Genomic DNA, 53,923 nt, shown 5'->3' on the forward strand with positions numbered 1-53,923 from the left:
GTGCCCTTGCCGACCTCCTTGGTCGTGAAGAACGGCTCGAAGATGGCGTCGATGTTTTCCGGCGCGATGCCGCTGCCGGTATCCGCGACCGAGATCGCGACATAGTCGCCGCCACGCGCCGATTGCGCGCGCAGGCTCGGGATGCCCTGCACCTTGCGCACCGCGATGGTGAGGCGGCCTTCGTCGTCCATGGCGTCGCGGGCGTTGATGGCGAGGTTGATCAAAGCGGCCTCGAACTGTGCGACGTCGGCGACGGTGAAGCAATCCGTGTCATGAACCTCGACGCTGATCTCGATGCGGCCGCCGACCAGCGGGCGGACCAGTTGCGCCACGCCCTCGACCTGGCTGCCGACATTGAAGATCTGCGGCTTCAGCGGCTGCCGTCGCGCGAAGGCCAGAAGCTGCGCGGTCAGCTTCGAGGCGCGCTCGACGGTGTCGGAGATGGCGTCGACATAGCGGCGGCGCCGCTCCTCCGGCAGCTCGCGCCGGCGCAGGAAGTCGGTCGCCGAGCGGATGATGGTCAGGAGGTTGTTGAAGTCGTGGGCGACGCCGCCGGTGAGCTGGCCGATCGCCTCCATCTTCTGCGACTGCCGCAGCGCTTCTTCGCCGCGGCGGCGCTCGGTGATGTCGACCAGTTCCGGCACCGCGCCCGTGATGTTGCCATGGCGGTCGAGCACGGGGCGCATGCCGAACTCGAAATCGCGCTCGCCGATCGGCAGGCGCAGCCGCATCTCCATCCGCACCGCTTCGCCCTTCAGCACGGTCTCGAAGGCCTCGCGCGCGACGTCGCTCATGCCCGGGGTCTCCGTGAACCACGGCGTGTCCCAGAACGGCTGGCCGATGACGTCCCGCGCCTCGGTGCGGATGCCGGCGAGCGCGGTCTTGTTGGCGTAGAGCAATTCGCCCTCGAGGTTGACCAGCCCCTGATACTGGTTGCTGGTCTCCAGGATCGCGCGCAGGCGGGCCTCGTTGGATTCGAGCTCGGCGGTACGCTCGACGATGCGCTCTTCCAGCGTCTCGTTGAGCCGCCGCAGCTCGATTTCGGCCTGTTTGGCGGCGGTGATATCGTGGGCGACGCCGATGAAGCCGATATGCTTGCCGGTCGGATCCCAGCGCGGCTGGGATTCGGAGCGAAGCCAGCGCCATTCGCCGCTGGCGTTCTTGTAGCGCGCTTCCAGCACGAAGGGTTTTAGCGACGCTTCACCCTGGACGGATTGCTGGAGCACATGCGGCAGGTCGTCCGGATGCAGCACCTTGCGCCAGTCGAAATCGATGGCCTCCTCGTAGGGCAGGCCGACGAAGTCGACATAGGCCTGGTTGGCGAAGGAGCGCTTGCGGTCGAGTTTTGTGACCCAGATCGGCACCGGCGCGCTGTCGGCGATCAGCCGAAACCGCTCCTCGCTTTCGCGCAGCGTCTCACGAGCGAGCATCTGGTCGGTGATGTCGATATGGGCACCGACGAGACGGATGGCGCGCCCGTTGCTGTCACGCTCGATCTTGGCGACGACGCGGATCCAGCGGGTCTCGCCGTCGCTCGGACGGATGATGCGGTATTCGGCGGTATAATCCTCGCTGGTCTCAGCCAGCACATCGAAGAAGTGTTTCACCGCGGCGTCGCGATCATCGGGATGGATGCGGTTGACCCAGTCCTCGTGCGATTCGTCGGCGGCTTCGGGGGGCAGGCCGTGGATCATCAGATATTCCGGCGAGCGGCGGTTCTTGAAGCCCTCGCGGAAGTCGACCTCGAGGCCGCCGACCTTGCCGATGCGCTGGATGCGCGCGAGCTCGGCCTCGCGCTCCTGGAGCGCGCGATAGGCATTGTCGCGCTCGCGCGCGACATCTTCGAGGTGCTGGCGCAGCCTTTCGGCGGCGATTGTCTCTGGCAAAGGATCGTTCAAGGCGTCGGCCGTTGTGATGCGTGTGCGCACGTGCCGGACCAATATTCACACAGACAAAGCGTGATAGCCATTGCTCAAAGGGGATAGATTGTCGGAAAGGCCCGCGGCCAGCCTGAACGCGGAAAAGTCCGGTCAGCTAACGGCGGGGCTGGCTATTTGTTCCGAAGATTGGAACGATGCGTCTGCGGACGCGTCTTTGCGAGGCGCCATAACGCTCATTCATAAAACTCCGTTTTCGAAGAGGCTAAATCTTGAAGCTCTTTGTCTGCCAGTCCTGCGGCAACGTCCTCTATTTCGAGAACCGCGCCTGCGGACGCTGCGGTCACCGCGTCGCCTTCCTCCCGGAGAAGGAGACGATGTCGGCGCTCGAGCCGGACGGCGAGGCTCAGGCGGTGTCCTGGACGACGCTGGCCGATAAGGGCAGGGGACGGATGCTGTGCCGCAATGCCGAGTACGATGCCTGCAACTGGCTGACGGATCCGGGCGATACCAACGGATATTGTCGCGCCTGCCGTCACAACGGCATGGTGCCCGATCTCTCCGATCCGGCTCAGCTCGCCGGCTGGCGCGAGCTGGAGGTGGCGAAACACCGGCTGTTCTATTCCCTGATCCGCTGGAAGCTGCCGCTCCAGAACCGGCAGGACAATCCCGAGCGCGGCCTGATCTTCAACTTCCTCGCCGACGATCCGAACAGCGGACAGAGGATCATGACCGGCCATGACAACGGCCTGATCACGATCGCGCTCACTGAAACCGACGGCATCGAGCGCGAGCGGCGCAGGCTGGAGATGGGCGAGCCCTACCGGACGCTGCTCGGGCATTTCCGTCACGAGGTCGGACACTATTTCTGGGACGTGCTGGTCCGCGAGGGTGGCAAGCTCGACGCATGCCGCGCCGTCTTCGGCGACGATTCGGCCGATTACGGCCAGGCCTTGCAGCGCCATTATGCCGAAGGCGCGCCACCGGACTGGCAGCAGAGCTATGTCTCGGCCTACGCCACGACGCATCCTTGGGAGGATTTCGCCGAAACCTGGGCGCACTACCTCCACATCGTCGACACCCTGGAGATGGCCTCCGAGTTCGGTATGGAGGTGCGGCCGCGGGTCGATCGTGACGGAGAGTTGTCGACGCGGCTCCGGTTCAACCCCTACGAGGCACGTGGCGTCCAGACGCTGGTCGACGCATGGCTGCCCTTCACCTTCGCCATGAACAGCGTCAACCGCGCCATGGGCATGCGCGACCTCTATCCGTTCATCCTGTCGCAGGCGGTGGTCGCCAAACTCGACTTCATTCACGCCCTGTTGCGGGACGCGGCCAGGGCCGGGAAGCCGTAGGCCCATCCCGGGGCGCGCCAAGCCCGTTGCCCAAGCCCGTTTCGGTCTTGCGCTGGTACACCAGAGGGGCCGGATTTAGACCGTTGCCTCCGGCCTATTTTAATGTACCACGGGGGTCACACGGCCCATCCCAGAGGCCCCAACGGTCGGGGAAGGGTCCCGCCCAAGGTCGAGACTCAAGAAAAGCATGTTCAAACGCATCCTGATCGCCAATCGCGGCGAAATCGCCTGCCGGGTCATCAAGACTGCCCGCCGGATGGGAATTGAAACGGTCGCGGTCTATTCCGAGGCCGACCGCGATGCCCTCCATGTCGAGATGGCCGACGAGGCCGTGCTGATCGGCCCGCCGGCTGCGGCCGAGAGCTATCTGGTGATCGAGAAGATCGTGGAGGCCTGCCGCAAGACGGGCGCACAGGCCGTGCATCCCGGCTACGGCTTCCTGTCCGAGCGCGAGGCGTTTCCGCGCGCGCTGGAGGCGGCCGGCCTCGTCTTCATCGGCCCGAACCCGGGCGCGATCGCCGCGATGGGCGACAAGATCGAATCCAAGAAGGCGGCCGCCAAGGCCAAGGTCTCGACCGTGCCGGGCCATCTCGGCGTCATCGAGGACGACAAGCACGCGGTCCGCATCGCCGACGAGATCGGCTACCCCGTGATGATCAAGGCCTCCGCCGGCGGCGGCGGCAAGGGCATGCGCATCGCGAATTCGAAGAGCGAGGTCGCCGAAGGCTTCAACCTCGCCAAGGCCGAGGCCAAGGCCTCGTTCGGCGACGACCGCGTCTTCGTCGAGAAGTTCATCGTCGATCCCCGCCACATCGAGATCCAGGTGCTGGGCGACAAGCACGGCAACGTCATCTATCTCGGCGAGCGCGAATGCTCGATCCAGCGCCGCAACCAGAAGGTCATCGAGGAAGCGCCGTCACCGCTGCTCGACGAGGCCACCCGCCGCAAGATGGGCGAGCAGGCGGTCGCGCTGGCCAAGGCCGTGAACTATGATTCCGCCGGCACCGTCGAGTTCGTCGCAGGCCAGGACAAGAGCTTCTACTTCCTGGAGATGAACACGCGCCTCCAGGTCGAGCATCCCGTCACCGAGCTCGTCACCGGCATCGACCTCGTCGAGCAGATGATCCGCGTCGCCGCAGGCGAGAAGCTCGGCCTTGCGCAGAAGGACGTCACGCTGACCGGGTGGGCCGTGGAATCCCGCCTCTACGCCGAAGACCCGTTCCGCAACTTCCTGCCCTCGATCGGGCGCCTGGTGAAGTATCGTCCGCCGGCGGAAGCGAGCCAGGACGGCATCACCATCCGCAACGACACCGGCGTGCAGGAAGGCGGCGAGATCTCGATCCATTACGATCCGATGATCGCCAAGCTCGTCACCCACGCGCCGTCGCGCGCGGCCGCGATCGAGGCACAGGCGACCGCGCTGGACTCGTTCTATGTCGACGGCATCCGTCACAACATCCCGTTCCTGTCGGCGCTGATGCATCATCCACGCTGGCGCGAGGGCCGGCTCTCGACCGGCTTCATCGCCGAGGAATTCCCCAAGGGCTTTGCGGTGCGCGTGCCCGAAGGCGAGGTCGCCCGGCGGATCGCCGCGGTCGGCGCCGCCATCGACCACGTGCTGGGTGAACGCAAGCGTCAGATTTCCGGTCAGCTTGGTGGCCGCGTCGTGCAGCGTGAGCGCCGCCGCGCGGTCTGGCTCGACCGCCAGGAGATTTCGCTCGAGGTCGGTCGCGAGAGCGAGGCGATCGCGGTGCGCTTCGTCGATGCCGAGGGCAAGGCCGGCCACGTGCATCTATTGCAGTCGCCGTGGAAGCCGGGCGATCCGGTCTGGCAGGGCACCATCGACGGCCATTTCGTCGCGGTGCAGGCCCGGCCGATCGCTAACGGCATCCGCCTCGCGCATCAGGGCGTCGAGGTGCCGGTCTATGTCTGGACCGAGGCGGAGGCCGCCTCGGCGCGGCTGATGCCTGTGACCACGGCCTCCGACACCGGCAAGAAGCTGCTCTGCCCGATGCCCGGGCTCATCGTCTCGATCGCGGTGACGGAAGGGCAGGAGGTCAAGGCCGGCGAGACGCTCGCGGTGGTCGAAGCCATGAAGATGCAGAACGTGCTCCGCGCCGAGCAGGACGGTACCGTCAAGAAGATCCACGCCAGCGCCGGTGCGACGCTCGCGGTGGACGCACTGATTTTGGAGTTTGCGTAAGCACTCCGGAGCACAACAGTCGACCCTCACCCTGAGGAGCCGCGCTTGCGCGGCGTCTCGAAGGGCGAGGCCACCAGCCGGGCCTTCATCCTTCGAGACGCGCGCAAGAGCGCGCTCCTCAGGATGAGGAATTGAGAGTGAGGCGACCATGGCCTTTCGTTCCCGCCGCGAGAAACTGCGATCGATCCTGTCGGGTCCGGCCTGCATCCATCCCGGCTCGGTCTACGACGCCATCTCGATCCGCATCGCCGAGGATCTCGGCTTTCCGCTCGGCATGTTCGGCGGTTCGGTGGCCTCGCTCGCCGTGCTCGGCGACCCCGATATCACGCTGATCACGCTCACCGAGCTCGCCGAGCAGATGCGGCGGATGTCGCGCGCGTCCGCGCTGCCGGTGCTGGTCGATGCCGATCACGGCTATGGCAATGCGCTCAACGTGCGCCGCACCGTGCAGGAGCTGGAGACGGCGGGGGCGGCTGGTCTCACCATCGAGGATACGTTGCTGCCGGCCGCCTTCGGTGAAGCGAAGACGCAACTGATCTCGCTGGAGGAGGGCGTCGGCAAGATAAAGGCGGCGCTCAGCGGCCGCGGCGATCCCACGCTGGTCATCATGGGCCGCACTGGAGCTGCCGCGATCACCTCGCTCGACGATACGATCCGCCGCGCGCAGGCCTACGAGGCGACCGGCGTGGACGCGCTGTTCTTCACCGGCATCAAGTCGCGTGCCGAGCTTGAAGCGGTCGCAGCCGCGACGCATCTGCCGATCGTGCTCGGCGGCGCGCCGGAAGAATTGAATGCGCCCGATTATCTCGCTGGCCAGCGCGTGCGCATCGCGCTCCAGGGCCATGCGCCGATCGCGGCCGCGACGCAGGCCGTCCATGACACGCTGAAGGCGCTGCGCGAAGGCACGCCGCCCAAAGCGCTCAAGGGATTGGCGTCCACGGAATTGACCAGCCGTGTCATGCGCGAGGCCGAGTCGAAGGCGCGCGGCGCCGATGTGCTCGGATTCAAAAAATGAGCCGGGCGATCCTCCAGGTCATGATCCGCGGCCGCGTGCAGGGCGTCGGCTATCGTGCCTGGGTCGAATATCAGGCCACCGCGAGCGGTCTCGAAGGCTGGGTCCGCAATCGCCGTGACGGCAGCGTCGAAGCGTTGTTCGCGGGCGCGCCGAACCACGTCGCCGACATGGTCGCGCTATGCCGCCATGGTCCGCCATCCTCGCGCGTCGACAGCGTCACCAGCGAGACGGCCGGTGCGGACGAACTGAACCTGCGCAGGGCAGGGGAGAAGTTCTCGGTGTTGCCGACGGTGTGAGAGTTACACCTCGTTCCACACAGATGGTCTGCTCCCTCGCGCCGTTCTTACGGGGAGAGGGTTGGGGTGAGGGGGCCTCTCTCAACACGAGCGGTGGTCGAGCGACCTGTACCCCCTCACCCGAATTCGATCTGCGATCGAATTCGACCTCTCCCCGCAAGCGGGGAGAAGATCACCTCGGCAGCTTCGCGATTGCTTCGCTCAGCTCGTGGATCTCATAGGGCTTGCGCAGGATCGGGAAATCGCCGCGCACGTCGGCGGCGGCCTCGCTGTAGCCGGTGGCGAGCAGGATCGGCAGGCCGGGGCGGATCAGGCGCAGATGATGGGCGAGGGTGAGGCCGTCCATCTTGCCGGGCATCACGATGTCCGAAAAGACGAAATCGACGCCGTTTTGCTCGAGCTCGCGCAGCGCGGATTCCGCGTCGGGGACGCGGCGAACGCGGTAGCCGAGCTGCTCCAGCAGACCGATGCTGACGATGGCGACATCCGGATTGTCCTCGACCAGCAGCACCGTGCCGGCGCCGCGGAACGGCACCGCTTCCGCCGTTTCCCGCGCCGGCACATCCCGTCCGCGCGGCAGCAGGATGCTGAAAGTCGTGCCCTTGCCGAGCTCGCTTGCGACCTTCACCGTGCCGTCGGCCTGGTGCGCAAAGCCGTGCACCTGGGACAGGCCGAGACCGGTGCCCTTGCCGATCGGCTTGGTGGTGAAGAACGGCTCGAAAATCTTGTCGACGACGTCGGCGGGAATGCCGAGTCCGGTGTCGGCGACGTCGATCGCCACGAACTCGCCGGCGAGCGGAGCTTCGTCCAGCACGACGTTGCGGGCGCGGATCGTCACCGTGCCGCCGTCGGGCATCGCATCGCGGGCATTGATGACGAGATTGAGCAGCGCGGTCTCGAACTCCGAGACGTCGGTTCTGATCGGCCAGACCTCGCGGGCGATGTCGAAGGCGAGGCGCACGGCGCTGCCGACGCCGGCCTCGAGCACCTCGCGGATCGCCCCGATGCGCTCGGCAAGATCGATCGCCTGCGGGTTGACGCTCTGTCGCCGCGCGAAGGTGAGGAGCTGGTTGGTCAGCGCGGCGCCGCGCCGGGTCGCAGTCTCGATCGCCGAGATCGCGCGCTGGAGCTTGGCACCGTCGTCGGCGCCCCGCTTCAGGGTGTGAAGGCTGCCGCTGATGATCATCAGGAGATTATTGAAATCGTGGGCGACGCCGCCGGTGAGCTGGCCGAGCGCGTCGAACTTCTGGGATTCGGCAAGCTGCTTCTGCATCGCCTCGAGCTTGAGCTCCGTGTTGCGTCGCTCGGTGATGTCGCGCGTGATCTTCGCGAAGCCGATGAGCTCGCCGTCCTCGTAGATCGGGTCGATCACGACGCTCGCCCAGAAGAAGGTACCGTCCTTGCGGACGCGCCAGCCTTCCTCCTCGTAGCGGCCCTTGTCGCGGGCGATGCCGAGGGCGCGGGCGGGCTTGCCGTTGGCCCGGTCGGTCTCGGTGTAGAAACGCGAAAAATGCTGGCCGACGATCTCCTGGGGCGAATAGCCCTTGATGCGCTCGCCACCGATATTCCAGCTCGTGATGATCCCCTTGGGATCGAGCATGTACAGGGCGTAGTCGGCAACCCCTTCGACCAACAGCCGGAAACTGCGTTCGCTCTCGAACAAGTCTCTCTGCTGATTGGACTTTCTAACCATTTCGGACACCCTGCCTCGACCCGTGCAAACGCTGAATAAGTCGTTTGGTTCCTGGCCTCTGGGAAGTTTTTAGGCAAATGCAGCGGACGGTATGCAGGGGGACAGGCCGCCGGGGAGCACTTGACAGTCAATCTCATCTGTCAGATATTTCTGTTATGACAGAAGCAACCGGAAAGAAGAAACTCCCTGCCGCCGTCGAGCGCTTCATCCTGCATTGGGGCGACATGGGCGACGAATGGGGCGTCAACCGCTCGGTCAGCCAGATCCACGGGCTGCTCTATCTGGCGGAAGCGCCGATGACCGCCGAGGACATCGCCGACACGCTCGGCATGGCGCGCTCCAACGTCTCCAACTCGATCAAGGAGCTGCTGGCCTGGAGCCTGATCCGGCGGGTGCCGATCCTCGGCGACCGCCGCGATCATTTCGAAGCCGAGACCGACATCTGGGAGGTTGCGGCCCGGATCGCGGCGCGGCGCAAGGAGCGGGAGCTCGATCCAGCGATCGTAGCGCTCCGGGCCTGCGTGTCCGATGCCGCCGACGATCCGACCATCAATCCGGTCGCAAGCAAACGGCTGAAGGAGATGCTCGCCTTCACCGAGCTCGCCGACCACTGGTTCATGCAGATGCTGAAGGTTCCGCGGCCGCGGCTGGTCGCCCTGATGCGGCTTGGCGAGAAGATCGCCAACCTGCTGCCGCTGGGCAAGGTCAAATAGCGCCAGGGAGGGTGCGATGACGTCGGCTCGATTATCAGGCTCCAGCGCATCTCTTCCCACTCACACCAAGCTGCTCGACGACCGTCGCTTCCGTGCGCTGCTGTCGGACGAGGACTGGGGGCGCCTTCCGCTCGCGACCTGGCGGCGCTTCTCGAAACGCGTCGCTGACGGCGACAGCGTCGTTTATGTCGGCATCGTCGACGAGGTCGCCTTCAGCGACATCGGCTGGTGGCTGGCGCAACTCGCACGCCTGATCGGCGGGCCATTGCCGACCGGCCGCGACACCGGCGTGCCGATGATCGTCACCGTCACCGAGGACGGCGCAAGCGGCGGCCAGACCTGGACGCGCATCTGCGCGCGCAAGCGCGGCTTTCCGCAGGTGATCCATTCCGCAAAGCGCTTCGCCGGCCCGACCGGGCTCGAGGAATATGTCGGCTTCGGCGTCTCGATGGCGCTGCGCATCGCGGTCGAGGACCAGGTGCTGACCTTCCGCAGCGCCGCTTACGGGCTCCAGCTCGGACGCCTGTGGATCCCGTTGCCGCGATGGCTCACGCCGGGCGACCTCACGGTGACGCATAGCGATCTCGGCGAGGGCGCCTTCCGCTTCACCCTCGATGTCACTCACCCGCGTTACGGCGCGCTGATCCACCAGTCCGCCACCTTCAGGGAGGCCGTATCATGACGCCGCTGTTGTGGATCCTCATCGCCGTCCAGATCGCGATGGGCGTGTTCGACACCTTCTATCATCACGAATTCACCGAGCGCCTGGCCTGGCGTCCGTCGCAGCGTTTCGAGCTGCAACTGCACGGCGTCCGCAACATGCTCTATGCGCTGTTGTTCCTCGTGCTCGGCTGGTTAGAGGTTCATGGCCTGCTGGCGCTCTTGATCGTCGCGGTGCTGGTCGCCGAGATCGTCATCACGCTGATGGATTTCGTCGAGGAGGATCTGAGCCGGAAATTGCCGCCGAGTGAGCGGATCAATCACACGCTGCTTGCGATCAACTACGGTGCCATCCTCGTCCTGCTGCTGCCGGTCCTGATCGACTGGGCGATGCGGCCGTTCGGCGTGACCGTCGTGTATCAAGGTCTGCTCAGCATCGCAGCGACCGCCTGTGCGGTCGGCGCAGCGCTCTGCGGGATCAGGGATTTTGCGGCGGTGCGCCGGCTCGGCCGCATGACGAGCGTGCCGGCGTACGGGCTCGTCGAAAAGCTCCCCGGGCGCAAGACCGTGCTGATCACAGGTGCCACCGGCTTCATCGGAAGCCGCCTCGCCGCGAGCCTCAGCGGGGCAGGGCATCACGTCATCGCGCTCATTCGCAACCCGGCGAAGGCCGAGCTGCTGCCGCCGCCGGTGACGCTGATCACCAGCCTCGATCAGCTCGCCTCGGACATGCGTATCGACGCCATCGTCAATCTCGCCGGCGAGCCGATCGGCAACGGCCTTTGGACCGAGGCGAAACGCGCGGAGATACTGAAGTCTCGCATCGACGTGACCGCCGACGTCGTCAAACTGATCGCGCGACTCGAGCGCAAGCCCGACGTGCTCGTCAGCGGCTCCGCGATCGGCTGGTACGGCCTGTGGGCCGACCAGGTGCTGACGGAGTCGGCGAAGTCGCATGCCTGCTTCAGCCACGAACTGTGCGCGGCGTGGGAGCAGGCGGCGCGGCCGGCGGAGGAGCTTGGCGTGCGCGTGGTCTATCTGCGCATCGGCCTCGTGCTCGGCACGGAAGGAGGCTTCATCACGCGCATGCTGACGCCGTTCGAGTTCGGCCTTGGCGGGCCGCTCGGCACCGGGCGGCAGTGGATGTCCTGGATCGAGCGCGACGATCTGATCCGGCTGATCGCCTATGTGATCGCGACGCCCGATCTCACTGGGCCCGTCAACGCCACCGCGCCGATCCCGGTCACCAACGCAAAGTTCACCGAGGAGCTCGGCCGCCGCCTGCATCGGCCCGCCGTGTTCCGCATCCCCGGCGGCCTGCTGCGCCGGATCGGCGGCGGCTTTGCCGACGAGCTTCTGCTCGGTGGCCAGCGCGTGCTGCCGAACAAGGCGCTGAGCCGCGGTTTTGTGTTCCGGCACGAGACGCTGCGCAGCGCGTTCGAGGCGATTTTGTGAGGTGATGGACGTCAGGCGGCAACGCTCTTGAACGTCGCTGCCACCGCCCGCAGCGCCGCCAGCTTCGCGGGATCGCTGACCTTCGAATGCAGCATCACCTTCGAGCTGCCGAGTTTCGGCAGCTTGTGCGCGGGCCCGATGTCGATCAGCCCGGGAGGCGCGATCCGCCGCGCCAGCGGCGCGATGGCAAGTCCGGCAAGCACGGCAGCGACCACTGCCGTGACGCCGCCTCCGACAAAACGTTCGCGCCAGGCGAGGCCGGCCCTGTCGAGCGCGCGGACCGCAATGGCGCGAACGCCGCAGGGCGGGGCGAGCGTCGCGAGCGGCAGCGGCTCACCCTTCGGCAGCGTGAAGCGTCGTGACGCGAACCAGCAAAACTCGTCCTCGGCGAGCTTCTCGCCGCCGCGGCGGCTGCCTTCCTGGCGGACGATCACCGCATCCAGCTCGCCCGCGTCATAGGCGTCCTGCATCTCGCGCGAGAAGCCGATGGTGACGGCGAGCGTGAGGTTCGCGGACATCGCGTGCAGCCGTTCGAGCAGTGGCACCAGTTCGGGGCCCGCGGCATGGTCGGAGATGCCGAGCGAGAGGGATTGTGCAGTCGATGTATCGCCGGACAGCGCGCGGTCATGCGCTTCCATCAGCGCACGGGCGCGATCGAGGAATGCGGCGCCGTCGGCGGTGAGCCGGACCGCGCGCGGCGAGCGCTCGACGAGGCGTTTTCCCAGCAACGTCTCCAGCCGCTGTAGCTTGAGGCTGACGGCGGCCTGGGTGGTGCCGAGCGCTTCGGCGGCGCGGGTAAAGCTCTGGAGATCGGCGACCAGCAGGAAGGCCTTGATGGTGGCGATGTCGAGTGTGGCTGTCATTATGGTTGGTTATCACTGGTATCAACAGAGATAAGATACCAAAATGACGAGGGGAGGTCTAGCTTTTCATCACCACCGCGCAACGCCAGTGCGGCATCTTGAGGAGAGCGACCATGCCCCTGATCACCGTGTCCTACACCACCTCGCGCCAGTCACCCTCGCTGAAGGCCGACATCGCCAGCGCCGTGTCCGAACTCACCGCAAAGATCCTGCACAAGGATCCCAAGGTGACCGCCATCATCGTGAAGTCCGTCGATGCCGGCGACTGGTTCGCCGGCGGCAGGTCGCTCGCCGAGCAGAAGCTCGCAAGCTACTGGATCGACATCCACGTCACCGAAGGCACCAACACCAAGGACGAGAAGGCCGCCTATCTCGCCGCGATGTTCAAGCGCATGGCCGAGATCCTGGGCCCGCTGCACCCCGAGACCTACCTGCATGTCGACGAGGTCAAGGGCGACGCCTACGGTTTTGGCGGCCTGACCCAGGAGCGCCGCTACATCGCCGGCAAGCTCGAGGTTGCCCTGAAGGCGGCATGACGTTGCAGGCCGCGGGTGAACCATCTCACCCGCGGCCCGAAGCCATCAGCTCGCCGCGCGGAACTGCACTTCGGCGTTGTTGAGGAAGCACGTCTTGTCGAACAGCTTCAGATCCAGCGGGTTCGGCAGGCGGACATCGTCGAGGTCGGGGCACGGCTTGACTGAGGGATCATAGGACCGGTCGATCTGCGAGATGAAGACGACGATCAGCCCCTTGTCGCGCGCGAACGATTTTAGTGCGCGCACCTGAACGGTCACGTCGGGGTTTTCCCGCCGCTGGTCGAGCAGTTGCAGATAGTCGATCACCACGACCGTGCCGCGGGGTGCTGCGGCCATCTGCTTGACAACGTAATCGGCGCTGATCGCGTCCGAGCAATCGACCTCGAACATGTCAGCGAATTGCGCGGGGTCGACGCCGATCGCCCGAAGGCGGTCCAACACATCTTTCTCGGTGTATTCGAGCGAGAAGAACGCGGCGCGATGGCCCGATTTCATCGCCTCGACGGCAAGTTCGAGGCTCATCAGCGTCTTGCCCTGGCCGGGGCGCGCGCCCAGCAGCACCAGGTCACCCGGCCGGAATTGCGGGAACAGCCGATTGGCCGGCGTCATCGCGGCAGCTTTTGCCGCAAGCATGCTCCAGGCGGGAAACCCTTCCGCTGTGGCGATGCGGTCAAGCGCGTCGTGGAGCGGAATGCCTTCCTCGTGGGACAGGCGCTTCGCCTTGCGCTTCAGATGATAGATGGGTGCAGAGAGTCTCATCGTCAAAACCTCCCATTGCGAGCATGGATCGCAACCCCTCCTTATGCCTGGCGCTCGAACAGTCGGCCGATGATCAACTCGCCCGGCATGAGGTCTGCTTTCCCGGCGGAGGGGGGAGGCGTGGGCGGCACCTGAAACAAGCATAGCCGATTCCATTACGAGCGGAGAACTCGCGCGGTCAGGCTCGAACAGGAAAATGTCAGGCGGCCGCTTCCGGCACCAGCGCGCGGGTCGGTCCGAACAGCTCTTCGAACGCCTGCCGAAGCGCAACATCGACATCGGCCATCGTCACGAGCTGGCCGAGATCGACCAGCGAGGTGACGCCGTAGCGGGGATCGGCGACGCCGCAGGGCACGATCCCTGCGAAATGCGACAGCTCCGGCTCGACATTGATGGCGATGCCGTGGAACGAGACCCAGCGCTTCAGCCGCACGCCGATCGCGGCGATCTTGTCCTCGTGTTCCGACCCCTTGTCGGGCCGTTTCACCCAGACGCCGACCCGGTCCTCGCGCCGTTCGCCGCGGACGTTGAAGGCGGCGAGCGTCTTCAGGATCAGCTCCTCCAGGCTCGCGACATAGGCCCGGACATCAGGCCGGCGGCGCTTGAGGTCGAGCATGATGTAGGCCACCCGCTGGCCGGGCCCGTGATAGGTGAGCTGCCCGCCGCGCCCGGTGGCGAAGGTCGGGAATCGGGGATCGAGCAGGTCCGAATCCTTGCCCGAGGTGCCGGAGGTGTAGAGCGGGGGGTGTTCGAGCAGCCAGACCAGCTCGGGGGCCTCGCCGGCCGCGATCGCGGCAACCCGCGCCTCCATGGCGGCCACGGCCTCCGGATAGGGCACCGGCGCGTCCGAGATCCGCCATTCCACGGGGGGGCCCGCAGAGGCGGAAAACGACGTCAAATCGAGGTCTTGACGCTGATCTTGGCGGGGGGGTTGAGGCGAATTAACCATTGGCTAACCATAACGTGGTGATGATTGCAGGCGCAAATGCCAGTCTCAAGTTGCGGCGGTCCCGACAGTGCCCACTCTCGATAAAGTCACCGTGGATCTCATGGTCGTCCTCGGGACGACCACCATGCCGATCCATCAGGTATTACGTCTTTCCCGCGGCGCCATCATCGAGCTGGATGCAACCGAGGCCGACGAGGTCAAGGTTTTGGCCAACAACCTGCCGGTCGCCTCCGGCGTCGTGCTGGTCGACCGCAACCGGATCGCGGTCGAGGTCAAGCAGATGCTGCCACGCACGCCGGGCACGCGGTAGCGGCCCCGGGCATGCGGTAAAGGCCGATCCTGCGGGGAGGGCCGGAACTTTCCTGCCAAGCTTGTGGAATTCTGGGCTCTTGCAGGCTTGTACCCCTCTGATGGATTTGTTAGATCGGCGCCGTTGATCCGGCCGGCCCTCAAGCCTCAGGCCGGCATCCCCAAAGCGCTCGTGGCGGAACTGGTAGACGCGCTGCCTTGAGGTGGCAGTGAGTAAAATCGTGGGGGTTCGAGTCCCTCCGAGCGCACCACACCCACATTACACACTGATTTATCAGGCGTTTTTCCATTTGTTGCTCAGAACTGTTACTCGTTCGTTCAGGGCGGGGCGGTTGCCTTTGTTCGTGCTTCGGTCACGTTCGAACATCTTCGCCATGCCGCTCTGACCGAGCAGAGCGCGGTTTGCCTGCGCGATGTAGTGGGCAGCCATTTTTGGGTCGGTCCAACCGAAGCATGCCATCATCTGGCTCTCGGTCATCCCGGCATAAGCAGCATCTTCGGCGCGCGCCTTGCGAACGCCGTGGCAGTTCTTCTTCGCTTCATTGACGCCTGCCATGATGGCGTACTTTTTGAACTTGGCCGCCCACGCCTCCTTGCTCATCGGCGCGATCTTGCCGCCGATGCGCTTGCCGGTGAACACGTCCTCGCCGATCACGGTGGCGTTGATGGCGTCGATCATATCGGGGTGCACGGGCATCTCGACTAGTGGTTCATCACAGTGATTATGACTCTTTGGCGGTGGCTGGATAGGCGCGGCCGAGTTTGGTGCGGGCTTTTTCTGTTGTGAACATCCATTTGATGCGGGCTCGGGTTTTATTCCGCCTCTTTTGCCATGCTGCGATCTCGTTTCGGAGCCTTTTGGGATCGTCGATGCGGCGGCCGAGACACTGACGCTGTAGCACGCTGATCTCGCACTCGACCATATTGAGCCAACTGGCGTGCTTCGGGGTGAAGTGGAATTCGAGGCGGCGCAGGATGCGCCGGGCCTCGGCGGGCGCGAAGGCCTCATACAGCGCCCCAGGCTTGTGGATCGACAAATTGTCCTGCACGACACGGATGCAGGCGGCGTCGGGATAATGGACGTCGACGAGATCACGCATGCAGTGGGCGTAGTCCACGGCGGCGCGGCGGTCGGTGACCTTGACGTTGCGCCAGCCCCGATGTGGATCGAAGGTGACGAAGAGATTGGCGGTGCCGTTGCGGCGATACTCGTAATCGTAGCGCTCGCGCTGTCCCGGTTGGGCCGGGACCGGCTGGCGCACCTCGCCGATCAGCTGGATGGGGGTCTCGTCGAAGCAGACCAGCGGCCGGGCGGGATTCTGCGTCTCGGCGTAGAGGTCGAGCACGTCCTCCATGCGGGCAACGTATTCGCCGTCGACATGGGGAATGCACCACATGTCCCTGCGCCACGGCTTGAGGTCGTTCTCGGCCAGCCGGCGACGCACGGTCTCGCCCGACAGGCTGTTGTGATCGGTGAGCTTGACCATCGTGTCGGCCAGCAGCGTCAGCGTCCAGCGTTTGCAGCCAGCGGGCGGCTTGGCGCATGCGGTCGCCACCAGCAGGGCTTCCTCCTTGCCGGTCAGCTTGCGCTCAGCGCCCGGACGCGGCTCCTCGCTCAGGGCCCGCTCCATATTGCCTTCCACGAAGCGGCGCCTGGTCCGGCCGACGGTGGAGAGGCTGACACTCACGGTCCGGGCAATCTCCTCGTCGCGGCAGCCTCCATCGGCCGCCAGCAAAATCTGCGCCCGCTTAAGCTTGCGGGCGGCGTGCTTGCCGCCGCCGAGCATCGCCGTCAGTTCGTCGCGCTCGGCTTGGCTCAATTCGACCCGATAACGTACATTCATGCTTTGCCTCCTTGTCGGAGGCCGGGACGAATCCAACGATGAGTCAAAAATCAGGCGCGCGCTTCACCGAGAAGCAGGGTTATTACCTGGCCTTCATCCATACCTACGCCCATATGTTCGGACGTCCCCCCGCCGAAGCCGACATCCAGCGCCACTTCCGCGTCAGCCCGCCTTCGGTCCATCAGATGATCGTCACCCTCGAACGAAACGGCTTCATCCGACGTCAACCCGGCGTCCCCAGAAGCATCGAAATCCTCGTGCCACCGGAAAGCTTGCCGATCCTCGAATGGCTCGGTATCAAAACGTCAAAATCACTGTGATGAACCACTAGTGTCTCTTCGCCGCTCTTCTCGGTCGCAATGCGCAGCATACCCTCGCGGACGTGCTGAGGGCCGAGCCGATGCACGTCGCCGCGCCGCAGGTGCGTGCAGCGAAGCTGCTCGAACATCAGCCGCGCCTCCGTGCCGACTTCCCAGCGGTCGGTAAAGCGCTCCATATCGCGTTCGGTCCATGGGACGAAGCCGCCAGTCTCACGGCTGGCGCGCGCCTTGCCAGATTTGATGCCGACAGTGGGGTCATCGCATGGCTCGATATGGTCTTCCTCTATCATCCAGTTGACCATGCCGCGAATGGCCGACAGCAGGTTGCCACCGTTGGAGGGCGTGCGCGCGTTCAGCTCAGCACGGATGGCTTTGCCGGTCAGCACCGAGAACGGCTGTTCACCATTGGCGTGAAGCAGCGGCTCCATGAGCAGCGTGCGCTGATGACGCGTGTCGGGTGACAGCCCGCGCTTACCGAGCTTGATATTGCCGAGCCAGTTGTCCGAATTCTTGTAGTGCGTCCAGTACCAGCGCAGGGTGCCGGGCTTCGCCGGGGTGCCTGGTAGCTCAATGCGGGGGCTGCGCGCGCGCTTCTCGGCGTCGGCCTGCTGCGTGCCGTCGCCGTAAAGAGCGAGCTGGCTCTCCACCGCGCGCATCACCAGCCGGTCAAACTCCGGAGTGCCATGTTCGGCCTTGATCCTGATCTTCGGCAGGCGGTCGCGGATTTGCACGTAAGACCGCAATTGACCGTGACGCGAACGATCAGCGCGCAGATAGCTGCGCGGATCATCAGGCTTAACGTCTGGGCTCACGCGGCGCATGCGCACCGTTCCTCCAAGCTCAACAACCGCAGTCACATAAGCACGGTCGAATTCCACCGTGCCGTACTCTTCGCGAATGCCGATCTTCCTGCCCTTGCGAGCGACGCGCACGTACCAGCGCTTGTGCGAGCGGTCGTAAGACAGATACATCCGCACGTCGTCGGGTGCGCGGAATGCCGAAGACCGTTTGAGCATTGGTTTCCTCCCAATGCTCGAAATCTATAGTTCCGTTAAGTGTTGTTCAATTCGGCTGACACTTTGCGGGGGCCGACAACTGCCATTCGACGGTATCATTTGACTCCTGGCGCGAGGTCAGCGGGGTAGGGTGGAGGGAAATTCGGATTTGGCCGCTCACGTCGATGATAACTTCGTCCGCGCCAGCTTCCTTCGCGGCGCGGATCACGCGCGCGATGTCAGCTTGGGTAACCTTGGCGGGGCGACGCGGCATTACGCCTCCTGAGCAAGCACGTGGTCTCTGGAAATGTTGCCGGTCAAAACACCGGCGTACGATCCTTGATGAGTGCAGTCGCAATGATCTCGCAGCCGCGATCATGGCGCTCCCGCCACGTATCCGCATAGCCACCGCGCTTGCGAGCAACCCAGCCCGCGTCACGGTCCTGCGCATGAGCCAGCGCCACCGCATTCACGCTCTCGCACCAGTTCGGGAGTTCGGGAACATCAGCCAATGGATCGAAAACTACAGCAGCCAGATCGCGCTTCAGCACCGCGGTCTTCATGCAAATCACCTCGCGCAGCTAATCCTATTGCCCGTTAGAGGCCTGCGCGGAGTAATGCAATGATACGGAGCCACTTGGTTGTCGGTAAGTCGCATTTTTCGTTCGGTAACTCGGAGCTTTCCGCGGGGAACATGAGCGAGCGCGTTATTTCGCGGCGTGTTTTAGAGCGTGACAATTCCGGACCATGCGATCTTGTCGGTGACCGACTTACTTTTGCTCATGGGTGACGAACGCAGTCACGCCGCCCGACGGTCCGCAAGTTGGTGTCCGTGGTGGACACTCGCTCTTTAAGTGCAATCTATGGAATTCCACTGCGGCGAGCGCTCTCATTGCAAGCAACTATTTGTTCTAGCTGTCGAAACCGGTTGATATGCCCGCGCTCAACGCGTCCGTCTACGCTGTGCCGCGCGCCCACGGCTTCAAATAAATTACGTTTGCCGAGCCAAGCTACAGATTTTTTTCTGCGCTTTTGTCAGCCTACATGTTTGCCGCTTCCAAACGATAGTCAGCCGTGGCCGTTGATTTGCCGAACGCATTCGGCCGCTATGGTCGCAAACTGTAGGTATCCCGACATTATGCTCTGACCAACATTTCAATGACTCTTCCTTTGATTGCAGCGGGTTGAAGCGAGGGGGCTTGATCGCCGACCTTGTTTTGGATTTCTTGCTACCAGCCCACACCGAGAACGCACTAGTCGCACTAGGTTATCCGCCGCCGCCAGCCACTCGCTGTTTTCGGCGAATGGAGAGCTGTGCCCACAAGCAGGAGCAAGAAGACGCTATGGCAGAGGATGAAAGAGATAACGATCAGGCCCAGAAGAGTGGTCGGAGTTGCGCAGCTTTGATTGATCGGCTGCGCGCATCAAAAAGCAGAGCTGAGGCAGCGGACACAACGCGCGGTGAGCAGGCGGGACGATTATGGGCCGAAAAATATGCTGATTACCAATGGCTCCAACGACTGGCAGATGAGACCTGCCTTCGTTCGCAGCCGTTTGAAACTCTCCGCGCAGCAATCGATCCAAACGAACAGATCGATCCCAGCGAGGTCCATGAGATTTGCTTTGGCGACGATAACGACACTTCGAATGAATACATCGCCGGTTTCATTGACGGTGCCGTAGAGACCTTTGCGGGGGTCCGGCATGAGATCGACTGAGATCGAGCGGGAGCATGGGGAGCCAGTCACGAGCAGCGTGCCCCACAGTGTGCCAGTCCGCGAAGTAATGGTTTGAAACGATGAACGCTCAAACAGAAACCCCTACGCCGAACCTGAATGATATCAATGAGCACCTTTATGCGCTTTTTGATCCGGCGTTCGTTCACTCGCACCCCGGCGCTTACATCCAGTACGCCTATAGCCATCCTAACAGCGGCAATGTGGATGACGCACAAGTTTGCTTGGCTACTGAGTTAAACGATCTCGCCAAATTCGCCGCAAAAAGGAGTGGTCTCGGGTACAACGTCTATATCATTCCATCTTTGCTTCGGTTTGATAGAGATCCGCCGATGAGGCGGGTTAAGAGTGACAAATATCTAGCGTCGGCCTTCGCCTGGATTGATTTTGATCGCGAAAGAGACGCCGAGCGCGTCGAAGCGAAGCTCCAGGAGCGCGACATCAAACCCGCCTTCGTCGTTACCACCGGCACCATTCCGTGGACGCGGGCGCAGTTGTATTTCAGGACCGCCGACATCCGAAATGCCGCACAGCAGAAGCAGATCAATGAGGCGCTCCAGCGCTTGCTAGGGACCGACAAGGTCAGCGATCCATGCCATCTCATGCGGCTTGCAGGCTCGGTAAACTATCCGACCGCAAAGAAGTCGGAGCGAGGGTATGTTGTCCAGACGACGACATTCCGCAAGATCAGGGATGCGCGGACCTATGGTGCTGATGAATTGCTCCGGCTTATCGGGCTGAGCGACGGCGCCTCGAACGGCAGGGGATATACGTTTGAGGGGCAAGCCCACAGTTGCACGTCGTCGTCAGCGCTCAGCGACCCCTTTGCTGATCGAGCGCTTGAGGCGGCCCCTGAGCTGATTGCTTCCGCTTTGCAGCACATCCCGAACGCTGATCTCGACTGGGACGACTGGAACCGCGTCGGCATGGCGGCCTGGCGCGCCACCAAAGGCTCTTCCATTGCGTTCGAAGCATTCGACGAGTGGTCACGCAAGTCCAGCAAGTACGACGCCAAAACCACGCGGGAAAAGTGGACAAAGCTGTTCAGATCGCCGCCTACCGAAATTGGCGCGGGAACGATCTTCAAAATGGCGGCCGATAACGGTTGGGTCAGGCCGCGAGAAGCGCGCGCCGAAGAGGGAGCCGAAGCCGATACCGACCCGAGCAGCGCCGAGACTGGTGAGGCCGGTGATCAGGCTGACAAAGCCGAGCGGAACCAAGGTGACTCTGATGGAGGTGCACGCGAGAACACCGGACGCAAACGCACCAGCGGAGCGTTGCCCCTGAGCTACTTCGGAGCATTTCCCGCGAACGCCAAGAAGCGCCCAATCCTGAAAGGCTTCCTCAACAGGGGCGACACCTCGGCCCTGATCGCCCCACCGAAGCGCGGCAAATCGGCATTGATGACTGAGATCGCCGTCCACTGCGCCGCCGGTAAGGATTGGCGCGGCCATGCCGCCAGCGGCCCCTGCGGCGTGGTGATCCTCGCGCTCGAGCGTGGCGACCTCTATCAGCGGCGCCTCGACGCATACGCGCTCCGTGACGGTTACAAGGGGCTGCCGATTGCTGTCGCTCGCAGGATCATCGATCTTCTGTCCCCTGAATGCGTCAAGACCATCGTGGCTACCGTGCAGGAAGCCGAGCAGCACATGGGCTGCGGTGTCGGCCTTGTTGTGATCGACACTTACTCGAAAGGTGTTGCTGCGGGTGGGGGCGAAGAGAACTCAGCGAAGGACCAAAACCGCGTGGCCGCCAACCTGCGCCGGGTGCAAGAGCTAATCGACATCCACATCGCGTGTGTCGGCCATACTGGCAAAGACCCGAGCAAGGGCGCACGCGGCAGCAACGCCCATCTTGGTGATGTCGATTTGATGATCCAGATCACAGGCGATACGGGGACCAAGACTGCCAAGGTAACCGACGCCAATGACCAACCTGAACGGGTGCTTGCCCAGTTCCTGCTTGAAGCAGCCGATACCGGCCATGTTGAACCGCCCCGGGTTTGCCGGAGGCCATTTGGTTTAAGTTATGCCGCCATGGCGGGTTGTTCCAGCATGGCGTAGTAGCGTTGCTCTGCTTCGGCCGGCGGTATGTTGCCGATGGGCTCAAGGAGCCTTCGGTTGTTGAACCAATCGACCCATTCCAGGGTAGCGAACTCGACGGCCTCGAAGCTGCGCCATGGCCCACGCCGATGTATCACCTCGGCCTTGTAGAGACCGTTGATGGTTTCGGCGAGAGCATTGTCATAGGAATCTCCAACGCTGCCGACGGAGGGCTCCACGCCTGCTTCAGCCAGGCGCTCGGTATATTTGATCGAGACGTATTGGCTACCCCTGTCGCTATGGTGCACGAGGCCGCCGCGATGGACCGGCCGTCGATCGTGCAGTGCCTGCTCCAGAGCATCGAGCACGAAGCCTGCATGCGCCGTGCGCGAGGCTCGCCAGCCCACGATCCTGCGGGCATAGGCGTCGATCACAAAGGCGACGTAGACAAAGCCGGTCCAGGTCGCGACATAGGTGAAGTCGGAGAGCCAGAGAACGTTCGGCCTTGTCGCCTTGAACTGGCGGTTGACGTGATCCAGCGGGCATGGCGCAGCCTTGTCGCTGATCGTAGTCTTGACGGATTTGCCGCGGATCACCCCTTGCAAACCCATGTCCCGCATCAATCGCGAGACTGTGCAACGGGCAACATCGAAGCCTTCGCGCTTGAGCTGACGCCACACCTTGCGCGCGCCATAGACGGAGAAGTTCTCCTCGAACACACGCCGAACCTCGATCTTCAGCCTGGCATCCTGCTTGGCGCGTACCGACAACTTGGCCGGATCGCGCCGCTTGGCCACATGGGCGTGGTAGGTCGAGGGGGCGATCGGCAACACCTTGCAGATCGGCTCGACCCCATGCGCCCCACGATGATCGTCGATGAAGGCGATCATGGCTTGGACCGGCGGTCGAGCTCCGCCATCGCAAAATAGGCGCTTGCCTTGCGCAGGATCTCGTTGGCCTGCCGAAGCTCGCGGTTCTCCCGTTCGAGCGCCTTCAGCTTCTCGGCCATCTCGGTTGGAACGCCGGCCCGCTGCCCGCTATCGACCTCGGCCTTCTTGACCCAGTCATGCAGCGTCTGCGGCGTGCAGCCGATCTTGGCCGCGATCGACGTCACTGCCGCCCAGCGCGACGGGTGCTCGCCGGCGTGATCCAGAACCATCCGAACCGCTCGGGTCCGGACCTCGGCTGAAAACTTGTTCGTTGTCTTGCTCGTCATGGCTCCATCCTCTCAGGAGTTGGAGCCTCCGGCAAACCCGGGGCGGTTCAATGTCGATGATGATGGCGAGGTTGAGACCGTGGCGATCATCGCCCGGCAGGACGTGTCAAGCCCGGATACTGGGGAAGTCAAGCTGTCGGTCAAGCAGCAGATGGCCCTGAGCGAGCTATTCAACTGCATCGCCGATGATGAGACCGCCTCTCCCCCGAACAACGTGCACGTCCCAGCTGGCGTCAAAGGTGTCACATTAGCGACCTGGCGCAATCGGCTGGCCGCGAGGGGCATCATCAATCCTGAGGGCAATCCATATCAGCAGTTTCAACGCATCCAGCTGAAACTTCAGCAACTCCACAAGATCGGAATTTGGGAGGACTTCGTGTGGCCCGCCAACTAGTCCGGGAACGGCCGTCGGCGATCTCACAATCTCACAGCCCCTCACATCGTCTCACGTCGGAGGAGATGTGAGATTGCCTTATCTGGTCTCACAATCTCACTCACATCCGCCTCTCTTTAGAGAGGCGGAGGAGTGTGAGACCAAGGTGGGGTGGATGCAAAGAATATTGGTCTGCGCGCCGATGGGCGGACCGCGCGGTCGCGTCTAAGCACAAGGGAGAATGACTATGGAAGTGAAAGCGCGTCGATCTCAGAGGGAGTTGCGCCGCATCTTCAAAGAACGTCCGGCGCTCAAATCCGCGCGCGAGTTGCTGTTGAAGATTGAGGAGGTCGCCGACTGGTCCAATTGCGAGGACTGGGCGTTGGATGAGAACGAGAAATGCAGGCTCCTCAGGCCCGCAGTGTTCTGGGAATACGCCGCGATTGCCGGTGAGGACCGCGCAAGTTTCGAGAACAGGCTGCGGGCTTGCATGGAGACGTTCCAGGCGATCCTCGCCGCGATACCCAAAGAGCAGTCGCAGGCGGGGCCGGATGCCCCTTTACTCGATAGCGGTGACCCATAGAGCATTGCGCTCGGCTCGGGTCCTTCCCGGCGCCCCGACCAATGCGGGTCGCGCTCCCGCCCGACCCCTGCCTAGTCTCAGCAATTTTATTACGCCCACAACAGCACAAAGGAAGCAATATTGCCAACGACCAAAACTGATGACCGGACGGCGCTCGCCGCCGAGCTTGAGCGCATTGCGGACGCCGCTGGTCGGCTCGCCAATCACGTCCGCCACTTGGACGGCGACAGCCGCAGCGTGATCAGTCGCATCCTTAGCGGTGAACTGTTGACCCTGGATCAAGCCGCCTACGTAGCTGAGTGCTCAGACGAAAAGCTCCGCAAGCACTGTGAACTGACCGCCGAAACGAGCCGCCCGCTTGGCATTAAGTTCGCGGGCCGTTGGTTAGTCGGGAAATTTGAACTGCTCGACGATCTTGAGCAGGGCAAGATTGACCGTCGTCGTGGTCCGGATGTGCGCAACCGCGCTGAGGAGCGGGCGCAAAAATACGAAGGGTGGGCGCGGCCACAGAAGCCTCTTAAGGTGGTGGAGCCCACGGCGGGCTAGTGCCTGTTCTCATAGACGCAATGTCGGCTTCTGAAAGCCAAGCGGAAAACTTCTCATCACTCGGAGCATTACCGCTGGTGACCCGAAGCAGACTTCAAGCGCCGTCCCGGTCCGGCCTAGCAGCAGGCCATTGAAATCCAGCAAGCGCGTCTTCAGCAAGTTGAAAACACCGTCTTGAAAACATACGCTCAGTCCAGACGGAACGCAGGGCAGCTTCGACTGCTTCGCGCGGCGCCGCGGGATATCGTGTCAACAATTCCGCCACAAGCTCCTCAAATTGAGCGCCGTTTGGCTCCTTCGGTATAGAGCCAAATGACAACGGAAATTCGGGGTTGCGATCCACATCGTAGTACGCCTCGTACCGGTAGTCGTCGCTCATTACTTCGGAAACAACGCCGACCTCGAATGAAGCCTCTCGGTTCCAGTCATAGCCCAATCTGCGCCACCAGTACTCCAAGACTTCGAGTTCTACGACTGTCGTCGATGGCCCCGCCTCACAACAACCGACGTTAGGGGGATCGCCGTAGTGCAGACCCCGGTGACAGATGGCAGTTGCCACGTCCGGATCTTCCTTGAAGAAGGGCTGTGAAATCGCCAAGCGAAAATGATGACCACAGCATTGACATGCAGCGAGAACCAGAGCGGCCTCACGGGCATAAAAATTTGCGACCGCGTCTGGCTTGAAAGGTCCATAGCGAGGGACTGCGGACTCATCGAACCATGAAGGCTCTTCGCATATGCGGCTACGGATATCGGAATAATTCGTGTACAAAGCCGCCTCCGAGACCCTATTGGTGCGTGATCAGCGCGACAACGAACGCAAGCAGTGTCAGCAGAATGGTGAGGGGATACAGCTGAATGAGCTTCGTCCTAAGCGGAATGAGTGTGTCAAAGTTGTCGAGGTCGAACTTAAAATGGAACTCAGAGAAGTGTAGGCCGAAGTCCAGCTCGAATTTCTTGCAAAGGTAGGCCAACAGGTCGTTCGTAAGGAAATAGAATTCGAAGAAGATAATGGTTGGCAAAAGATAAAGCCCCGTCGCAGAACTCAGTATTTGCAGCGTCCTGCTCCATTGCATCCCAAAGACGCCAGCTAAGACGACGATTAGGAGCACTACGGTGAAAATTGCAGCGCAGACCGCCACGAGGGCAATTTTGAGGAGCGTTTTCAAGCGCGGACATCTCGTTCGAAGGCGCAACATCCAACGGTTGTGCATCAACGAGCACTAACCTTCGGTAAATTGCCAGCGGCGTTCCGCTTCTGGCCCTTAGCCGAAGGTCGATTGAGAGCGTGTTGTGTCGGCTGTCAGGGGCAAACCGGACGCCGATCCAACTCGGGTCCGCCGCTGCTTTTGACCCATCTGCGACATCAGGGTCCCACGGCCAGCCGTTTTCATGTTATCTCTAACGGACTTCCTCAAAGCAATTTATCGTTTCACGCGCCCGCGAGGTGATCACCGAAAGCACCGAATTTGATCAATGGACCGAGAACCTCTCGTCCGAGCCGACAATTCGCATGAGCGTCGATCTATTCAAGGAGTGATGCGGCTTTCGCGAGCACTGAGAACGCGACTATCCTCAAACGAAATAAGGACAGCCATGAAACGCAAAAGCAAGCTATCGATCACGGCAGTACTCGCCGTCCTGAGCGGTACGGCCGTTTGCGCGGAGGACAAGTACTCGCTGAAATCGCCGGATGGAATCGCGTTCTCCGATTTCAAGGGATACGAGGACTGGGCGGTGGTCTCTTCCGCCCGGACCGATGAAGTGCTCAAGGTGATCGTCGCCAATCCGACCATGATCGAGGCGTACAAGGCTGGTGTTCCGAACAACGGGCAACCTTTCCCGGATGGCTCCAAGATCGCGAAGCTCCAGTGGAAGCCGAAGAAGAGCACGGAGGCTCCCTTCGTTGTGGATGTGCCAGACGTCTTCACGCAGGCTTTCGTCATCGAGAAGGACAGCAAGAGATTTCCGAAAAGCGGCGGATGGGGATACGCGCTATTCAACTACGAGGCCGCATCCGACAAGTTCACGGCCGATCCCAGCCCCTCAGACTGCGGACACGCTTGCCATGTGACCGTGAAGGCGAAGGACTATATCTTCCACCCGTACCAGAAGCGTTGAACCGCGCGTGCCCTCGGCATAGAGCCTTCACCGCGTGATGTCCGAAAATGGCCCCAAGCAGCCACTGGAGAACGTCCGCTATTCCGCCGCTTATCAGGGGCAAGCGGACATCTGATCTGAGGCTATTTGCAAGTGCGCCCGCCCAACGATCCGGCAATCATTGGGCATCACCACAACAATTGCCCTTGAATGCCCAGCCATGTGGCGCACGCCACAGGTCCATCATTCGCAAATCGCGTTGCTCTCCGTAGGCTCGGAGGCATGACACCATTCTTCCGACGAAAATCACCCATGGAAAAACTCGAAGCCGAACTGGCCTCGCTGCGCACGCGCGCCGAGACCTTGAACAGCCGCCACGCGGCTGCTGACGCGGAGTTCATTGACGCTAAGTCAAAGCTCCAACGCCACCACCTCGAAGCCGATCTCAATACGGACGACAAAGCTCGCACGAAGTTGGAGGCCACCGTCGCCGCCTGCGCGATGACCCGCGACGGCTACGCCGATGCGCTTGCCGAGGTGCAGACGAAGGTTGCCGACGCCGAACAGAAGCTCGCGGCCGAGCGCTCCGCCGTCGAACGCAAGGCGGCGAGCGAAACACTGGCGCGTAATCTCGATGCGGTTGAGCGGGCACTGCCGGATTATCTGGCGGCTGGCAAACGCTTTGCCGACGCGTTGGAGAAACTTCACTTCCACCATGAGAGCGGCGCAATGGCGCGTTTTATCGGCAACACCGCGAGCCAGGTCGAAGTCGCTGCCGGTTTCGCGCTTGTTGAGCTGCGCGGTATGGTGGACGCGATCCACGACGGCGTTGCGCCTATCCCGGCCAAGCCGGTCTCCGCTTCCGTCCCGGTGCCGGAGCCGTCGCCGCCGGTTCAGACGGTCTTCATGATGAAGTCCGCGAAGTACCGTGACCATGACGGCCGCTCACGCTTTGCGGGTCAGTGGGAAGATGCCACCATGCCGGTGACGGCTGCGCAGCGTGCGCTGCGCCTGGGTGTGGCGGTCCCGGTCACCGATCCGCGTCGTGCCCAGCTTCGTGGTTCGCGCGGCGGTGACTTCAACCCGCGCGCGCCTGATGTCATCGATCTCGACGCGGTCGAGGAGCCCAAGAGCCTTCCGCACATCAATCCGGTGGTGCGCGAAGCCAGCTTCACGCCGCTCCCCACTGCGGAACCTCGCACCATCCTGATTAACGTTCCCCGCTCATGAAAGCAGCACCGCCGGGCTGGCAGGCCCACCAGATCACGCACAGAGTTGATGGCTGGGTCATCGATCCGGATGACAATGGCCGCGTCCCGGCGGCCGTCGCGAAGCTGATCGCACGCGCCATGCCAAGTCTGCGCGGCCATTCGGTCGCCGATGTTCGTGCACGGATGCTCGCTCGCCAACGCATGTACGGTGGACTTTCAAAGCTCAAAAATGGGTAGCAGCTCCCGCTCGCCCGGAGGCGGCGCCGCGATCTTCCCTAGCGCGGCGCCTGTGGCGTCGGTGGAAGGCGGCCAGCTCATCGCGTCCGGTGAGCTGGCCGCAGGAGTTTCAGCATGAATGATGACAACATGAGCTTTGACGACGAATACGACGATCTGCTCGCCGAGATCGGCCGCGCCGAAGACGAGGACGAACGGATTGCAATTCATGAAGCCGGTCACGCCGTGGCAGCGCGCTTGCTCGGCAAGCCGCTCGGCGGAGCGACAGTTAATCCCGACCAGAACGGGAAGTACGGCGGTCTCGTGTGGGGGCCGCGTCACAGCGTTGCCTTCGGCAGCGATGACGACGCTGCTGATGTGCCGGAGCTGTGCGGCCAATTGCGGGACCTCATGCCTCAGGATGGCGAGGCTCGGGGGGATGCGGCGGATGCGTACTTGCACGTGCTCGACCGCTGTATCGAACTGGCTGCGGCGTCTGTCGCAGAGCGTATGCTTCTGCCGGGCGAGCCCGTGCCGTCCGTTAGTGACGTTGAGCAGGCAGTTGCGCTCGCGACATTGGTCTGCAAGTCGGCGGAGGCCGTCGAGCGCTTTCTGGCATTCTGCGAGCAACAAGCCCGGGACCTGTTGCACCCGCACGGCCCAATCATCATGGCCCTGAGCATCGTGCTGAAAATTCGCCGTACCTTGACAGGCGCGGAGATCGACGACGTGATCGCAACGACGGTCGCGGGTCTACAGTTGGCGGCCGAGCGCCGACGGCGCGCCGAGTGGCGCAAGGGCGAGCTGGCGGCCGAGCGCTTTCGCGCCGCATGTGATCACCCCGATGAAGCAGCCTTGTCACAGTCTGCACCAGATCGGATGGTGTAATCGGCGATATCAAAGATCGGAAGGCCCGGCGGAGGTACCCGTGCCTGACGATCTTGAAAGGCTCCGACTTGAAACATCGTCGGGGCCTTTCTGCTTTGTGGGCTGCCGCCTGGGTTCGTAGCGCTGCGCCAGATTTAAGAGCCGCTTTTTGATGAATGGGTCAGCTTGCTCTGCGAGTTCACGTAATACTTTCGCACGTTGCCTTTTGAATTCGTCATCCAACATAGTCGGCCCCATTAAATATGAGATCGCGGGAAAGCCCGAAATATTCTCCTGCGTGACTAATACGAACGGCCGCGCGTTATAGAAAGACCATCTACAGACGGTCTTTCTATAGGCGCCGGATAAATGCGCGCGGCTTCTTCCCCGCCGATCATAATAATACCAGCCACTTTTGCGCGCAGATTATCTACGCAGGTCAGGCTTATCGTGTGAAGCCGAAACCACGGTGCAAGTCATGGAACAGGAGAAGAGTTGCTTGCGTGCAACAGGCTGGTGCCTGCCAACTTGTTTGTTCGCGACCTCGCTCCACCGTCGAGATTAGGGCTCGCGTTGACTTAGAACTTCAATTGGCTCTCGGGGAAGCTGAGGGACAATTTCGATCATCTTGCGGTGGAAGCGCGCTTGCTGGCCCATGCCTGGGAATGGAACGCCAAATACCGGGACGTTGCTCCCCGCCGCTTTTGCAGCCGCTTCAACAATGCTCTTGATGCTGACAAGCACAGAGACAATTGCAAGGGGGCGATAGGCAGCAATTCGATCTCTCAGGCTGTCCGTGGCGGCGAGACATTTCGCTCTGCGCTCAGATGGCGCTAACTTGTCTACCGGCGTTAGCACGAGATCGTCGAGGAACCAGCCGTAACTTTTGAAACGCTCAAGAAAGTCGTCACCGCCACCAAGCACCGCCTCTGTGGCGCGTTGCATGTGCCGCAGCATGGCGTTGTTGCCATAGTAGAAGAAATCGCCGCTGGCAGGTGCGCTCTCACCGACGAACAGGGTGGTAATTCGGTCTGGGCGATAGCTCGCCCGAGTTGTTTCAACATCTATCATGGTAGCCGCTCTTGAGCTTCAATGCATTTGCTCGACGGGTCGCAACGTCTTCCGCGCCGCCTAGCTGCGCAACCTCGCTGCGACGTTTGCTGCACGTGTACGCACTCTCTCGGTCATACGTATGCTCACTCAGTTTGCAAACTGCGTTGAGTGTTTACATTGACAAAAATCGCGGATCGCCTATCGCCCATCCAAGATGCAGAGTTCTGCCGTCGGGCAGCGTCTTCCCGACCATCTGCCCAGCCTTTGCGGTCAGTCCGAAAAGGCTGAGAAAGGCCGCATAAGCATCGAACCACCTGTTCGAGGGCGAGAAAGAGTGAACAATCATCGCAGCATCGTCGGCCTTGAACCGATCAGCTTCTAGGATAGCTGAGGCAGTACGGTGAAATAGTTGATAGTGGACATGATCAGGGGGCGGACACCGAACCCCGATAAGATCGCATAAGAATGCGAGCCGCTGCCGCTTTCCGGGTGATGGGTCAGCGTACCAGTCGTGCAAGGTCTCGCCAAACGGCTCATTGACTTTGCCTTCTACGGCAACGGCGATGGTGCGGTTCTTTGACTTCACCAAGGCAAAAACGTCCGTCTGGCTTTCGCGTCCGGCATCGCGCAATGCTACTTTGTGCTCCGGCATCGCTACAAGCAACTCGGTGTCCGCTCCGAATAGCGCCCCGATTTCAGGCGGCAGCCCGTCTACGGCTTCCCAGCAATGCGCGAGTGTTCGAGCAGAATAGCCTCTCCGCCAATGCTTTATCGGGTCGGCCAGAAGCGCTTGCCAGCTCTCGGCTCCAACCGTCGGCACATAGATTTTCCGCGTCATGCTTTTGCTTTCTCGACTGCTATCTCTCGCGCTTGTCGGTCACCTCTCGCGCCGCCAAACTAAGCTCAAGCTCTCTGAGCTGTTCAATCAGAAGCTCAACGATCTGCTCATAGTCGGAGGGCGATAGAGAATTCACGCCACGCAACGTCATCTGGTCTTGGAGAATGGTCGCCATCATGGCTTTGACGCTCATGGCACCTTCGTCTGAAAATTTGATAGCCATAAAAACAATCTGAAGTAGATGCCAAAGATCGCGACTGCGCAATGCCCGTAAGATTGCGGACAACGCGAAACGGCAAATCCTTTCGCGCCGCACCAAAGATGAAATGTCGCGTGCGCGCCTCTTAGCAGTCGGGCTGATCCGCTGGCAGGGATGTGCGGGCTACTTCCTCAACAGTATTCCCATCGTTCGCGCCATTCGCCTCACCGACCCGGCATGGCGGCCCAGCTCAGCGGCAATCTTCGATACGCCAACGCCCTGCCGGGCGAGCCTGACCAAGCGTCGGACTTCCTGCTCGGCCCATTGCTTTGGCTTCGGTGTTTTCATGGTGCGGCGCTCAACCCGCTCCAGTTAACTAGCGAGCCTACTAGCCGACACTTGGGAAATTTACGGGTGGGCCTGCGCGAAGCCGGATGAAGACTTGCATTGGTGCGGCCTTATCCACACCCACGATTGCGGGTATCCTGGCGCCGTACCAGCCCCAACAGATTGACAATTTGCGTATCGCCCTCTGCCGCGCTTTCATATGCGAATGGGTAGCAAGTCGCGAGAGAGGGTCTACGGCGGCTCAGTCCGGGCATCGGCCGAGCGGGCGGCGGAGGCGCGCAAGGTAGCCGACCGGCTTGCCTGTGAAGCCTGGAACAAGCGTATGCTCGCCTTCCAAGGACCGGCCCAGCCATCGCCAACGCTCGGAGACGCTCTCAACGCGAGCTACATGTATCTCGAAGTAAAATGCCTTGGCTGCGACACCCGTCAGACGGTCGCTCTCGATATCGTGCGGCGACCGAAGACGACGCCGATCCACGAGCTGGAGCGCTACATGCGGTGCAAGGATTGTTCGGAGGTGCGCGGTTATCCGTACAAGCGGAGCCATCTGGTTGCGTTGCGGCCGACGAAGATTTCGGCGAGCGATCCGCCGTCGCACTGGTGGCCGGGCGAGAGGTAGCTGTTTGATGAGGAGCGGAAACGTAAATGGAACGTTGGGACAAACTAAATTTTGCATTCGAGTATCTTCTTCAATTCATAAGTCTGAAGCCCGCCGAAGAACGCTATCAAATCAATTCAGTGGAATTGGCCCTTGTCAGCAATTTCAAGGGCGGCAACAATTCGGTTGTCGAGCCCCTGCATAGCCTTGGCGATAAATTATTGCGGTATAGTTGTCAGCTCTCGCGGTTGGCTAAGCTGATCGCCGGTCGTGATCTCCGGCAAATCCAAGCCATCGATAGCCTGGGAGCCGAGGCAGGTGAGTTTTTGGCGTTGAGCGCGCGCGCAAATTCCAAGATTGCTGGCTTTGGTCCATCGTACGCGTCCGCACTTCTGGCAGCCTACTTTCCTCAAACGTTACCAATCGTAGACCGTCAAGTTCTGAGGGGCGCGGATATTGGTCATGATGTCGATGAAAGCGGTCAGGTGGTCAGTATCGCAAACTATTATCCCATGCTGCTGAGAAGGTTCCGAGATGAACTTGAGGTCAGGCCGCGCGTGTCCGTGCGAGAGCTGGATCGGGAATGGTTTATTCGAGGTAGTAAAATCAACAGGGCACGTCGGGCCGAGAACCGTTCTCAATAATGTGCAATCTCTATTCGATCACCACCAACCAAGCCGCCATCCTCGCGCTCTTCCGCGTGGTCAATCGCTACGTCGGCAACCTACAGCCAATGCCCGGCGTCTTCCCCGACTATCCCGCGCCCGTGATCTGCAACACGGATGCCGGGACGGAGATGGTGTTGATGCGCTGGGGCATGCCGCCGCCGCCGCGCGTTGGCGGTCCACCTGTCACCAACATCCGCAACACGTCATCGCCGCACTGGCGCGGCTGGCTGAAGCCCGAGAACCGCTGTCTGGTGCCGTTCAACAGCTTTGCCGAATACGCGCCGGAGCCGAACCCAGAAACGAAGAAGAAAGACGTTGTCTGGTTCGCGCTCAACGATGACCGGCCGCTTGTGGCGTTCGCGGGCATCTGGACTGAGTTCAAGGGTGACCGGGGCACTAAGTCGAAGCCGATCCCGGGGCCGCACCTCGTCTATGGCTTCCTGACGACTACACCGAATGCAGTCGTCGCGCCGATCCACCCCAAGGCCATGCCCGTGATCCTGACCACCGATGAGGAGCGCGATGTATGGATGCGAGCGCCGTGGGATGAGGTGAAGGCGCTGCAAAGGCCATTGCCGGATACCGTTCTGACAATCGTCGCGCGCGGTGCCGACAAAGAAGATAAGGCAGCGGCGTGATCCCACGAAACAAGGAATATAAGCATGGCAGAGGGATACATAATAATTTTTGAGGGCAACGGTCCGCTGTTTGAAGAACGTCATCCGAGCGCCGTGGTTCACAAAACCTACGATGACGCCGACGCCGCGTGGAGACGCGGAGGTCAGGTGGGCAAGCCGCTAAAGATCATCCGAATTGACTGGGACGATACCGGAGCCCAAAAGCCATGGCCGCCTTGAACATTTGACCGGCTCTATGCAGCTCCGCTGTGGGGGAACCGTTTGGAGGGGTTGACCTAGGTGGCCCTGTCCGTGTTGATGCAACCAATACGATATGTGCTGTCGGGTTCGCCCGGGGGGCCAGCCAATTGACGCCTGATGAATTCATCCGAAAGTGGAAGACCGCCGAACTGAAAGAGCGGGCCGCGGCCCAATCCCATTTCATCGATCTTTGCCGAATGCTGGACGAGCCAGCGCCGACGGACGTCGATCCGAAAGGCGAGTGGTATGCCTTCGAGCGCGGCGCAACCAAAACGACGGGCGGCGAGGGTTGGGCCGACGTCTGGAAGCGCGATCATTTCGGCTGGGAGTACAAGGGCAAGCGGAAGGACCTCAAGGCGGCCTTTGCGCAACTGCAACAATATGCCCTAGCGCTTGAAAACCCACCGCTACTAGTGGTTCATCACAGTGATTTTGACGTTTTGATACCGAGCCATTCGAGGATCGGCAAGCTTTCCGGTGGCACGAGGATTTCGATGCTTCTGGGGACGCCGGGTTGACGTCGGATGAAGCCGTTTCGTTCGAGGGTGACGATCATCTGATGGACCGAAGGCGGGCTGACGCGGAAGTGGCGCTGGATGTCGGCTTCGGCGGGGGGACGTCCGAACATATGGGCGTAGGTATGGATGAAGGCCAGGTAATAACCCTGCTTCTCGGTGAAGCGCGCGCCTGATTTTTGACTCATCGTTGGATTCGTCCCGGCCTCCGACAAGGAGGCAAAGCATGAATGTACGTTATCGGGTCGAATTGAGCCAAGCCGAGCGCGACGAACTGACGGCGATGCTCGGCGGCGGCAAGCACGCCGCCCGCAAGCTTAAGCGGGCGCAGATTTTGCTGGCGGCCGATGGAGGCTGCCGCGACGAGGAGATTGCCCGGACCGTGAGTGTCAGCCTCTCCACCGTCGGCCGGACCAGGCGCCGCTTCGTGGAAGGCAATATGGAGCGGGCCCTGAGCGAGGAGCCGCGTCCGGGCGCTGAGCGCAAGCTGACCGGCAAGGAGGAAGCCCTGCTGGTGGCGACCGCATGCGCCAAGCCGCCCGCTGGCTGCAAACGCTGGACGCTGACGCTGCTGGCCGACACGATGGTCAAGCTCACCGATCACAACAGCCTGTCGGGCGAGACCGTGCGTCGCCGGCTGGCCGAGAACGACCTCAAGCCGTGGCGCAGGGACATGTGGTGCATTCCCCATGTCGACGGCGAATACGTTGCCCGCATGGAGGACGTGCTCGACCTCTACGCCGAGACGCAGAATCCCGCCCGGCCGCTGGTCTGCTTCGACGAGACCCCATCCAGCTGATCGGCGAGGTGCGCCAGCCGGTCCCGGCCCAACCGGGACAGCGCGAGCGCTACGATTACGAGTATCGCCGCAACGGCACCGCCAATCTCTTCGTCACCTTCGATCCACATCGGGGCTGGCGCAACGTCAAGGTCACCGACCGCCGCGCCGCCGTGGACTACGCCCACTGCATGCGTGATCTCGTCGACGTCCATTATCCCGACGCCGCCTGCATCCGTGTCGTGCAGGACAATTTGTCGATCCACAAGCCTGGGGCGCTGTATGAGGCCTTCGCGCCCGCCGAGGCCCGGCGCATCCTGCGCCGCCTCGAATTCCACTTCACCCCGAAGCACGCCAGTTGGCTCAATATGGTCGAGTGCGAGATCAGCGTGCTACAGCGTCAGTGTCTCGGCCGCCGCATCGACGATCCCAAAAGGCTCCGAAACGAGATCGCAGCATGGCAAAAGAGGCGGAATAAAACCCGAGCCCGCATCAAATGGATGTTCACAACAGAAAAAGCCCGCACCAAACTCGGCCGCGCCTATCCAGCCACCGCCAAAGAGTCATAATCACTGTGATGAACCACTAGTCGTCTGCGATATGGATCGGTTCGAAATCCATACCAACTGGACCAACAGCGTCTCGGCGGTTCACGAATTCGGCCTCGACGATCTGCGTGACCCCAACGTTCGGCAAAAGCTCAAGTCGGTGTTCTCTGATCCTGAGCAATTGAGGCCGGGCAAGACCCGCCAGACCCTCACCGAAGAGGCAGCCGCCGAATTTGCTAAACTCGCACAACGTTTGCGAGATCGCGGTCATGCCGCCGAAACGGTCGCGCATTTCATCAATCGGCTGGTCTTCTGCATGTTCGCGGAGGACGTCGATCTACTGCCAAATAAAATGTTTAAGAGGATGCTGGAGCACGCAGCCTCACGGCCCGAGGAATTTCAGGCGCTCGCAAGCGACCTTTTTAAGGCAATGCAGGCCGGGGGCCGGGTCGGCTTTGAGCAGGTCGCATGGTTCAATGGCGGCCTTTTTAATGACGACACGGCGCTGGCGCTGGATAAGGATGACATTGGCTTAGCGCTGGTCGCGGCGAATTTAGATTGGGCGGAAATCGATCCATCCATTCTCGGCACTCTGTTTGAGCGCGGTCTTGACCCGGACAAGCGGTCGCAGTTGGGCGCGCACTACACTGACCGCGAAAAAATTATGATGATCGTCGATCCGGTCGTAGTCCAGCCGTGGCTTGTGGAATGGGAGACCACGAAGAGTTCGATAGCCGCATTCGTTGAGAAGTCCCATTCGGCGAAATCGGCGAGCGCACGGACCAAGGCGCACGATCAGGCTGAGGCAACTTATCGGTCTTTCTTGAACAAGCTTCGTGCATTTAGCGTGCTGGATCCAGCGTGCGGCTCCGGTAATTTTCTCTATCTTGCGCTTTTGGCGTTGAAGGATATTGAGCATCGCATCAGCATCGAAGCTGAAGCCCTAGGATTGCACCGTGAATTCTCGCAGGTCGGCCCATCCTCGGTCAAAGGGATTGAGATCAATCCGTACGCCGCCGAGTTGGCGCGGGTATCTGTGTGGATTGGCGAAATCCAGTGGATGCGAAGGAATGGTTTCGGCGTGTCGGACCGACCGATCCTGAAGCCTCTCGATAATATCGAATGTCGCGATGCAGTCTTGAACGAAGAGGACGCAGAGGCCGTCTGGCCCACAGCGGACGCAGTGATCGGCAACCCTCCTTTTCTTGGAGATCGAAAGCTCGTTCCGGTTCTGGGGCTAAAATATGCTACGGCCTTGCGTAACGCTTACAAGAACAGGGTGCCTGGCGGCGCAGATTTGGTTTGCTATTGGATCGAGAAAGCACGAGCGCAAATCGCGAACGGCCGACTGGTGCGGGCGGGCTTGGTTGCCACGAACTCGATTAGGGGTGGTTTGAACCGCGTTGTAGTTGACCACATCGACAAAGAACTAGAGATATTCAACGCTTGGTCTGATGAGGCATGGGTCGTTGATGGAGCGGCCGTTCGCGTTTCGCTGCTATGCTTCACAAAATCTGGGGTGACGTCAGTCAAGAGTTTGGACGGGGAGGTAGTGGGTAAGATTAATGCCGACCTCTCCTCTGCGGCTACGGATGTAACGAAGACAGCAAAATTGGGAGAGAACGGTGCCGTCGCCTTTCAAGGCACGATAAGTTACGGGCCTTTTGAAATCAGAGGCGAGGAGGCGAGAGCTCTCCTACAGGAGCCTATAAATCCGAACGGGCGGACAAATGCCGACGTTATTCGACCTTGGACGAACGGACAGGACATCACCAGACGACCGCAGGACTATTGGATTATTTTCTTTCCAGACGGCATGACTGAGGAACAGGCCGCGCTCTACCAAGCGCCCTTTGAATTAGTAGAGAAGCGAGTAAAGCCTTACCGGGCAGGAAAGGCCAATCCCGAACTGAACAAACATTGGTGGCGATTGTGGCGGAGCCGTCCCGACTTGTTTAGTGCCCTGAAGGGAAAAAGCCGCCAGATCGTGACACCGAGGGTATCGAAGTTCAGGCTCTTCGTTTGGAGAGACCTCCACATCGTGCCTGACAGCGCCACCGTTTCCATCGCGAGGGATGATGATACGACGTTTGGCATATTACACAGTCGTTTCCACGAGGCGTGGTCGTTGAGATTGTGCACGTGGCTAGCATTACAGTTGCTTTTTTGATTTGAAGTGGGCGCGTTGAGCGGCAGCCTGGTGAGCTCTGCGCCAGAAAGACCATGCGATGATGTGTGCGGGTTGAATCCGCTTTCGAGCAAGTCTGATGGCAATGCGGCGTATTTCCTGGATTGACCAACGGATCAGTGGTGGGGTGGTTATGCTTTGGCTTTTGCCGGGGGGCGCCGTTTCGTTTTTTTGGGCGGTGGCGGATTAGCGCGATGTCGGATCGCGGCCATCATGGCGAAGGCGAGCATCACCAGGGACACATGACGGTGCCAGCCATGCCAGGACCTGCTTTCGTTGTGATCAAGCCCGAACTCGTTTTTCGCGGTTTCAAAGCTGTCCTCGATCGCCCATCGATGGCCTTCGACCGCGACCAGCGTTTCAATGGCTGTTCCCGCTGGGCACCAGGTGGTGAAGAAGGCGAGGTCATCATCGGCGATGCGACGACGGATCAGTAGACCGCGTGTCCACAAACCGTCATTTGCACTGTTGGACTGCTCGGCCTCGAGATCGGCCAATTCGAGATAACACCAATCGTGCAGCCGCGGCCCCTTGGTTCCGGCTCCCGCCGACAGGCGCTTCCAGTCGGATGAGCGCCGCGTCCGGGCGAGGTCTGCAGCCGTACCAGCGACCGGCGGTCGCTTGCCCCAGGATCGAAACACATGAGCGCTGCTGACCCCAAGCACGTAGCCTTTGCCTGCCCGACGTAGTTGCTGTTCGATGTTGCCAACACCGTAGACGGTATCACCGGCAATCCACTTGAATGGTATAGACGCGGCTATCGCGCGCGCGATCATTCTCGTCGCCAGCTTTGGTTTGGTCGCAAAGCCGACATCGGCAGGCACATATGTGGCTTCCAGACGATCTGGATCGTCGGTCCATTCCTTCGGAAGATACAACGCGCGATCGATGAACGCATGGCCATGACGCGAAACATAGGCAGCGAAGACGCCGATCTGGCAGTTCGTGATCTTCCCTGCCGAACCAGTGTATTGCCGCGCCACTCCGCATGACGCTTTGCCCTGTTTGAGAAAACCGGTCTCGTCGATCACCAGCACCGCATCGTCATCCGCCAAATGCTCGATGACATAGTCGTGCACGATATCGCGCAGGGCATCAGCGTCCCAGTCTCCACGACCCAGAATCGCCTGCTGCCGCCATGGGCCGGGATCGCCAGCCGCCTCCGCGCGCATCCAACCGGTCTTGCGCTGCTCATCTCCGAGCAGACCTTCCAGGAACAGGCCTGCATTCGTCGCAACACGCTCTTGCGTGAACAACGGACGTATCCGTTGCTTGATCTCTCGAAGCGACGCCGCCCACAACGCAAGCGTCTCCTCAACCGACGCGGCCCGCGCCCACGACATTCGAATCATGGTTGCCCATGGATTCAGAAGCCCGCAATAAAAGCAACTGTAATGCTAGGTGTGGGCAATGATCCTCGCTACACCCCCGGCACTACGTTTGAGACTTTTCCGTTTCCCGAGGGCTTATCGCCCGCGTTGCCTGCTGCCAATTACGAGAATGATCCGCGCGCCGCGAGAATTAGCGCGAGCGCTAGATGTCTAAACGAGCTGCGTGAAAATTGGCTAAATCCAGCCGACATGGTTCGCCGAGAACCAGAGGTCATTTCGGGCTTGCCAGATCGTCTGATGCCTATCGACGACAAAGCGGCAGCAATCCTCAAGAAGCGAACGCTGACCAATCTTTACAACGAGCGCCCCACCTGGTTGGCAAATGTTCATGCCGAAGTAGATGCTGCTGTCGCAGAAGCCTACGGCTGGCCAGCGGATATTTCGGAAGAGGATGCCCTTGCGCGGCTATTTGCGCTCAATCAGGAGCGAGCAGCACGAGACGACCTGATCTAAACGCACTGCGCTTATCAGGCGGGTAAGCGGCTCCGTAGCGGCGCTAAAGCATTCAATTCTTGCGATGCGCCTCAAGGAGTTCTGCTCATATCACTTGGTTCGAAAGATCGCCCGATCAGCGCCTTCGTCAATGCACGGCACATCGGGTAGCTCTTCGAACCGAGCCCTCTGAACTCTTCCACTCGTGCTAACTCCCGCAGTACAACGGGTAAGTCGAAGCCCCGCATAGCCAGATCAACAGCGGTCTCCAGCATTAGAACCACGCGCTGGCTGTCATCCATTTCCTTCCATTGCAGATATGATGCGCCGATAGGGTCTCCCCAGTTCCCGCCTCTCGTGTCAGGTCGGAATTCCCCCTTAGCCGCAACGCGCACCTCACCCGTCGTGTCATTCGTCCAAACGACAGCGTCCTGTGCTTTGATCATATTCCTAGCTGCCCCCTTAGCTGTTGTGATTGCTCGAAGCACTTATTGTGTCGTTGAGCTGAGAGCTGTCCGTTGCAGGACTTGGCAGACGTCACGCAGCCAAACGGTATTGATCGTCGGTCGCGTCCACAGGCAAGATGCGAGACGTTCTGCCGAGAACAAGCAATCTTGGCGTACGGTCTTTGCTAATAACGACGGAGACCCGGTGAGGAGCTGTGTCCCCCAAGTCGCGAACGTCGAGAAATTTGGTCACTGCGCTGTTTACGGAATTGGCATTGGGCGTAACGACTTGGAACAGCGTCAGGTGATCTTGTGCCTTCACAGCCGCGTCGAAGTCGTAACTTTCAGAAGAGGCACCTTTGAAGGAAACTGGTTCTCGTGAGAACGAAGTGCCGAAAACGATTTGTAAGCGATCCCAGAGAAATGCCCTGTGATCCGCATGCTCGGTTGTTGCCAAATGAAGAGCAGTGTTTTCGACTGCGGTCTTTGCGGCATTTGCGACTGCCATAACCGCCGGAACCAAGTGATCTTCAGGAACATCCAAGTCGAACATCATGTTGTGATCGAAGCGAATTCCGAAACGTTTCGCCACTTCGACCGCGATGCGCTGAAACGCTTTCTCGCCGCCGAGAAGACCGGCCTCGCGCCGAGCGCTCCCCGTATCGGAGACCAGAAACCCACTTCGCAGGCGGGATATTTCGACTCCGACCATAGCGCCGCCGGGATACAAAAGGGGAAGCGTAAGGCGCACGGCTTGGTCGCGTGCCGTCACACGGACGAGCGCGCGGGCCACTTCGTTGGCGGTTCTTTCAATCGAAAGCGCAGCGACTGCCATCACACCAATGCCTGCCAACTTTCAGGACCGGAAAATTCATCCAGACCATCTATGTTGAACTCGGTTCCCACAGAGCGCAGAAATTCTCTGAAACTTTGTAAATTATTAGGGAAGGGCGCTGCGACAGGCAAGTTCCCTTCTGGGCCTGATCCGAATGCCTCGGGTCCATATCTGACATTATCGTCTAATCGATGAATATGACAGCCGGGGACTTCGTGCGGAAACGCTTTAAGCCCGGGCCTCTGAAGCACCTTGTAACTGTTTTGGTGCGGGTCGGAAGGCCAAGCATCAATTCTGGATATGGTTACGAAAGAGCGACCTCCAGCGACCTCCAAGGTTGCCGTTACATCTTCGCGGCGTCGATAAGCCCACGCCTTGAGCCTTAGCCGTACACCCTCCAAACCGGTTCCAGTCTCATCCCCTAGCTGGAAAATGACCTGCGTAATCTCGGTCGAAACAGTATGTACGTCCGCGCGCGAAGTGCGGACATCCTTGCCGCTGGGCAAGGCTGCGACCTTCGACCATTCAGGCCACCCAAGTAGGGTCTTTTTACGCTGGACTATCTCCCGCCATGCCGTCGGCACGGTTGGGATCACCGTTGGCTTACTCTTGGACATTCCCGGCCCCGCGGGGCCGATTGTCTACAACTTCAGCTTTACTGCAAGGAGGTACGCGCCTTTTGAGGGGACAAACGAACGGCCCGCCCCCCTTTGCAACCCACCGGGAGCGCTAAACGCTCCCTTGACCTCGGAAAGGCACCTCTAAGAACTAGTCACCGGATTATCTTATTGAAATTCCACCAAAAATCGTCGCCCTCCGAGCGCACCACAAGGCCGAATTTGGCTTTGAAATCCCTGAAGTTTTTCTGATGTAGACCCGGGACTGGCATCACGCCGGTCCTCTTCCGCGCGCCGCTTGCGTCGGTCGGAGCCGTCGCGTGACCGGTCCGATCGAACGGGGCGATCTTCCCCATCATTCCGCTGGCGCCGTCAATCGATCCCGCGATTCGCCGGCGTGATGGAGCGCGCTGATGGCGCGGGGCTTCGCCCACCGCGGGTGACCACGGAACGACGGCTGTCGGACGCGCATGACAGCCGATGTACTCGCCGCGTGCCGTCGCGCGGCCATGCGTTTGAAGGTGGAGGACGACGAGGGACAGCGCGTCGGAAGTTGCCGACATCCGGGCGGAGACGGACGTCTGCGTCTTGTCGACGGTCCTGAGCGCAGTTGACCTCGGCTTCAGCGTTGTCATCGTCGAGGACGCGCTGTGCAGCTCGTCCGATGTCGGGCACGATGCGGGCGGGAGTAGGGTGATGATCCGCCCCCCTCAGCCATATTCCTCGCCGATGCCGTATTCGCGGTAGATCTCCAGCGGGTCGAGATCGGGAAACAGGCGGCATTTGGCCTGGGCGAGGTGCAGGCTCACCGCCGCCGGCTCCTTGCCGTTCGCAAGCATCTTGCGGATGTCGTCCATATGCGCGTTCGGCTGGTGCTTTGGCTCAAGCTGCTCCAGCGCGACCAGCGCCGTCGCGAGAGCTTCGGTCAGAACCCAGTCGTCGTGGCCCGTGATTCCCTTCTTCGGCATCGGCAGACCCCACATATGGCGGCGAGTCCCAGTCTATCGCGACTTCCGCCAGATCGCCATTAAGCGTTGCGGACACCCGTGTGCGGAACGGGCCGGCCGTCGTGGCCCGGCTTGCATTATGGCCGCGCGTGGCTAAAAGGCGGCGAGTTGAGGGCGATGGTATCTTTGTTGAAACGAAGTTGGCGTAGACGGGCCCGCGCGGCATTCGGGCCGGCCGTTCCGGCCTGTGTCCCATAATCGCTGAACGCGCAGCACGATCCGGTTGCGCGCATCTTCTCTGGGCTGGAGCCAGCATGGTCTTTCTAAGCTTCGTCTACCGCTTCGTGACCAATTTCGCGTTCATGGCGATGGTCTATTTCAGCCTCAACTTCCTGGAGAAATATCAAAACCGGGCGATCGTCGCGATCCTGGTGCTGGTCTACACCGGCATGCGCGCGGCCTCGACGCTGCGTGCGTTCTACTTCTTCCAGAAGATCGAGAAGCTGGAAGCCGAGACCAAGCGCCTTCAGGCCCCGATCAACGATGGCGCCGGCGGAACCTCGACGCGTAAGCAGATCGTGACCGACGTAGCGCGGCTGCGCCGCGACGGCGAGCTCAAGTCCTATATGGACCTGTTCTTCCTGGCGCTGATCGTGCTGCTCTGCGTCGCCAACATCATGCGGCAGTAGAGCTTACTGCGCGCGCTTCTTCAGGCTGGCCACGCGGGTTGGATGCGGCGCGGCGTTCTGCGCAGTGCTCTTTGGAGCAGCGTTCTTGGGGGCAGCGCTCCTGGGGGCCGTGCCCTTGGCCTGCGCGGCATGCTTCGGTGCGCCGTGCGCCGCGTGGGCGGTGCGGCGCGCCTGCGACTTGGCAGCCTTGCTCGTGGCTGCACGGGGCGTCTCGGCCGCCATCGCCAGCCGTGTCGCAGCCCGCCGCGACAGCGTCGTGGACAGCAAGACCTCGATCGAGCCCTCGGGAATCGCGAAGAGATCGCGGTCGGGCACGGGCAGGGTGGCGGCGACGTTCGCCTGCGCCATGGTCCGGCGCGGCAGCAGCGGCTGATGCCCGGTCTGCGCATTGAGATCGGCAAGCGAGGGCGCCGGAAGCGTCTGGGTCTGCGTGAACACGAAGTTCGGCACGGCCGGCCAGCGCGCGATCGGCACGGTCTCGGTCGGCGGATGCAGCAGCCATTCCACCGGCGTGGTCGGCGTCGCCGGGCGGTCCGCGGTTGCGGGCACCACATGCACGATGCGATAGCCGCGCGCCTTGAGATCGCGGATGATCTTGGGCAGCGCCGCCACCGTGCGGGCCTGGATGTCGTGCAGCAGCAGGATGCCCTTGCCCTTGGCCTCCAGCCGCTGGATCGCGAGCTGGTAGACGCGGTCGGACGACACGTGCCGCCAGTCGTCGGCGGGGAAATCGGCGCTCCAGACCTGGATGCCGCGCGAGATCAGATAGTTCTCGACGCCCTCGGCGCGCATCAGGCCGGGAATGCGGAAGAACGGTGCGAGCTTGGACGGATCGGTCATCGCGGCCGAGGTCCATTCGATGCCGCCGTTGATCTCGGGCTCGAATTTTTCGATTCCCATCCGGTCGAACGTCAGCGGATGGTTCATGCTGTGCGTGCCGACGGTGTGGCCCGCCGCGACAAGCTTGCGCACCCCTTCCGGGTTCGCCTTGGCCTGGCCGCCGATGATGAAGAAGGTCGCCTTGATGCACTCGTCGGCGAGGATCTGGAGCACCTGGTTGGAATATTTCGGCAGCGGACCGTCGTCGAAGGTCAGGACGACCTCGTGGTCCTTCAGCGGCAGCGTTTCGCGGTACTGCATCGTGCCGATGCGCGGATGCTCGTGCGGATCGACCACGAGGGTGCGGGAGGTCCCGAGCGCGTCCGGGTGGCCGGGACAGTCGGCTGCAAGGGCCGCCGGTGTTCCAACGGTCAGCAAGCCCAAACAAAGGACGATCCACGATCGCGTCCGAACAACAACGCTACTTCCGATCATGAATCCCGTCTGCCCTCATACGCGATTGCCGCCATAGTAGGTCGGAGACATCAGGAATCGGTTCAGGCGCCAGAACCTTCCCCACGACGAGTCCGCCTCAATACTTGCACGGCGTAGCATGAACAGAGTGTTAATAGGCCCTAAATCACCCCATTTTGCGACGGCGTGACATTCCGGCATCAGCGCGTATCGGCATTCTTCTGCGCTGCGCCCGCCGGGACGACGTGAACCACCCGGTAGCCGTTCTCCCTCAGATACCGCAGGAAGGCCGGCATGATCGCGGCCGTGCGCGCCTTGGGATCGTGGAAGAGGATGATACCCTTGCCGGCCGCGGCGAGCCGCTCGGTGATGAGCTTCAGTTCCTGCTCCGGCGTCATCTCGTTCCAGTCGCTGGCCCAGAGGTCGGCGCCGAACACGACGATGCCGCGCGACTGGAGCAGGTCGAGTTCGGCTTGCGTCGCCTCGAAATAGGGGAAGCGGAAGAACGGCGTCGAGGGCGTCGTGGTTGAGGTCCCGTGCAGCGCCATCTCGTCGGCGGCGATGCCGCGGTCGATCTCGGCCTTGGCCTTGTCGAGCGGGATCCGCGCCATGAACGGGTGCGACCAGGTGTGATGGCCGATGGTGTGGCCCTCGCGCGCGATGCGCTTGACCATCTCGGGATGTTCGGAGGCGTGCAGGCCGATCAGGAAGAAGGTCGCGCGCGCGCATTCCTGCGCCAGCGCCGCCAACACCTTTGACGCCGTCGGCGGATACGGGCCGTCGTCGAAGGTCAGCACGACCTCGTGATCGGCGAGCGGCAGCGTCTGCGGAAAGCTCTTCAAGCCCACGCGCGGCGTGGTCCTGGCGTCGACGCTCAGAATGCGCGAGGTGCCGAGCGCATCCTTGCGCGGGCACTCGGCGGCTTCGGTCGAGGCGATGCCGGCGAGGGCCGCGAGCACCGCGCCCAGCGACATCGAGGTCCATTTCAGCCGAAGCATCTTTGCCATTGCGCCCGGAGTTGCCTTGTGGGTATTGCCTGAACCATCAGCTCAGACCACCAACCTGTCAAACGGCGAGGCGCACCATGGATGAACATATGGACGGTGCTCCATCCGCTGCGGCCTCGGTACTCGACCACGTGCCGATGCGCAATGAAGACGGCGAAATTCGTCATGAATTCGTCGAGGAGATTGCCCGTGCGATCGAGGCCGGCGACAGTGCCGCGCTGCGCGCCTGCGTTGCCGAGCTGCACGAGGCCGATCTCGGCGATCTCATCGGCGCGCTCGAGCCCGACGACCGCGTCCGCCTGGTCGAGCTCACAGGCCGCGACTTCGACTTTTCGGCGCTGAACGAAGTCGACGAGAGCGTCCGCGAGGAGATCCTCGATGAGTTGCCGCCGGAGACGGTCGCGGAAGGCGTCCGCGAGCTCGAATCCGACGACGCGGTCGAGCTGCTGGAGACCCTCGACGAGGCCGAGCAGGAGGAGATCCTCGAGAAGCTGCCCATGCGGGAGCGCGTCGCGCTCGAGCGCAGCCTGCTGTATCCGGAAAATTCCGCCGGCCGCCGGATGCAGACCGAGTTCATCGCCGTGCCCCAGGATTTCACCGTGGGGCAGGCGATCGACTACATGCGCGAGACGCCGGATCTGCCCGACCGCTTCTACGAGATCTATGTCGTCGACAAGGACCAGCACTGGCAGGGCGCGATCTCGCTCGACGTGCTGCTCCGCGCCCGCCGCCCGGTGGCGCTTGCCGAGCTGACCGACGAGAATCGCCGTCGCGTCTCCGTCCTGGAGGACCAGGAGGAGGTGGCGCGCATGTTCGGCAAGTACAATCTCGTCGCAGCTCCCGTGCTCGACACCCAGGATCGCCTGGTCGGCGTCATCACCGTGGACGACGTCGTCGACGTCATCGAGGAAGAGGCGGACGAAGACCTCAAGGCGCTCGGCGGCGTCACCAGCGACGAAGAGCTGTCGGACACCGTGTTCACCATTGCCCGGGCGCGGTTCAATTGGCTGCTGGTCAATCTCGCCACCGCCTTCCTGGCGTCCTCCGTGCTCGGCCTGTTCGAGGGCCAGCTGGAAAAGATGGTGGCGCTCGCGGTGCTCGCACCGATCGTGGCGAGCCAGGGCGGCAACGCCGCGACCCAGACCATGACGGTCGCGGTGAGGGCGCTCGCGACCCGCGAGCTCGGCTCCTCCAATGCTTGGCGCGTGGTGATGCGCGAAGGCCTGGTCGGCCTCGTCAACGGCCTGGCCTTCGCCGTGATCACGGGCATTGCCGCGGTGGCCTGGTTCAAGATCCCCGGCCTCGGCATCGTCATCGGGCTTGCGATCATCTGCAACCTCGTCGCCGGCGCGCTCGGCGGCATCCTGATCCCGATGGCGCTCGAACGTGTCCGGGCCGATCCGGCGGTGGCGTCAGGGACGTTCGTGACGACGGTGACCGATGTGGTCGGGTTCTTCTCCTTCCTCGGGATTGCGACCTTGTGGTTCGGGTTGAGGTAGTAGCTCTCGTCTCCGCTCCGTCATTCCGGGCTCGCGCTCCGCGCGCCCCGGAATGACGGCCCGCCATCATCTTTAATCCGAACTTAAGCGACCTGACGCATCATCGCCCGGGCCTGGGGGAATGAACATGCGGTTGCGGCTGAAGGCGGATGGACGGATCGTCGAGTTGCGGGACGGGCAGGAATTTCCGGTCCAGCCCACGGCCAATGCCGCGCCGGCCGACACCGGCTCGCTCGCGGTGCGCGACCTGCGCCGCCGCGCCTGCCTGACCCAGATGGAGTTCGCCGCCAAGCTCGGCGTTCCCGTCGAGACCATCCGCAACTGGGAGCAGGGCAAGCGCGCCCCGCGGGGACCGGCCCGCGCGCTGCTCGCCGTGATCGCGCATGCGCCCGATACGGTGTTCCAGGCGCTTGCCAAAGCCTGACGCGAACCTCCCATTAGCATTGCGCTGAATAACCGGCCCGGTTGCAACGGCTTCCGTTGGCAGCCTCCCGGACCCGGTCCATAATGATGCCTGATGGTATTTGGGGCGACCGCAACAGAGAGGATTCCTCATGCTGTTCGTCGAGGCCAATGGCGCAAGGATCCCGGCGATCGGGCTCGGGACCTGGGAGTTGAGCGGGCGGCCATGCGCGCGCGTGGTCGAGCAGGCGCTGCGGCTCGGCTACCGCCACATCGACACCGCACAGGTCTACGACAATGAGCGCGAGGTCGGCGATGGCGTGCGCGCCTCCGGCGTGCGCCGCGACGACGTCTTCCTCACCACCAAGGTCTGGACCAACCATTTCGCGCCCAACGACCTCGAACGGTCGGTGAAGGAGAGCCTTGCGCGGCTGCGGCTTCCCTCCGTCGATCTGTTGCTGCTGCACTGGCCCAATTCGCACGTGCCGCTGGCGGAGACGCTGGGCGCGCTGTCGCATGCCAGGCAAATGGGCCTCACGCGTCACATCGGCGTCTCCAATTTCACGGTGGCGCTGATCGAGCAGGCGGTCGCGCTGTCGCCGGAGCCGCTCGTCTGCAACCAGGTCGAATTTCACCCTTATCTGGACCAGGCCAAGGTGAGGGCGGCCTGCGACCAGCATGGGCTCGCGCTGGTCGCCTACAGCCCGATCGCCAGGGGGCGCATCAAGACCGACCAGACGCTCGCCGGGATCGGGCGGGCGCATCGCAAGACGCCGGCGCAGGTCTGCCTGCGCTGGCTCGTGCAGCAGAACGTCGCAGCGATCCCGCGCACCTCGCGCATCGAGCGTCTGTCGGAGAACATCGAGATCTTCGATTTCGAGCTATCCGACGACGAGATGGCCCGGATCGCCGCGCTGGCCAATCCCAAGGGCCGCCTGACCGACTTTGGCTTCGCGCCAAAATGGGATTGAGGGCGGGCTGCCGTATGCCCAGCATGATCCGGAAAAGTGCGAAGCGGTTTTCCGATAAGATCATGCTCGAACAAGAGCCTAAAGCGGGATGACGGTTGATCCTAACCTCATCGCGCTTTAGGAGCAGGGCGGCAACCCAAGATCGGGCGATGGAACTGCGGAAGATCATACGGACGGACATTGCGGCGTCGGCGATCGCGCATCTGACGCTGGTGGCGCTGATCATCGTGATCAGCGAGGTCCATCCGTTCCATGCCGCGCCGCCCGAAGCTGTTGCGGTCGACATCGTCACGCCGGAGCAGGTCAAGGAGCAGGAGACGAAGGCGGAGGAGGCCGCAAAGGAGAAAGCGCCGGAGCCGACCCCGACCCCCGAGCTGAGACTGCCGAAGCTGGACGTCACCGACAAGGCGGATGCAGCGGCGAAGCCGGACGCCAAGCAGCAGGCCGCCTCGCAATCATCGCAGCAGAAAGCGTCGCCCGAACCGGAGCAGCCGACGCAGCAGAAACAGCCGCAGCCGCAACCCTCACAGACGCCGAAGCAACGTGAGGCCACCGCGCAGCCGCAGCAGCCTCAGCAACCGCAACCACAGCCGTCGCAGTTGCCGCCGCAACAGCCGCTGTCGCAGTCGCAATCTCAGCCCGCGCTGCAGCCCTCACAAGCGGTGCCGCAGCCGCAGGCCGCGCCTCCGGCCTATCAGGCCCCCGAGCCCGACGTCACCGTCAAATACGGCGTGATGCTGGGCCTGCCGCCGGAACTGCCGGTCGAGCCGAAAGACGCGCCGAGGGATGACGGCGGCGATGCCAAGGATTCCATCGGAGCCAAGCTGCCGCCCGAGGTCATTGCCGAGCTTCGTCGGCGCCTCAGGAGCTGCGCAAAACTGCCGGCCGGTGTCGCGCCGACCGACCCGGTGCGCATCAAGCTGCGCGCGGTGTTCGCCACCGACGGCACGCTGGCGCGCCCGCCGATCCTGATCGAAGCCCCGCCATCCGCGAAGGGCGTGGCCATCGTGAAGTCGGCGACGAGCGCGCTCCAGGCCTGTCAGCCGTACAAGATGCTGCCGGCCGACAAATACGAGGAATGGAAGGTGTTGGACCTGCCGTTCACGCCGCAGGATTTCGGCGGGGGATAAGTTGCCTCGCGGCTATCCGCGCGCGGCGAGACAGGCGCGGACCTTGTCGGCGGCGGGCTTCGGCACTGCGTGAGCTCGCCACCGCTCGCGCGTCGCGCCCGCCGAGGCGAGGCACTGGTTGATGTTTCGCTCATATGTGGCGCGAGACATGCTGTCGCGCTTGGCCTGGCAGGCCGGGTCGCCGCCGCATTCGTAAAGTGGAGCCGCCTTGGCCGTTGATGCTCCGAGAATGGTTACGGCAACCGCGATCATCAGCTTGTTCATTTCGCCCCCGGAATTATGCTTTGAGTATTCTCAATGCTGCGCCTGTAGCGCATCGAACTGCTGCCTGCAACCTTGGGTGAAGTGCTGGCGGCGCTATGGAAGCGCGCACTGACTGTTCGCTGGCGACGATCTCGTCGTTGTGTTTCTCAACGGCATCCAGAACAAACCATTACCCGACGGGCAAAACACAGCGAATGCCGTCAAGCCTCTTTCCCAAAAAGATTCCACTTTACCGAAATTCGGATTTGTCGTATGTGTCGCCCATCCCGGCTCATCTTGAGGGGCGATCTTGTGTCGTCACGTTTCGCGAGCCGGGCTTGCGGTGGACGCGGCAGCGTCGGGCGCGAGAGGCGTGGGCAGGGCGGATTGCTCTCCGTGAGCCCAAGACTTCGTGCTGGATGAGCGGCGCTGCCAGGTTCGTCTCGCCTGTAAGTTTCCGGCTCCGTCGACAGGGCTGGAAAAACTGCGGCGAAATGGCGGGCCGTGCGTACGGCAAAACCGTGTGGTCCTGGCCGTCGTTGCTACGGTCAAGCTCTTGCGGATGCGGCATTCACGTCAACCGGCGTGGTGCCGGCGACTTTCGCGAGAGTGAGGGAGGCCAGCAGGAACTCGGCTCCCGGGAGAGCACGGCATAAGCCGTCCAACCACTGCGCAGGGAAGGCCGAGTGATTGGCTACACCTGTATGCTGCTGTGCGGTTCTTCCTGCGTGTGCTTTTCGCGCAGCGGACCGCGGGTGCTAGATCAGCACCCGGCCTTCCCTGCGCCCTCTTGGCCTAAGAGGGTGAAGCGACGAAGCAAAGCTCGGGCGAATTACGCCGCGAGGATGTGAAGGCGTGTCTGCAAATTGAGATGCGGATTGGAGCATGGCGATGCCGCCCCTTGCTCCGTCATTGCGAGCGCAGCGAAGCAATCCAGAATCCCTCCGCGGAAAGACTCTGGATTGCTTCGCTGCGCTCGCAATGACGACGTGGAGAGAGTTGGGGTCAATGACCGCGCTTCCTCATCGTCTCGCCATCCACCATCTCCGGCGCCATCGCCGACCATGCGCTCGAGGCGAATTGCCGGCGCCATGTCACGATCACCACGGCCGCCGTGGTCACGAACAGCACCCAGGGGCTGACGAACCAGCCGAGATAGCCGAGCGCGAAGAAGAAGGCGCGCTGGCCGCGGTTGAAATGACGGCCGGCGGATTCGAACAGGCGCGTGGTGCGGATGACATGGGCTTCGGCCGCAGGCGTGTCGCGCTGGGATGCCGGCGGCATGCCGCCGAACAGGATGGCGACATAGTTGAACAGGCGATAGGCCCAGGCGAACTTGAAGAAGGCGTAGACGCAGATCAGCACGAGACCGACGCATTTCAGCTCCCACATTGCGGGCGAGGTGCTGAGGTCGGTCGGCAGCTTGCTCAGGATCGTGATGGCGTCGTTGGTCGCATGCAGCAGCGCCAGCGCGCCGCCGAGTGCGATGAGGCTGGTGGAGGCGAAGAAGGCGGTGCCGTTCTGGAGCGAGGCCATGATCTGCATGTCGACCATGCGCGTCTCGCGGTCGAGCAGCCGGCGCACCCAGACCTCGCGATAGCGGTTCATGCGCGCCGACAGGCTGTCGCGGCCATAGGCCGAGTGTTCCAGGGTCAGGGCATAGACCAGCCATTCGACGATGAAGAAGCCGACGGCGGTGATGTCGACCCAATGCCTGCTCATGTCTCTCTCCTCGCGAGCATCGCAACGATTGCCACGCAAGGCCGGGCGCAGCAACGATTGATTGACGGCAGGCGATGGCGCTAAAAGCAGCCGCATCCAGAGGACTTGGGAAGGACCAGTGGACATGGCTGCACTAAAACTTGCCATCGGCAACAAGAACTACTCGTCATGGTCGATGCGGCCCTGGCTCGCGCTGCGCGCCAACGACATCCCGTTCGTGGAGACCCTGATCCCGCTCTACACGGATAACCCCGCGGACAAGGAGCAGATCCTGTCCTTCAGCCGCGCCGGCAAGGTGCCCGTGCTGGTCGACGGCGAGACCACGGTGTGGGATTCGCTTAGCATCATCGAATACATCGCCGAGCGCTACCCGGAAGTGAAGCTGTGGCCCGATGATGCCGCGGCCCGCGCCCATGCCCGTTCGGTGTGCGCCGAGATGCATTCCGGCTTTGTCGCCTTGCGCAGCGAATGCGGCATGAACCTGCACCGGCCGATCCGCCCCGTGGCGCTGTCGGCCGATGCGAAGGCCAACGTTGCGCGCATCGAGGAGATCTGGCGCGAGTGCCGGGCGCGTCATGGTGCCAGGGGACCGTTCCTGTTCGGCCGCTTTGGCGCGGCGGACGCGATGTACGCGCCGGTCGTGCACCGCTTCCGCACCTACGCGATCGAGGTGGCACCGGATACCAAGGCCTACATGGAGACGATGATGGCGCTGCCGGCATTCCAGGAATGGACCCGCGAGGGGCTTGCCGAGACGCTTGTCATCGCGAAGTTCGAGGACGCGTAACCCGCGAATGTGATCGGGCGCCGCTTGACGATACACCAGCCGGCGGCGCTCAATCGTACCGAGTTGCGGCTTGGAAGAGGGCACGCCATGGGAATCCTGGACTCGCTGGAAAACAACCCCGCGCTCCGCAGCGCGCTCGGCCAGCTCGGCGCCGCCGTGCTGCCGGCCGTCTTGAGCGAGGTGCTCGGCAGCAACAATCAGGGCGGCCTCAGCGCGATCGTGGCCAAGCTTCAGCAGGCCGGGTTCGGTGACCAGGTCAAATCCTGGCTCGGCAACGGCCAGAACCTGCCGATCTCGGCCGACCAGCTCCGCGCGGTGCTCGGCAACGACACCGTCCGCCAGCTGGCTGCGCGCTACAACATCCCGGTTGACCAGCTGGGCCAGATCCTGGCCCAGGAGCTGCCCAAGGCGGTGGACCAGGCCAGCCCGCAGGGTCATCTGCCCCATACCGCCTGAGGCCCGGTTCCAGCGGTATTAGCGTGGCCCGCTGTTCCCGTTATCGTCCTGAAAAGACTTCAAGATTGGTGTGTTTGCCATGCTCGCATGAGGCTGGCCAAAAACGCCGCATGCGTGCTATATAACGGCTGGGTTTCCGGCCGGCCATCGCAGTGGGACCATGGGCGAGGCAGGCGTTGTTTGAGTAATGGAGAGGGTGTTGAAGCACAAATTCCCCGTTGGAACGCGCGTATTGTTCACGGCCAGCAACGTCGCGCGCCCGGCTGCCAGCGGCTCGTATGAGATCATCCGCCTGTTGCCGACGGAAGGTGACGACTGCCAGTACCGGATCAAGAGCTCGACTGAAGCCTTCGAACGGGTCGCCAAGGAAAGCCAGCTCGCGCTCTCCTGAGGCACCGCCGCCCGTTGATGTCGCGGACGAATTTCCTGCGCTCGCCGTCAAAAGGCCCGCTTCACCTTCACAAGGTGGGTCGGGGGCAGTTGCCGGCTCACGGTGCTCGCTTTGACCATTCGCTCTTTGCTCGCGTGAGGGGACGTCGCGCATGAACTGGGCATGGGCCTCGTCGCTCGACCAAATCTGGCGCTCGCCGGCCGTCCCGATGTGGATGACGCTGGCGGCTGCCGGCTTCTTCGGATTGATCCTCATGATCACGCTGCTGCGCGCCGAGAGATCGGTTGCCAACGGTGCGCTGACCGTCATCACGCTGCTTGCCATTGCCATCGCGGTGGCTGCCACGGCGCACCTCTATGGACCGGACGGGCAGGCCGCTCCGGCCGAGGCGCGCGCGCAGGGCGTTGTTACCGCGAGCCTGCCAGCGCTGTCCTGCCTTGACGATCTTGCCGGCGATGCGGTGGCCATTGGCTGCGAGAAGGCGCTGTTCGGTTCGCCGGATGCGGCGGCCGCGGCCGTCTCCTACACCGCCGCCAGGATCGACCGGCTGACCGCGCTCGGCGACGCCGCGACCGTCGACAAGAGCCTGACGCTGGACATGAAGGTGCTGCGCAAGGCGCTGGAGCGCGATCGCTACGGCCTCGTCGCGCAGGTGCTGATCGCCCGCGACGGCTGCACCCGGTTCGATTGCGCCGCCTTCCGCTCGCTGACCGATCAGCAGCAGGTCGCCGCCAACATGGAGTCCCATCTCTACGACATGCTGGTCGCACGCTATGCGCCCACCTGGAACGCGCCCGCGGCGGCAGCACCGGCCGCAGGTGCGCTCGCCGCGCTGCCGCCGTCGATGCCGACGGGCAAGCCGACCAACGCTGAATTCCCGAGCGCCTCGTCGACGCCGCCGGTGAGCATCATGAATCCGGAACCGCCTACAGCGGCGGCGCGCCAGGCCGCGCCGGCAGCGAACGCAGCGCCGGCTCCGCGCGCGCCGGCCACGACCTCGGCGCAGGCCGCAGCGCCTGCGGCACCGGCCGCGAAGAAGCCGCCGGCACCGAAGGCTGCGCGCGCACCGGCAGCTGCACCGGTTCCGCTGGCACCGCCGCCGGCTGCTGCGGCTCCCGCGGCTGCGGATAACGAATAGTTCGGCTTTGAAAACCTGCGGCCGGCCCGCTAATGCTGGGGCATGCCACTCCATCTGATCAAGCTCGCCGTCGGCTGCGACTCCGTCAAGGAATTGAAGGAGTGGGTGGCCGAACGGATGCAGACCGCCAAGAAGAAGGGTCTGCCGCAACATCACATCCACATCACCCGAATGGTGCCCAAGC

Annotated in this window: 61 protein-coding genes, 1 tRNA gene, 1 pseudogene and 1 other annotated feature (2 of these 64 cut by a window edge); of the genes and pseudogenes, 38 read left to right on the forward strand and 25 right to left on the reverse strand. The window is 62.3% G+C overall.

Features of this window, described 5'->3' with window-relative positions; genetic code table 11:
* Positions 1-1,928 carry the 5' portion of a PAS domain-containing sensor histidine kinase gene (locus EI171_RS21415; protein WP_028171466.1) on the reverse strand. 550 nt of this gene lie to the left of the window's left edge, so 1,928 of the gene's 2,478 nt are visible here — the first part of the coding sequence; its start codon is at positions 1,926-1,928; the stop codon falls past the left edge of the window.
* A gap of 221 nt (positions 1,929-2,149) precedes the next feature.
* On the opposite strand from EI171_RS21415, the gene EI171_RS21420 reads away from it, so the two are divergent.
* From EI171_RS21420 to EI171_RS21435, 4 genes are all read left to right on the forward strand, one after another.
* Positions 2,150-3,232: a putative zinc-binding metallopeptidase gene (locus tag EI171_RS21420; RefSeq protein ID WP_110116311.1), complete on the forward strand. Its 1,083-nt coding sequence runs from the start codon at positions 2,150-2,152 to the stop codon at positions 3,230-3,232.
* 187 nt (positions 3,233-3,419) lie between these two features.
* Positions 3,420-5,435: an acetyl/propionyl/methylcrotonyl-CoA carboxylase subunit alpha gene (locus EI171_RS21425; protein ID WP_161534606.1), complete on the forward strand. Its 2,016-nt coding sequence runs from the start codon at positions 3,420-3,422 to the stop codon at positions 5,433-5,435.
* A gap of 148 nt (positions 5,436-5,583) precedes the next feature.
* Positions 5,584-6,450, forward strand: a complete 867-nt coding sequence (locus EI171_RS21430; protein ID WP_161534607.1) for an oxaloacetate decarboxylase — start codon at positions 5,584-5,586, stop codon at positions 6,448-6,450.
* Positions 6,447-6,746 (forward strand): acylphosphatase, encoded by a 300-nt coding sequence (locus EI171_RS21435; RefSeq protein WP_011088021.1) that lies wholly within the window; start codon positions 6,447-6,449, stop codon positions 6,744-6,746. The genes EI171_RS21430 and EI171_RS21435 overlap by 4 nt, the downstream gene beginning before the upstream one ends.
* A gap of 172 nt (positions 6,747-6,918) precedes the next feature.
* Here EI171_RS21435 and EI171_RS21440 read toward each other — a convergent pair whose 3' ends face one another.
* Positions 6,919-8,439, reverse strand: a complete 1,521-nt coding sequence (locus EI171_RS21440; protein WP_028171469.1) for a PAS domain-containing sensor histidine kinase — start codon at positions 8,437-8,439, stop codon at positions 6,919-6,921.
* Positions 8,440-8,594: 155 nt separating this feature from the next.
* On the opposite strand from EI171_RS21440, the gene EI171_RS21445 reads away from it, so the two are divergent.
* The 3 genes from EI171_RS21445 to EI171_RS21455 are packed head-to-tail and all read left to right on the forward strand — an operon-like array spanning position 8,595 to position 11,267.
* On the forward strand, positions 8,595-9,152 hold the full coding sequence (locus tag EI171_RS21445; RefSeq protein WP_161534608.1) for a GbsR/MarR family transcriptional regulator: 558 nt from the start codon (positions 8,595-8,597) through the stop codon (positions 9,150-9,152).
* A 16-nt stretch (positions 9,153-9,168) separates the two neighbouring features.
* A complete protein-coding gene (locus tag EI171_RS21450; protein WP_161534609.1) occupies positions 9,169-9,834 on the forward strand; it encodes a DUF4166 domain-containing protein in 666 nt (221 codons plus the stop codon).
* Positions 9,831-11,267 (forward strand): TIGR01777 family oxidoreductase, encoded by a 1,437-nt coding sequence (locus tag EI171_RS21455; RefSeq protein WP_161534610.1) that lies wholly within the window; start codon positions 9,831-9,833, stop codon positions 11,265-11,267. Before EI171_RS21450 ends, EI171_RS21455 begins: the two co-directional genes overlap by 4 nt.
* Before the next feature lie 11 nt (positions 11,268-11,278).
* Here the strand turns inward: EI171_RS21455 and EI171_RS21460 are convergent, their stop codons facing one another.
* Complete coding sequence (locus EI171_RS21460) at positions 11,279-12,130, reverse strand: LysR substrate-binding domain-containing protein (RefSeq protein WP_161534611.1); 852 nt, start codon at positions 12,128-12,130, stop codon at positions 11,279-11,281.
* 113 nt (positions 12,131-12,243) lie between these two features.
* Here EI171_RS21460 and EI171_RS21465 point away from each other — a divergent pair, with 113 nt between their 5' ends.
* Positions 12,244-12,666: a 4-oxalocrotonate tautomerase family protein gene (locus tag EI171_RS21465; protein WP_161534612.1), complete on the forward strand. Its 423-nt coding sequence runs from the start codon at positions 12,244-12,246 to the stop codon at positions 12,664-12,666.
* Between the two features lie 45 nt (positions 12,667-12,711).
* On the opposite strand, the gene EI171_RS21470 is transcribed toward EI171_RS21465, so the two are convergent.
* Together EI171_RS21470 and lipB are read right to left on the reverse strand one after the other, a co-directional pair.
* The gene (locus EI171_RS21470; RefSeq protein ID WP_161534613.1) at positions 12,712-13,425 is read right to left on the reverse strand and encodes a DNA helicase; all 714 of its coding nucleotides are present in this window, start codon (positions 13,423-13,425) and stop codon (positions 12,712-12,714) included.
* A gap of 199 nt (positions 13,426-13,624) precedes the next feature.
* Complete coding sequence (lipB, locus tag EI171_RS21475) at positions 13,625-14,374, reverse strand: lipoyl(octanoyl) transferase LipB (protein WP_161534614.1); 750 nt, start codon at positions 14,372-14,374, stop codon at positions 13,625-13,627.
* A gap of 67 nt (positions 14,375-14,441) precedes the next feature.
* On the opposite strand from lipB, the gene EI171_RS21480 reads away from it, so the two are divergent.
* Together EI171_RS21480 and EI171_RS21485 are read left to right on the forward strand one after the other, a co-directional pair.
* Complete coding sequence (locus EI171_RS21480; protein ID WP_011088012.1) at positions 14,442-14,684, forward strand: FliM/FliN family flagellar motor switch protein; 243 nt, start codon at positions 14,442-14,444, stop codon at positions 14,682-14,684.
* Positions 14,685-14,849: 165 nt separating this feature from the next.
* Positions 14,850-14,934, forward strand: a tRNA-Leu gene (locus EI171_RS21485).
* Positions 14,935-14,957: 23 nt separating this feature from the next.
* Here the strand turns inward: EI171_RS21485 and EI171_RS21490 are convergent.
* Both EI171_RS21490 and EI171_RS21495 read right to left on the reverse strand, forming a co-directional pair.
* Positions 14,958-15,362 (reverse strand): hypothetical protein, encoded by a 405-nt coding sequence (locus EI171_RS21490; protein ID WP_161534615.1) that lies wholly within the window; start codon positions 15,360-15,362, stop codon positions 14,958-14,960.
* Positions 15,363-15,405: 43 nt separating this feature from the next.
* Positions 15,406-16,527: an IS630 family transposase gene (locus EI171_RS21495; RefSeq protein ID WP_161532241.1), complete on the reverse strand. Its 1,122-nt coding sequence runs from the start codon at positions 16,525-16,527 to the stop codon at positions 15,406-15,408.
* A 113-nt stretch (positions 16,528-16,640) separates the two neighbouring features.
* Here EI171_RS21495 and EI171_RS21500 point away from each other — a divergent pair, with 113 nt between their 5' ends.
* Positions 16,641-16,847 (forward strand): LexA family protein, encoded by a 207-nt coding sequence (locus EI171_RS21500; protein WP_371740545.1) that lies wholly within the window; start codon positions 16,641-16,643, stop codon positions 16,845-16,847.
* Here the strand turns inward: EI171_RS21500 and EI171_RS21505 are convergent.
* The 3 genes from EI171_RS21505 to EI171_RS21515 are packed head-to-tail and all read right to left on the reverse strand — an operon-like array spanning position 16,751 to position 18,405.
* Positions 16,751-17,863 carry a hypothetical protein gene (locus EI171_RS21505; RefSeq protein ID WP_161534616.1) on the reverse strand — a complete coding sequence of 371 codons (1,113 nt, stop codon included), beginning with the start codon at positions 17,861-17,863 and terminating at the stop codon, positions 16,751-16,753. The two genes, EI171_RS21500 and EI171_RS21505, sit on opposite strands and share 97 nt — an antisense overlap.
* Positions 17,864-17,909: 46 nt before the next feature.
* Complete coding sequence (locus EI171_RS21510; RefSeq protein WP_161534617.1) at positions 17,910-18,116, reverse strand: hypothetical protein; 207 nt, start codon at positions 18,114-18,116, stop codon at positions 17,910-17,912.
* Positions 18,117-18,159: 43 nt separating this feature from the next.
* A complete protein-coding gene (locus EI171_RS21515; RefSeq protein ID WP_161534618.1) occupies positions 18,160-18,405 on the reverse strand; it encodes a hypothetical protein in 246 nt (81 codons plus the stop codon).
* Between the two features lie 780 nt (positions 18,406-19,185).
* Between EI171_RS21515 and EI171_RS21520 the strand changes: the two genes are divergently transcribed.
* Positions 19,186-19,560: a hypothetical protein gene (locus EI171_RS21520; RefSeq protein ID WP_161534619.1), complete on the forward strand. Its 375-nt coding sequence runs from the start codon at positions 19,186-19,188 to the stop codon at positions 19,558-19,560.
* A gap of 80 nt (positions 19,561-19,640) precedes the next feature.
* Complete coding sequence (locus EI171_RS21525; protein ID WP_161534620.1) at positions 19,641-21,641, forward strand: AAA family ATPase; 2,001 nt, start codon at positions 19,641-19,643, stop codon at positions 21,639-21,641.
* On the opposite strand, the gene EI171_RS21530 is transcribed toward EI171_RS21525, so the two are convergent.
* A protein-coding gene (locus EI171_RS21530) for an IS3 family transposase (protein WP_246740238.1) occupies positions 21,605-22,836 on the reverse strand; the annotation gives its coding sequence in 2 pieces (ribosomal slippage) (positions 21,605-22,545 and positions 22,545-22,836; 1,233 coding nt in all). The two genes, EI171_RS21525 and EI171_RS21530, sit on opposite strands and share 37 nt — an antisense overlap.
* Positions 22,436-22,552, reverse strand: a sequence feature (AL1L pseudoknot). It overlaps the preceding gene by 117 nt.
* Positions 22,837-22,915: 79 nt before the next feature.
* Between EI171_RS21530 and EI171_RS21535 the strand changes: the two genes are divergently transcribed.
* The 3 genes from EI171_RS21535 (at position 22,916) to EI171_RS21545 (ending at position 24,338) form a co-directional block, all read left to right on the forward strand.
* Positions 22,916-23,230: a hypothetical protein gene (locus EI171_RS21535; protein ID WP_161534621.1), complete on the forward strand. Its 315-nt coding sequence runs from the start codon at positions 22,916-22,918 to the stop codon at positions 23,228-23,230.
* 226 nt (positions 23,231-23,456) lie between these two features.
* The gene (locus EI171_RS21540) at positions 23,457-23,792 is read left to right on the forward strand and encodes a hypothetical protein (RefSeq protein ID WP_161534622.1); all 336 of its coding nucleotides are present in this window, start codon (positions 23,457-23,459) and stop codon (positions 23,790-23,792) included.
* Between the two features lie 120 nt (positions 23,793-23,912).
* Positions 23,913-24,338: a hypothetical protein gene (locus tag EI171_RS21545; RefSeq protein WP_161534623.1), complete on the forward strand. Its 426-nt coding sequence runs from the start codon at positions 23,913-23,915 to the stop codon at positions 24,336-24,338.
* A 94-nt stretch (positions 24,339-24,432) separates the two neighbouring features.
* Here EI171_RS21545 and EI171_RS21550 read toward each other — a convergent pair whose 3' ends face one another.
* Together EI171_RS21550 and EI171_RS21555 are read right to left on the reverse strand one after the other, a co-directional pair.
* Positions 24,433-25,110 carry a hypothetical protein gene (locus EI171_RS21550; protein WP_161534624.1) on the reverse strand — a complete coding sequence of 226 codons (678 nt, stop codon included), beginning with the start codon at positions 25,108-25,110 and terminating at the stop codon, positions 24,433-24,435.
* 16 nt (positions 25,111-25,126) lie between these two features.
* Positions 25,127-25,507 carry a hypothetical protein gene (locus EI171_RS21555; RefSeq protein ID WP_161534625.1) on the reverse strand — a complete coding sequence of 127 codons (381 nt, stop codon included), beginning with the start codon at positions 25,505-25,507 and terminating at the stop codon, positions 25,127-25,129.
* A gap of 427 nt (positions 25,508-25,934) precedes the next feature.
* Here EI171_RS21555 and EI171_RS21560 point away from each other — a divergent pair, with 427 nt between their 5' ends.
* The 4 genes from EI171_RS21560 (at position 25,935) to EI171_RS21575 (ending at position 28,753) form a co-directional block, all read left to right on the forward strand.
* Positions 25,935-26,459 carry a cytochrome P460 family protein gene (locus tag EI171_RS21560; protein WP_161534626.1) on the forward strand — a complete coding sequence of 175 codons (525 nt, stop codon included), beginning with the start codon at positions 25,935-25,937 and terminating at the stop codon, positions 26,457-26,459.
* A 291-nt stretch (positions 26,460-26,750) separates the two neighbouring features.
* Positions 26,751-27,668, forward strand: a complete 918-nt coding sequence (locus EI171_RS21565; protein WP_161534627.1) for a hypothetical protein — start codon at positions 26,751-26,753, stop codon at positions 27,666-27,668.
* Positions 27,665-27,886, forward strand: coding sequence for a hypothetical protein (locus EI171_RS21570; protein WP_161534628.1), 222 nt, complete (start codon positions 27,665-27,667; stop codon positions 27,884-27,886). The genes EI171_RS21565 and EI171_RS21570 overlap by 4 nt, the downstream gene beginning before the upstream one ends.
* Positions 27,887-28,000: 114 nt before the next feature.
* Positions 28,001-28,753, forward strand: coding sequence for a hypothetical protein (locus EI171_RS21575; RefSeq protein ID WP_161534629.1), 753 nt, complete (start codon positions 28,001-28,003; stop codon positions 28,751-28,753).
* 540 nt (positions 28,754-29,293) lie between these two features.
* Here EI171_RS21575 and EI171_RS21580 read toward each other — a convergent pair.
* The 3 genes from EI171_RS21580 to EI171_RS44830 form a co-directional block, all read right to left on the reverse strand.
* The gene (locus EI171_RS21580) at positions 29,294-29,803 is read right to left on the reverse strand and encodes a hypothetical protein (protein ID WP_161534630.1); all 510 of its coding nucleotides are present in this window, start codon (positions 29,801-29,803) and stop codon (positions 29,294-29,296) included.
* A 154-nt stretch (positions 29,804-29,957) separates the two neighbouring features.
* Positions 29,958-30,623, reverse strand: coding sequence for a hypothetical protein (locus tag EI171_RS21585; RefSeq protein WP_161534631.1), 666 nt, complete (start codon positions 30,621-30,623; stop codon positions 29,958-29,960).
* A 19-nt stretch (positions 30,624-30,642) separates the two neighbouring features.
* The gene (locus EI171_RS44830) at positions 30,643-30,816 is read right to left on the reverse strand and encodes a hypothetical protein (RefSeq protein ID WP_210253968.1); all 174 of its coding nucleotides are present in this window, start codon (positions 30,814-30,816) and stop codon (positions 30,643-30,645) included.
* Positions 30,817-31,375: 559 nt separating this feature from the next.
* Here EI171_RS44830 and EI171_RS21590 point away from each other — a divergent pair.
* From EI171_RS21590 to EI171_RS21605, 4 genes are all read left to right on the forward strand, one after another.
* Positions 31,376-31,789, forward strand: a complete 414-nt coding sequence (locus EI171_RS21590; RefSeq protein WP_161534632.1) for a hypothetical protein — start codon at positions 31,376-31,378, stop codon at positions 31,787-31,789.
* Between the two features lie 26 nt (positions 31,790-31,815).
* Positions 31,816-32,412, forward strand: coding sequence for a hypothetical protein (locus tag EI171_RS21595; protein ID WP_161534633.1), 597 nt, complete (start codon positions 31,816-31,818; stop codon positions 32,410-32,412).
* Positions 32,412-33,074, forward strand: coding sequence for an SOS response-associated peptidase (locus EI171_RS21600; protein ID WP_161534634.1), 663 nt, complete (start codon positions 32,412-32,414; stop codon positions 33,072-33,074). Before EI171_RS21595 ends, EI171_RS21600 begins: the two co-directional genes overlap by 1 nt.
* Before the next feature lie 347 nt (positions 33,075-33,421).
* Entirely contained in the window at positions 33,422-33,832 is a 411-nt protein-coding gene (locus EI171_RS21605) for a hypothetical protein (RefSeq protein WP_202633249.1), read from the forward strand.
* Here EI171_RS21605 and EI171_RS21610 read toward each other — a convergent pair.
* Entirely contained in the window at positions 33,736-34,017 is a 282-nt protein-coding gene (locus EI171_RS21610; RefSeq protein WP_126262178.1) for a LexA family transcriptional regulator, read from the reverse strand. The genes EI171_RS21605 and EI171_RS21610 overlap by 97 nt on opposite strands.
* A gap of 38 nt (positions 34,018-34,055) precedes the next feature.
* On the opposite strand from EI171_RS21610, the gene EI171_RS21615 reads away from it, so the two are divergent.
* A protein-coding gene (locus tag EI171_RS21615) for an IS630 family transposase (protein WP_246740596.1) occupies positions 34,056-35,176 on the forward strand; the annotation gives its coding sequence in 2 pieces (ribosomal slippage) (positions 34,056-34,614 and positions 34,614-35,176; 1,122 coding nt in all).
* Between the two features lie 31 nt (positions 35,177-35,207).
* Complete coding sequence (locus tag EI171_RS21620) at positions 35,208-37,325, forward strand: class I SAM-dependent DNA methyltransferase (RefSeq protein ID WP_161534635.1); 2,118 nt, start codon at positions 35,208-35,210, stop codon at positions 37,323-37,325.
* Positions 37,326-37,474: 149 nt separating this feature from the next.
* On the opposite strand, the gene EI171_RS21625 is transcribed toward EI171_RS21620, so the two are convergent.
* The gene (locus EI171_RS21625) at positions 37,475-38,695 is read right to left on the reverse strand and encodes an IS701 family transposase (RefSeq protein WP_097669484.1); all 1,221 of its coding nucleotides are present in this window, start codon (positions 38,693-38,695) and stop codon (positions 37,475-37,477) included.
* Positions 38,696-38,971: 276 nt separating this feature from the next.
* Here EI171_RS21625 and EI171_RS21630 point away from each other — a divergent pair, with 276 nt between their 5' ends.
* Positions 38,972-39,187, forward strand: coding sequence for a hypothetical protein (locus EI171_RS21630; RefSeq protein WP_161534636.1), 216 nt, complete (start codon positions 38,972-38,974; stop codon positions 39,185-39,187).
* Between the two features lie 516 nt (positions 39,188-39,703).
* Here EI171_RS21630 and EI171_RS21635 read toward each other — a convergent pair.
* A complete protein-coding gene (locus EI171_RS21635; RefSeq protein ID WP_161534637.1) occupies positions 39,704-40,447 on the reverse strand; it encodes a hypothetical protein in 744 nt (247 codons plus the stop codon).
* On the reverse strand, positions 40,447-41,064 hold the full coding sequence (locus tag EI171_RS21640) for a hypothetical protein (protein ID WP_161534638.1): 618 nt from the start codon (positions 41,062-41,064) through the stop codon (positions 40,447-40,449). Before EI171_RS21640 ends, EI171_RS21635 begins: the two co-directional genes overlap by 1 nt.
* 567 nt (positions 41,065-41,631) lie before the next feature.
* Between EI171_RS21640 and EI171_RS21645 the strand changes: the two are divergent.
* Positions 41,632-41,745 (forward strand): annotated as a pseudogene (locus tag EI171_RS21645) (isochorismatase family protein); the annotation flags it as partial.
* Between the two features lie 29 nt (positions 41,746-41,774).
* On the opposite strand, the gene EI171_RS21650 reads toward EI171_RS21645, so the two are convergent.
* The gene (locus EI171_RS21650) at positions 41,775-42,032 is read right to left on the reverse strand and encodes a hypothetical protein (RefSeq protein ID WP_063194972.1); all 258 of its coding nucleotides are present in this window, start codon (positions 42,030-42,032) and stop codon (positions 41,775-41,777) included.
* 293 nt (positions 42,033-42,325) lie between these two features.
* On the opposite strand from EI171_RS21650, the gene EI171_RS21655 reads away from it, so the two are divergent.
* Positions 42,326-42,700 carry a hypothetical protein gene (locus tag EI171_RS21655; protein WP_011088010.1) on the forward strand — a complete coding sequence of 125 codons (375 nt, stop codon included), beginning with the start codon at positions 42,326-42,328 and terminating at the stop codon, positions 42,698-42,700.
* 3 nt (positions 42,701-42,703) lie between these two features.
* Here EI171_RS21655 and EI171_RS21660 read toward each other — a convergent pair whose 3' ends face one another.
* Together EI171_RS21660 and EI171_RS21665 are read right to left on the reverse strand one after the other, a co-directional pair.
* A complete protein-coding gene (locus EI171_RS21660; RefSeq protein ID WP_161534639.1) occupies positions 42,704-44,014 on the reverse strand; it encodes a polysaccharide deacetylase family protein in 1,311 nt (436 codons plus the stop codon).
* A gap of 179 nt (positions 44,015-44,193) precedes the next feature.
* The gene (locus EI171_RS21665) at positions 44,194-45,000 is read right to left on the reverse strand and encodes a polysaccharide deacetylase family protein (RefSeq protein ID WP_371740524.1); all 807 of its coding nucleotides are present in this window, start codon (positions 44,998-45,000) and stop codon (positions 44,194-44,196) included.
* 77 nt (positions 45,001-45,077) lie between these two features.
* On the opposite strand from EI171_RS21665, the gene mgtE reads away from it, so the two are divergent.
* The 4 genes from mgtE (at position 45,078) to EI171_RS21685 (ending at position 49,002) form a co-directional block, all read left to right on the forward strand.
* Positions 45,078-46,499, forward strand: a complete 1,422-nt coding sequence (gene mgtE / locus EI171_RS21670) for a magnesium transporter (protein WP_028171479.1) — start codon at positions 45,078-45,080, stop codon at positions 46,497-46,499.
* A gap of 121 nt (positions 46,500-46,620) precedes the next feature.
* The gene (locus EI171_RS21675) at positions 46,621-46,923 is read left to right on the forward strand and encodes a DNA-binding transcriptional regulator (protein ID WP_011088006.1); all 303 of its coding nucleotides are present in this window, start codon (positions 46,621-46,623) and stop codon (positions 46,921-46,923) included.
* 130 nt (positions 46,924-47,053) lie between these two features.
* Complete coding sequence (locus EI171_RS21680) at positions 47,054-47,872, forward strand: aldo/keto reductase (protein WP_011088005.1); 819 nt, start codon at positions 47,054-47,056, stop codon at positions 47,870-47,872.
* A 149-nt stretch (positions 47,873-48,021) separates the two neighbouring features.
* Entirely contained in the window at positions 48,022-49,002 is a 981-nt protein-coding gene (locus EI171_RS21685) for a hypothetical protein (protein ID WP_161534640.1), read from the forward strand.
* Between the two features lie 12 nt (positions 49,003-49,014).
* Here EI171_RS21685 and EI171_RS21690 read toward each other — a convergent pair whose 3' ends face one another.
* Positions 49,015-49,266, reverse strand: coding sequence for a hypothetical protein (locus tag EI171_RS21690; protein WP_246740597.1), 252 nt, complete (start codon positions 49,264-49,266; stop codon positions 49,015-49,017).
* Between the two features lie 984 nt (positions 49,267-50,250).
* A complete protein-coding gene (locus EI171_RS21695; RefSeq protein ID WP_011087926.1) occupies positions 50,251-50,967 on the reverse strand; it encodes a DUF599 domain-containing protein in 717 nt (238 codons plus the stop codon).
* Positions 50,968-51,091: 124 nt separating this feature from the next.
* Here EI171_RS21695 and EI171_RS21700 point away from each other — a divergent pair, with 124 nt between their 5' ends.
* The 5 genes from EI171_RS21700 to EI171_RS21720 all read left to right on the forward strand — a co-directional run.
* Complete coding sequence (locus EI171_RS21700; RefSeq protein ID WP_038966379.1) at positions 51,092-51,754, forward strand: glutathione S-transferase family protein; 663 nt, start codon at positions 51,092-51,094, stop codon at positions 51,752-51,754.
* Positions 51,755-51,841: 87 nt separating this feature from the next.
* On the forward strand, positions 51,842-52,210 hold the full coding sequence (locus EI171_RS21705; protein ID WP_028171531.1) for a YidB family protein: 369 nt from the start codon (positions 51,842-51,844) through the stop codon (positions 52,208-52,210).
* A gap of 187 nt (positions 52,211-52,397) precedes the next feature.
* Complete coding sequence (locus tag EI171_RS21710) at positions 52,398-52,601, forward strand: hypothetical protein (RefSeq protein ID WP_011087923.1); 204 nt, start codon at positions 52,398-52,400, stop codon at positions 52,599-52,601.
* Between the two features lie 151 nt (positions 52,602-52,752).
* A complete protein-coding gene (locus EI171_RS21715) occupies positions 52,753-53,739 on the forward strand; it encodes a hypothetical protein (RefSeq protein WP_011087922.1) in 987 nt (328 codons plus the stop codon).
* 42 nt (positions 53,740-53,781) lie between these two features.
* A protein-coding gene (locus EI171_RS21720; RefSeq protein WP_011087921.1) for a DUF1489 family protein crosses the window boundary here: on the forward strand, positions 53,782-53,923 show its beginning. Its footprint extends 299 nt past the window's final position; 142 of the gene's 441 nt are visible here — the first part of the coding sequence; its start codon is at positions 53,782-53,784; its stop codon lies beyond the right edge, outside the window.

The sequence above is a fragment of the Bradyrhizobium sp. LCT2 genome (assembly GCF_009931255.1).
In the GTDB taxonomy this organism is placed as follows: Bacteria; Pseudomonadota; Alphaproteobacteria; order Rhizobiales; family Xanthobacteraceae; genus Bradyrhizobium; species Bradyrhizobium diazoefficiens.

Coding starts and splice junctions, on each gene's coding strand:
- EI171_RS21470 (WP_161534613.1), bottom strand. CDS start 13,425: ATGAGACTCTCTGCACCCATCTATCATCTGAAGCGCAAGGCGAAGCGC.
- EI171_RS21495 (WP_161532241.1), bottom strand. CDS start 16,527: ATGAATGTACGTTATCGGGTCGAATTGAGCCAAGCCGAGCGCGACGAA.
- mgtE (WP_028171479.1), top strand. CDS start 45,078: ATGGATGAACATATGGACGGTGCTCCATCCGCTGCGGCCTCGGTACTC.
- EI171_RS21655 (WP_011088010.1), top strand. CDS start 42,326: ATGGTCTTTCTAAGCTTCGTCTACCGCTTCGTGACCAATTTCGCGTTC.
- EI171_RS21700 (WP_038966379.1), top strand. CDS start 51,092: ATGGCTGCACTAAAACTTGCCATCGGCAACAAGAACTACTCGTCATGG.
- EI171_RS21585 (WP_161534631.1), bottom strand. CDS start 30,623: ATGACGCGGAAAATCTATGTGCCGACGGTTGGAGCCGAGAGCTGGCAA.
- EI171_RS21540 (WP_161534622.1), top strand. CDS start 23,457: ATGGAAGTGAAAGCGCGTCGATCTCAGAGGGAGTTGCGCCGCATCTTC.
- EI171_RS21425 (WP_161534606.1), top strand. CDS start 3,420: ATGTTCAAACGCATCCTGATCGCCAATCGCGGCGAAATCGCCTGCCGG.
- EI171_RS21710 (WP_011087923.1), top strand. CDS start 52,398: ATGGAGAGGGTGTTGAAGCACAAATTCCCCGTTGGAACGCGCGTATTG.
- EI171_RS21600 (WP_161534634.1), top strand. CDS start 32,412: ATGTGCAATCTCTATTCGATCACCACCAACCAAGCCGCCATCCTCGCG.
- EI171_RS21620 (WP_161534635.1), top strand. CDS start 35,208: ATGGATCGGTTCGAAATCCATACCAACTGGACCAACAGCGTCTCGGCG.
- EI171_RS21625 (WP_097669484.1), bottom strand. CDS start 38,695: ATGATTCGAATGTCGTGGGCGCGGGCCGCGTCGGTTGAGGAGACGCTT.
- EI171_RS21650 (WP_063194972.1), bottom strand. CDS start 42,032: ATGCCGAAGAAGGGAATCACGGGCCACGACGACTGGGTTCTGACCGAA.
- EI171_RS21690 (WP_246740597.1), bottom strand. CDS start 49,266: ATGAACAAGCTGATGATCGCGGTTGCCGTAACCATTCTCGGAGCATCA.
- EI171_RS21665 (WP_371740524.1), bottom strand. CDS start 45,000: ATGGCAAAGATGCTTCGGCTGAAATGGACCTCGATGTCGCTGGGCGCG.
- EI171_RS21715 (WP_011087922.1), top strand. CDS start 52,753: ATGAACTGGGCATGGGCCTCGTCGCTCGACCAAATCTGGCGCTCGCCG.
- EI171_RS21500 (WP_371740545.1), top strand. CDS start 16,641: ATGTTCGGACGTCCCCCCGCCGAAGCCGACATCCAGCGCCACTTCCGC.
- EI171_RS21590 (WP_161534632.1), top strand. CDS start 31,376: ATGGGTAGCAAGTCGCGAGAGAGGGTCTACGGCGGCTCAGTCCGGGCA.
- EI171_RS21435 (WP_011088021.1), top strand. CDS start 6,447: ATGAGCCGGGCGATCCTCCAGGTCATGATCCGCGGCCGCGTGCAGGGC.
- EI171_RS21705 (WP_028171531.1), top strand. CDS start 51,842: ATGGGAATCCTGGACTCGCTGGAAAACAACCCCGCGCTCCGCAGCGCG.
- EI171_RS21520 (WP_161534619.1), top strand. CDS start 19,186: ATGGCAGAGGATGAAAGAGATAACGATCAGGCCCAGAAGAGTGGTCGG.
- EI171_RS21640 (WP_161534638.1), bottom strand. CDS start 41,064: ATGTCCAAGAGTAAGCCAACGGTGATCCCAACCGTGCCGACGGCATGG.
- EI171_RS21695 (WP_011087926.1), bottom strand. CDS start 50,967: ATGAGCAGGCATTGGGTCGACATCACCGCCGTCGGCTTCTTCATCGTC.
- EI171_RS44830 (WP_210253968.1), bottom strand. CDS start 30,816: ATGAGCGTCAAAGCCATGATGGCGACCATTCTCCAAGACCAGATGACG.
- EI171_RS21510 (WP_161534617.1), bottom strand. CDS start 18,116: ATGCCGCGTCGCCCCGCCAAGGTTACCCAAGCTGACATCGCGCGCGTG.
- EI171_RS21610 (WP_126262178.1), bottom strand. CDS start 34,017: ATGAGTCAAAAATCAGGCGCGCGCTTCACCGAGAAGCAGGGTTATTAC.
- EI171_RS21445 (WP_161534608.1), top strand. CDS start 8,595: ATGACAGAAGCAACCGGAAAGAAGAAACTCCCTGCCGCCGTCGAGCGC.
- EI171_RS21505 (WP_161534616.1), bottom strand. CDS start 17,863: ATGCTCAAACGGTCTTCGGCATTCCGCGCACCCGACGACGTGCGGATG.
- EI171_RS21460 (WP_161534611.1), bottom strand. CDS start 12,130: ATGACAGCCACACTCGACATCGCCACCATCAAGGCCTTCCTGCTGGTC.
- EI171_RS21630 (WP_161534636.1), top strand. CDS start 38,972: ATGCCTATCGACGACAAAGCGGCAGCAATCCTCAAGAAGCGAACGCTG.
- lipB (WP_161534614.1), bottom strand. CDS start 14,374: ATGGTTAATTCGCCTCAACCCCCCCGCCAAGATCAGCGTCAAGACCTC.
- EI171_RS21455 (WP_161534610.1), top strand. CDS start 9,831: ATGACGCCGCTGTTGTGGATCCTCATCGCCGTCCAGATCGCGATGGGC.
- EI171_RS21450 (WP_161534609.1), top strand. CDS start 9,169: ATGACGTCGGCTCGATTATCAGGCTCCAGCGCATCTCTTCCCACTCAC.
- EI171_RS21680 (WP_011088005.1), top strand. CDS start 47,054: ATGCTGTTCGTCGAGGCCAATGGCGCAAGGATCCCGGCGATCGGGCTC.
- EI171_RS21580 (WP_161534630.1), bottom strand. CDS start 29,803: ATGATAGATGTTGAAACAACTCGGGCGAGCTATCGCCCAGACCGAATT.
- EI171_RS21560 (WP_161534626.1), top strand. CDS start 25,935: ATGAAACGCAAAAGCAAGCTATCGATCACGGCAGTACTCGCCGTCCTG.
- EI171_RS21515 (WP_161534618.1), bottom strand. CDS start 18,405: ATGAAGACCGCGGTGCTGAAGCGCGATCTGGCTGCTGTAGTTTTCGAT.
- EI171_RS21440 (WP_028171469.1), bottom strand. CDS start 8,439: ATGGTTAGAAAGTCCAATCAGCAGAGAGACTTGTTCGAGAGCGAACGC.
- EI171_RS21635 (WP_161534637.1), bottom strand. CDS start 40,447: ATGGCAGTCGCTGCGCTTTCGATTGAAAGAACCGCCAACGAAGTGGCC.
- EI171_RS21660 (WP_161534639.1), bottom strand. CDS start 44,014: ATGATCGGAAGTAGCGTTGTTGTTCGGACGCGATCGTGGATCGTCCTT.
- EI171_RS21595 (WP_161534633.1), top strand. CDS start 31,816: ATGGAACGTTGGGACAAACTAAATTTTGCATTCGAGTATCTTCTTCAA.
- EI171_RS21565 (WP_161534627.1), top strand. CDS start 26,751: ATGGAAAAACTCGAAGCCGAACTGGCCTCGCTGCGCACGCGCGCCGAG.
- EI171_RS21490 (WP_161534615.1), bottom strand. CDS start 15,362: ATGATCGACGCCATCAACGCCACCGTGATCGGCGAGGACGTGTTCACC.
- EI171_RS21465 (WP_161534612.1), top strand. CDS start 12,244: ATGCCCCTGATCACCGTGTCCTACACCACCTCGCGCCAGTCACCCTCG.
- EI171_RS21675 (WP_011088006.1), top strand. CDS start 46,621: ATGAACATGCGGTTGCGGCTGAAGGCGGATGGACGGATCGTCGAGTTG.
- EI171_RS21525 (WP_161534620.1), top strand. CDS start 19,641: ATGAACGCTCAAACAGAAACCCCTACGCCGAACCTGAATGATATCAAT.
- EI171_RS21570 (WP_161534628.1), top strand. CDS start 27,665: ATGAAAGCAGCACCGCCGGGCTGGCAGGCCCACCAGATCACGCACAGA.
- EI171_RS21575 (WP_161534629.1), top strand. CDS start 28,001: ATGAATGATGACAACATGAGCTTTGACGACGAATACGACGATCTGCTC.
- EI171_RS21430 (WP_161534607.1), top strand. CDS start 5,584: ATGGCCTTTCGTTCCCGCCGCGAGAAACTGCGATCGATCCTGTCGGGT.
- EI171_RS21685 (WP_161534640.1), top strand. CDS start 48,022: ATGGAACTGCGGAAGATCATACGGACGGACATTGCGGCGTCGGCGATC.